Annotated in this window: 49 protein-coding genes, 2 tRNA genes, 1 other RNA gene and 1 riboswitch; of the genes, 33 read left to right on the top strand and 19 right to left on the bottom strand. The window is 69.3% G+C overall.

Going from position 1 to position 46,117, the window contains the following annotated elements:
• The first annotated feature begins 211 nt into the window (after positions 1–211).
• Complete coding sequence (gene recN / locus ASG29_RS07550; protein ID WP_055982527.1) at positions 212–1,864, top strand: DNA repair protein RecN; 1,653 nt, start codon at positions 212–214, stop codon at positions 1,862–1,864.
• 126 nt (positions 1,865–1,990) lie between these two features.
• Here recN and ASG29_RS07555 read toward each other — a convergent pair whose 3' ends face one another.
• The 3 genes from ASG29_RS07555 to ASG29_RS07565 all read right to left on the bottom strand — a co-directional run bounded on the left by ASG29_RS07555 (position 1,991) and on the right by ASG29_RS07565 (position 3,174).
• A complete protein-coding gene (locus tag ASG29_RS07555) occupies positions 1,991–2,932 on the bottom strand; it encodes a DUF4886 domain-containing protein (RefSeq protein ID WP_055982529.1) in 942 nt (313 codons plus the stop codon).
• A gap of 65 nt (positions 2,933–2,997) precedes the next feature.
• A tRNA-Gly gene (locus tag ASG29_RS07560) sits at positions 2,998–3,071 on the bottom strand.
• Positions 3,072–3,088: 17 nt separating this feature from the next.
• Positions 3,089–3,174: transfer RNA gene (locus ASG29_RS07565), tRNA-Tyr, on the bottom strand.
• 133 nt (positions 3,175–3,307) lie between these two features.
• Between ASG29_RS07565 and ASG29_RS07570 the strand changes: the two genes are divergently transcribed.
• Positions 3,308–4,066: a TrmH family RNA methyltransferase gene (locus ASG29_RS07570; RefSeq protein ID WP_055982531.1), complete on the top strand. Its 759-nt coding sequence runs from the start codon at positions 3,308–3,310 to the stop codon at positions 4,064–4,066.
• Between the two features lie 213 nt (positions 4,067–4,279).
• On the opposite strand, the gene ASG29_RS07575 is transcribed toward ASG29_RS07570, so the two are convergent.
• Positions 4,280–4,597: a 2Fe-2S iron-sulfur cluster-binding protein gene (locus tag ASG29_RS07575; protein ID WP_055982533.1), complete on the bottom strand. Its 318-nt coding sequence runs from the start codon at positions 4,595–4,597 to the stop codon at positions 4,280–4,282.
• Positions 4,598–4,651: 54 nt separating this feature from the next.
• Between ASG29_RS07575 and ASG29_RS07580 the strand changes: the two genes are divergently transcribed.
• Both ASG29_RS07580 and ASG29_RS07585 read left to right on the top strand, forming a co-directional pair.
• The gene (locus tag ASG29_RS07580) at positions 4,652–5,278 is read left to right on the top strand and encodes a DNA-3-methyladenine glycosylase family protein (protein ID WP_055982535.1); all 627 of its coding nucleotides are present in this window, start codon (positions 4,652–4,654) and stop codon (positions 5,276–5,278) included.
• 404 nt (positions 5,279–5,682) lie between these two features.
• Complete coding sequence (locus tag ASG29_RS07585) at positions 5,683–5,895, top strand: hypothetical protein (protein ID WP_055982537.1); 213 nt, start codon at positions 5,683–5,685, stop codon at positions 5,893–5,895.
• Positions 5,896–6,040: 145 nt separating this feature from the next.
• Here the strand turns inward: ASG29_RS07585 and ASG29_RS07590 are convergent, their stop codons facing one another.
• The 3 genes from ASG29_RS07590 to ASG29_RS07600 are packed head-to-tail and all read right to left on the bottom strand — an operon-like array spanning position 6,041 to position 7,345.
• Positions 6,041–6,535, bottom strand: coding sequence for a DUF427 domain-containing protein (locus tag ASG29_RS07590; RefSeq protein ID WP_055982539.1), 495 nt, complete (start codon positions 6,533–6,535; stop codon positions 6,041–6,043).
• Positions 6,532–6,894: a thiol-disulfide oxidoreductase DCC family protein gene (locus ASG29_RS07595; RefSeq protein ID WP_055982542.1), complete on the bottom strand. Its 363-nt coding sequence runs from the start codon at positions 6,892–6,894 to the stop codon at positions 6,532–6,534. The genes ASG29_RS07590 and ASG29_RS07595 overlap by 4 nt, the downstream gene beginning before the upstream one ends.
• A gap of 43 nt (positions 6,895–6,937) precedes the next feature.
• The gene (locus ASG29_RS07600) at positions 6,938–7,345 is read right to left on the bottom strand and encodes a DUF2147 domain-containing protein (RefSeq protein WP_055982545.1); all 408 of its coding nucleotides are present in this window, start codon (positions 7,343–7,345) and stop codon (positions 6,938–6,940) included.
• 94 nt (positions 7,346–7,439) lie between these two features.
• Here ASG29_RS07600 and ASG29_RS07605 point away from each other — a divergent pair, with 94 nt between their 5' ends.
• Positions 7,440–8,741: an Nramp family divalent metal transporter gene (locus ASG29_RS07605; RefSeq protein WP_055982547.1), complete on the top strand. Its 1,302-nt coding sequence runs from the start codon at positions 7,440–7,442 to the stop codon at positions 8,739–8,741.
• Positions 8,742–8,942: 201 nt separating this feature from the next.
• On the opposite strand, the gene ASG29_RS07610 is transcribed toward ASG29_RS07605, so the two are convergent.
• Both ASG29_RS07610 and ASG29_RS07615 read right to left on the bottom strand, forming a co-directional pair.
• Entirely contained in the window at positions 8,943–9,656 is a 714-nt protein-coding gene (locus tag ASG29_RS07610) for a hypothetical protein (RefSeq protein WP_055982549.1), read from the bottom strand.
• Positions 9,653–10,858, bottom strand: a complete 1,206-nt coding sequence (locus ASG29_RS07615; protein WP_055982551.1) for a toxic anion resistance protein — start codon at positions 10,856–10,858, stop codon at positions 9,653–9,655. Before ASG29_RS07615 ends, ASG29_RS07610 begins: the two co-directional genes overlap by 4 nt.
• A gap of 151 nt (positions 10,859–11,009) precedes the next feature.
• On the opposite strand from ASG29_RS07615, the gene ASG29_RS07620 reads away from it, so the two are divergent.
• From ASG29_RS07620 to ASG29_RS07655, 8 genes are all read left to right on the top strand, one after another.
• Positions 11,010–11,273, top strand: a complete 264-nt coding sequence (locus tag ASG29_RS07620) for a hypothetical protein (RefSeq protein WP_055982553.1) — start codon at positions 11,010–11,012, stop codon at positions 11,271–11,273.
• Positions 11,270–11,560 carry a type II toxin-antitoxin system RelE/ParE family toxin gene (locus tag ASG29_RS07625; RefSeq protein WP_055982555.1) on the top strand — a complete coding sequence of 97 codons (291 nt, stop codon included), beginning with the start codon at positions 11,270–11,272 and terminating at the stop codon, positions 11,558–11,560. The genes ASG29_RS07620 and ASG29_RS07625 overlap by 4 nt, the downstream gene beginning before the upstream one ends.
• 80 nt (positions 11,561–11,640) lie before the next feature.
• Positions 11,641–13,464, top strand: coding sequence for a translational GTPase TypA (gene typA / locus ASG29_RS07630; RefSeq protein WP_055982557.1), 1,824 nt, complete (start codon positions 11,641–11,643; stop codon positions 13,462–13,464).
• Positions 13,465–13,715: 251 nt separating this feature from the next.
• Positions 13,716–17,072, top strand: a complete 3,357-nt coding sequence (locus ASG29_RS07635; protein WP_055982559.1) for a TonB-dependent receptor — start codon at positions 13,716–13,718, stop codon at positions 17,070–17,072.
• 98 nt (positions 17,073–17,170) lie between these two features.
• A complete protein-coding gene (locus ASG29_RS07640; protein WP_055982561.1) occupies positions 17,171–18,331 on the top strand; it encodes a sensor histidine kinase in 1,161 nt (386 codons plus the stop codon).
• 38 nt (positions 18,332–18,369) lie between these two features.
• Complete coding sequence (locus ASG29_RS07645; RefSeq protein WP_055982563.1) at positions 18,370–19,182, top strand: LytR/AlgR family response regulator transcription factor; 813 nt, start codon at positions 18,370–18,372, stop codon at positions 19,180–19,182.
• A complete protein-coding gene (locus ASG29_RS07650) occupies positions 19,179–20,117 on the top strand; it encodes a rhodanese-related sulfurtransferase (RefSeq protein WP_055982564.1) in 939 nt (312 codons plus the stop codon). Before ASG29_RS07645 ends, ASG29_RS07650 begins: the two co-directional genes overlap by 4 nt.
• An 88-nt stretch (positions 20,118–20,205) precedes the next feature.
• On the top strand, positions 20,206–22,053 hold the full coding sequence (locus ASG29_RS07655; protein ID WP_055982566.1) for an ABC-F family ATP-binding cassette domain-containing protein: 1,848 nt from the start codon (positions 20,206–20,208) through the stop codon (positions 22,051–22,053).
• Positions 22,054–22,141: 88 nt separating this feature from the next.
• On the opposite strand, the gene ASG29_RS07660 is transcribed toward ASG29_RS07655, so the two are convergent.
• Both ASG29_RS07660 and ASG29_RS07665 read right to left on the bottom strand, forming a co-directional pair.
• Positions 22,142–22,408 (bottom strand): DUF3297 family protein, encoded by a 267-nt coding sequence (locus tag ASG29_RS07660; RefSeq protein ID WP_055985208.1) that lies wholly within the window; start codon positions 22,406–22,408, stop codon positions 22,142–22,144.
• Positions 22,409–22,508: 100 nt separating this feature from the next.
• The gene (locus ASG29_RS07665; RefSeq protein ID WP_235532824.1) at positions 22,509–22,865 is read right to left on the bottom strand and encodes a hypothetical protein; all 357 of its coding nucleotides are present in this window, start codon (positions 22,863–22,865) and stop codon (positions 22,509–22,511) included.
• 146 nt (positions 22,866–23,011) lie between these two features.
• Between ASG29_RS07665 and ASG29_RS07670 the strand changes: the two genes are divergently transcribed.
• On the top strand, positions 23,012–23,416 hold the full coding sequence (locus tag ASG29_RS07670) for an EVE domain-containing protein (RefSeq protein ID WP_200932397.1): 405 nt from the start codon (positions 23,012–23,014) through the stop codon (positions 23,414–23,416).
• Positions 23,417–23,419: 3 nt separating this feature from the next.
• Here the strand turns inward: ASG29_RS07670 and ASG29_RS07675 are convergent, their stop codons facing one another.
• The 3 genes from ASG29_RS07675 to ASG29_RS07685 form a co-directional block, all read right to left on the bottom strand.
• The gene (locus tag ASG29_RS07675; protein WP_055982573.1) at positions 23,420–24,106 is read right to left on the bottom strand and encodes an HAD family hydrolase; all 687 of its coding nucleotides are present in this window, start codon (positions 24,104–24,106) and stop codon (positions 23,420–23,422) included.
• Between the two features lie 161 nt (positions 24,107–24,267).
• Positions 24,268–26,403 (bottom strand): NAD-dependent DNA ligase LigA, encoded by a 2,136-nt coding sequence (gene ligA / locus ASG29_RS07680; protein WP_055982574.1) that lies wholly within the window; start codon positions 26,401–26,403, stop codon positions 24,268–24,270.
• Between the two features lie 125 nt (positions 26,404–26,528).
• Positions 26,529–26,960 (bottom strand): RrF2 family transcriptional regulator, encoded by a 432-nt coding sequence (locus ASG29_RS07685; RefSeq protein ID WP_055982576.1) that lies wholly within the window; start codon positions 26,958–26,960, stop codon positions 26,529–26,531.
• A 38-nt stretch (positions 26,961–26,998) separates the two neighbouring features.
• Between ASG29_RS07685 and ssrA the strand changes: the two genes are divergently transcribed.
• Together ssrA and ASG29_RS16690 are read left to right on the top strand one after the other, a co-directional pair.
• Positions 26,999–27,377: a transfer-messenger RNA gene (gene ssrA, locus ASG29_RS16390) on the top strand.
• Between the two features lie 262 nt (positions 27,378–27,639).
• The gene (locus tag ASG29_RS16690; RefSeq protein WP_156457945.1) at positions 27,640–27,972 is read left to right on the top strand and encodes a hypothetical protein; all 333 of its coding nucleotides are present in this window, start codon (positions 27,640–27,642) and stop codon (positions 27,970–27,972) included.
• 6 nt (positions 27,973–27,978) lie between these two features.
• Here ASG29_RS16690 and ASG29_RS07690 read toward each other — a convergent pair whose 3' ends face one another.
• Positions 27,979–28,767 carry an SDR family oxidoreductase gene (locus ASG29_RS07690; protein ID WP_055982578.1) on the bottom strand — a complete coding sequence of 263 codons (789 nt, stop codon included), beginning with the start codon at positions 28,765–28,767 and terminating at the stop codon, positions 27,979–27,981.
• A 102-nt stretch (positions 28,768–28,869) separates the two neighbouring features.
• Positions 28,870–30,015: an acyl-CoA dehydrogenase family protein gene (locus ASG29_RS07695; RefSeq protein WP_055985211.1), complete on the bottom strand. Its 1,146-nt coding sequence runs from the start codon at positions 30,013–30,015 to the stop codon at positions 28,870–28,872.
• 224 nt (positions 30,016–30,239) lie between these two features.
• Here ASG29_RS07695 and ASG29_RS07700 point away from each other — a divergent pair, with 224 nt between their 5' ends.
• From ASG29_RS07700 to ASG29_RS07710, 3 genes are all read left to right on the top strand, one after another.
• Complete coding sequence (locus ASG29_RS07700) at positions 30,240–31,058, top strand: SDR family NAD(P)-dependent oxidoreductase (RefSeq protein ID WP_055982580.1); 819 nt, start codon at positions 30,240–30,242, stop codon at positions 31,056–31,058.
• A 106-nt stretch (positions 31,059–31,164) separates the two neighbouring features.
• A complete protein-coding gene (locus ASG29_RS07705) occupies positions 31,165–32,637 on the top strand; it encodes an MFS transporter (protein ID WP_235532825.1) in 1,473 nt (490 codons plus the stop codon).
• Between the two features lie 168 nt (positions 32,638–32,805).
• Complete coding sequence (locus ASG29_RS07710; RefSeq protein ID WP_414884331.1) at positions 32,806–33,351, top strand: CHAP domain-containing protein; 546 nt, start codon at positions 32,806–32,808, stop codon at positions 33,349–33,351.
• Positions 33,352–33,366: 15 nt separating this feature from the next.
• Here ASG29_RS07710 and msrB read toward each other — a convergent pair whose 3' ends face one another.
• Positions 33,367–33,849, bottom strand: a complete 483-nt coding sequence (gene msrB / locus ASG29_RS07715) for a peptide-methionine (R)-S-oxide reductase MsrB (protein ID WP_055985221.1) — start codon at positions 33,847–33,849, stop codon at positions 33,367–33,369.
• Positions 33,850–33,929: 80 nt separating this feature from the next.
• On the opposite strand from msrB, the gene ASG29_RS07720 reads away from it, so the two are divergent.
• From ASG29_RS07720 to ASG29_RS07780, 13 genes are all read left to right on the top strand, one after another.
• A complete protein-coding gene (locus tag ASG29_RS07720; RefSeq protein ID WP_055982582.1) occupies positions 33,930–35,183 on the top strand; it encodes a glutamate-5-semialdehyde dehydrogenase in 1,254 nt (417 codons plus the stop codon).
• A gap of 31 nt (positions 35,184–35,214) precedes the next feature.
• Positions 35,215–35,469 carry a hypothetical protein gene (locus ASG29_RS07725; RefSeq protein ID WP_055982584.1) on the top strand — a complete coding sequence of 85 codons (255 nt, stop codon included), beginning with the start codon at positions 35,215–35,217 and terminating at the stop codon, positions 35,467–35,469.
• Entirely contained in the window at positions 35,466–35,750 is a 285-nt protein-coding gene (locus ASG29_RS07730; protein ID WP_055982586.1) for a type II toxin-antitoxin system RelE/ParE family toxin, read from the top strand. Before ASG29_RS07725 ends, ASG29_RS07730 begins: the two co-directional genes overlap by 4 nt.
• Positions 35,750–36,364 carry a nicotinate-nucleotide adenylyltransferase gene (locus tag ASG29_RS07735; protein WP_055985224.1) on the top strand — a complete coding sequence of 205 codons (615 nt, stop codon included), beginning with the start codon at positions 35,750–35,752 and terminating at the stop codon, positions 36,362–36,364. The genes ASG29_RS07730 and ASG29_RS07735 overlap by 1 nt, the downstream gene beginning before the upstream one ends.
• A 9-nt stretch (positions 36,365–36,373) precedes the next feature.
• Positions 36,374–36,781, top strand: coding sequence for a ribosome silencing factor (rsfS, locus tag ASG29_RS07740; protein ID WP_055982588.1), 408 nt, complete (start codon positions 36,374–36,376; stop codon positions 36,779–36,781).
• A gap of 21 nt (positions 36,782–36,802) precedes the next feature.
• Positions 36,803–37,225: a 23S rRNA (pseudouridine(1915)-N(3))-methyltransferase RlmH gene (locus tag ASG29_RS07745; RefSeq protein ID WP_055982589.1), complete on the top strand. Its 423-nt coding sequence runs from the start codon at positions 36,803–36,805 to the stop codon at positions 37,223–37,225.
• A gap of 60 nt (positions 37,226–37,285) precedes the next feature.
• Positions 37,286–38,380, top strand: a complete 1,095-nt coding sequence (locus tag ASG29_RS07750) for a murein hydrolase activator EnvC family protein (RefSeq protein ID WP_055982591.1) — start codon at positions 37,286–37,288, stop codon at positions 38,378–38,380.
• A 94-nt stretch (positions 38,381–38,474) separates the two neighbouring features.
• On the top strand, positions 38,475–39,824 hold the full coding sequence (locus ASG29_RS07755) for a S41 family peptidase (protein ID WP_055982593.1): 1,350 nt from the start codon (positions 38,475–38,477) through the stop codon (positions 39,822–39,824).
• 124 nt (positions 39,825–39,948) lie between these two features.
• Positions 39,949–40,431 carry a disulfide bond formation protein B gene (locus tag ASG29_RS07760; protein WP_055982595.1) on the top strand — a complete coding sequence of 161 codons (483 nt, stop codon included), beginning with the start codon at positions 39,949–39,951 and terminating at the stop codon, positions 40,429–40,431.
• Positions 40,428–40,961, top strand: coding sequence for a demethoxyubiquinone hydroxylase family protein (locus ASG29_RS07765; protein ID WP_055982597.1), 534 nt, complete (start codon positions 40,428–40,430; stop codon positions 40,959–40,961). Before ASG29_RS07760 ends, ASG29_RS07765 begins: the two co-directional genes overlap by 4 nt.
• A 3-nt stretch (positions 40,962–40,964) precedes the next feature.
• Positions 40,965–41,411: a hypothetical protein gene (locus ASG29_RS07770; protein ID WP_055982599.1), complete on the top strand. Its 447-nt coding sequence runs from the start codon at positions 40,965–40,967 to the stop codon at positions 41,409–41,411.
• Positions 41,412–41,497: 86 nt separating this feature from the next.
• Positions 41,498–42,019 carry a DUF2306 domain-containing protein gene (locus ASG29_RS07775; protein WP_055982600.1) on the top strand — a complete coding sequence of 174 codons (522 nt, stop codon included), beginning with the start codon at positions 41,498–41,500 and terminating at the stop codon, positions 42,017–42,019.
• Between the two features lie 8 nt (positions 42,020–42,027).
• Positions 42,028–42,108: riboswitch (ZMP/ZTP riboswitch) on the top strand.
• 19 nt (positions 42,109–42,127) lie between these two features.
• Positions 42,128–42,817: a DJ-1/PfpI family protein gene (locus ASG29_RS07780; protein WP_055982603.1), complete on the top strand. Its 690-nt coding sequence runs from the start codon at positions 42,128–42,130 to the stop codon at positions 42,815–42,817.
• Positions 42,818–42,904: 87 nt separating this feature from the next.
• On the opposite strand, the gene ASG29_RS07785 is transcribed toward ASG29_RS07780, so the two are convergent.
• The gene (locus ASG29_RS07785; RefSeq protein WP_055982605.1) at positions 42,905–43,537 is read right to left on the bottom strand and encodes a DedA family protein; all 633 of its coding nucleotides are present in this window, start codon (positions 43,535–43,537) and stop codon (positions 42,905–42,907) included.
• A gap of 80 nt (positions 43,538–43,617) precedes the next feature.
• Here ASG29_RS07785 and ASG29_RS07790 point away from each other — a divergent pair, with 80 nt between their 5' ends.
• Positions 43,618–44,412 (top strand): aldo/keto reductase, encoded by a 795-nt coding sequence (locus ASG29_RS07790; RefSeq protein WP_055982607.1) that lies wholly within the window; start codon positions 43,618–43,620, stop codon positions 44,410–44,412.
• Between the two features lie 101 nt (positions 44,413–44,513).
• Here ASG29_RS07790 and ASG29_RS07795 read toward each other — a convergent pair whose 3' ends face one another.
• Positions 44,514–45,905, bottom strand: a complete 1,392-nt coding sequence (locus ASG29_RS07795; RefSeq protein WP_055982609.1) for a UdgX family uracil-DNA binding protein — start codon at positions 45,903–45,905, stop codon at positions 44,514–44,516.
• Between the last annotated feature and the right edge of the window lie 212 nt (positions 45,906–46,117).

Here is a 46,117-nt window from a genome sequence, read left to right on the forward strand (position 1 = left end):
AGCAACGGCTTCCGCTCTCGCGGCACCATGGATGCCGGGACAGGCCCGGCATGACGGGGCTGCCCCTCGACGGCGATCCGGCGGACGCCGCCGCCCATCGCCGCAACGCCGGTCCCCCGACCCTCGAACCCCCGCGAAAGATGGAGCGCCCCCGAACGCCCGGAACAAAAAGGGTAACCCCGCGCGCCTTTTGCGCTAAGGACGGCCGCGCATGCTGACTGCGCTTTCCATCCGCGACGTGGTGCTGATCGAGGCTCTGGACCTCGATTTCGGCCCCGGGCTGGGCGTCCTGACCGGGGAGACGGGGGCGGGGAAGTCGATCCTGCTCGACGCGCTCGGCCTCGCGCTCGGGCGGCGCGGCGACGTGTCGCTGGTGCGCGGCGGCGCGGCGCAGGCGGTCGTGACCGCGACCTTCGACGCCCCCGCCGCGGTCGTCGCGCTGCTGGAGGACAACGGGCTGGAGGTGGAGCCGGGCGAACCGCTGATCGTCCGCCGCATCGTGAAGGCCGACGGCGGCAGCCGCGCGTTCGTCGCGGACCAGCCCGCCTCCGCCGCGCTGCTGCGCGAGATCGGCGCGCGGCTGGTGGAGATTCACGGCCAGCACGACGATCGGGGGCTGCTCGCCCCCGCGGGCCATCGCGCGCTGCTGGATACGTTCGCGCAGACCGATGCCGCCGCGGTCGCCGCCGCGCATGGCGCGTGGCGCGGGGCGGAGGGTGAGCTGGCCGCCGCGCGCGTCGCGATCGACGCGGCGCAGCGCGATCGCGACTGGCTGGAACATGCGGTCGGCGAACTCGATACGCTGGCGCCCGAGCCGGGCGAGGAGGAGACGCTGGCCGACCGTCGCCGCCTGATGCAGCGCGCGGAAAAGGTCGCGGACGACCTGACCGCGATCGAGGCGCATCTGGAGGGCGCGGACGGCGCGATGTCGCATCTGCGGCAGGCGGCGCGCGTGCTTGAGCGGGTGAGCGAGGATCATCCCGCGCTGGCCGACGCGCTGGCCGCGGTCGATCGCGCGGTGATCGAGGGGGCGGTGGCGGAGGAACGGTTGCGCGACGCCGCGTCCGCGCTGATGCACGATCCGCGCGCGCTGGAGGATGACGAGGCGCGGCTGTTCGAGCTGCGCGCGATGGCGCGCAAGCATCGCGTCCAGCCCGACGACCTGGCGGAACTGGCGGACCGGCTGCGCGGCGATCTGGCGCGACTCAACGCGGGCGAGGAGGGGCTGGCCGCGCTGGAGGATCGCGTCGCGGCGACCCGCGCCGCCTATATGGCCGCCGCGGAGGCGTTGTCGGCGCAGCGCGTCGCGGCGGCGGCGCGGCTGGATGCGGCGGTGGCGGGGGAGCTGGCGCCGCTGAAGCTGGACGCGGCGCGCTTCCGCACCGTGGTGGCGACGCTGGCGGAGGGGGACTGGTCCGCCGCCGGGCGCGACCGCGTGGAATTCGAGATCGCGACCAATCCCGGCGCCCCCTTCGGCCCGCTGGCGAAGATCGCGTCGGGCGGCGAATTGTCGCGCTTCATCCTGGCGCTGAAGGTCGCGCTGGCGGAGGAGGGCGGCGCGGCGACGATGATCTTCGACGAGATCGACCGCGGCGTCGGCGGCGCGGTGGCCTCCGCGATCGGCGACCGGCTGGCGCGGCTGGCGGGCAGGGCGCAATTGCTGGTGGTGACGCACAGCCCGCAGGTCGCGGCGCGCGGCGCGGCGCACCTGCTGATCGCCAAGTCGTCGGACGGCGTGGTCACGCGCACCGGCGTCCGCCCGCTGGGCGATGCGGACCGGCGCGAGGAGATCGCGCGGATGCTGTCGGGCGCGACCGTGACCGACGAGGCGCGGGCGCAGGCGGCGCGGCTGCTGGAAAGCTGATCGCGGCGGCGGCGATGTCCTACACGGGGGCGGTCGTGATAGGCCGACGGTACGATGACGCCCCGTCCGCCCGCCTTCCGAAAAATGTCGTATCGACTCAACATTCGCAACATTCGCGGGTGCGGGTCAGCGCGCATTGCCCTCGCGACGCAGCGTTTCGCGGGCGATCCCCTGCAACGCCGCGATATCTTCCGGCGGCAGGCCGAGGTCGCGGCCCGCGCGCTCCTGGCGGCCGAGCGATCGGGGATCGCGGCCGGTGATCTTGCCGAAGATCGTCAGCGCCGACAGGTAATAGCCTGCGACGCTGGCGTGATACCGGTCGTGTGCCCACAGGTCGATGCGCGCGGTGACGATGCCGTCGTACGGGTCGGGGTCGGCCAGCCCGGTGTCGAACGCGCGGTTCCAGGCGAGCCCGACCGGCACCACGCCGTCGATCGCGCGCGACCCGCGCCGTGCCTTCAGCGTCCCGCGTTGCAGGTCCTGCGCCATGCGGTCGATCGGCTTGCCGTACCAATGGCCTTCCGGCAGCCACACCTGGTCCGCGCGCGCCCAGGTGGCGACCAGTTCGACGCGGACCTTCGGATTCGCGCGTTCCATCATGTCGGCCAGCAGGGCTGCGTGGCGCGCATTGTTGTCGCCGTCGCCGGGCCGGTCGCGATCGAGCGTGCTGTAGCCTTGCAGGACGACGACGTCCCATGCGCGGTCCAGCAGGCTGCGCTTCTCGGCCCAGTGCAGGTCGAGGCCGGCGCCGCCGACCGTCTCCAGGCTGACGCGGTAATCCAGCCCGGCGGCGACGGTGAACGCCTTGAACAGCGCGGGCACGCCGCCGACGCCGGTGCCGTTCAGGTCGATGACGGTGTCGGGCCGGAAGCGCTCGACCGGGGTCAGCGCGCCGTAGGTGAAGCTGTTGCCGACGAACAGGATCGTGCGCGGCGCGGTGACGGTGCGCGCCACCGGCGGGGGCATGGCGGGGGGCGTGACCGCCGGCACAGGCGCGGGCGCCCCCTGCGCCGCGGCGAGGGCGGGCAGCACGAGGGCGAGGAGGGGAAGGGCGAACCGGGCGATCATCGCGCGGCATCCTACGCCGGGCGGCGGCGGGCGAGTCAACCGGGTGCGGCGTGCGGTGGCGGCGGTGGAGCGGGTAGCGGGAATCGAACCCGCGTATTCAGCTTGGAAGGCTGCTGCACTACCATTGTGCTATACCCGCCCGGCGCCGTGAAGAAATGGTGGAAGGGACTGGATTCGAACCAGTGTACACTTGCGTGGGCAGATTTACAGTCTGCTGCCTTTAACCACTCGGCCACCCTTCCACGGGTGTCGCTCGCGAAAGCGAGGGCGCCCAATGCCGCCTTGCCGCGCATGTGTCAACGCGCCCGTTCCATCGCTGTTGCCGCTGCGCGCGTCACGCCGTAACGCGCGGGGCATGACACAGGACATGAACTGATGGCGCGGCGCGGACACCGACCCAGCCAGGCGACGGGGCAGCGGCCCCGTCTGTGGGGGCGCCACGCCGTGCTGGCGGCACTGGCGAATCCGGAGCGCAATGTGCGCAAATTGTGGGGCACGCGCGAGGCGCTGGCCCCGCTGGACCTGCCCCCGGTGCTGCCGATCGTCTTCGCCGAGGCGCCGGACCTGGGGCGGCTGGTGCCGTCCGACGCGCCGCACCAGGGACTGGTGGCGGAGGTCGATCCGCTGGAGGACGTGTGGCTGGGCGACCTGCTGGATCAGGGCGCGGCGGAAGGGGACGGGCGGCGGCGGCCGCTGATCCTGCTCGACCAGGTGACCGACCCGCACAACGTCGGCGCGGTGCTACGCTCCGCCGCGGCGTTCGACGCGCTGGGCATCGTGACGCAGGACCGGCACGCGCCGCCCGAATCGGGCGCGCTGGCCCGCGCCGCCTCGGGCGCGCTGGAGGTGGTGCCGTGGGTCAGGGTCGTGAACCTCGCGCGCGCGCTGGACGAGATCGGCGAGGCTGGCTTCTGGCGCATCGGCCTGACCGGCCACGCGCCGGTGACGCTGGACGCCGCACTGGGGCCGGACGCGGTCGCGATCGTGCTGGGCGCGGAGGGCGAGGGGATGCGACAGAATACGGAGGCGCATTGCGATGCGCTGGCGAAGCTGCCGATCTCGGGCAAGGTGGAGAGCCTGAACGTCTCCAACGCCGCGGCGATCGCGCTGTATGCGGTGACCAGCCGGGGGTGAGATGAACGCGGCCTTCCGTTCGTGCCGAGCTTAGTCGAAGCACCGGCGCCTGGCCGTCGATCCTGCTCGGACCGAACGGGGCGTACGCTCAGGCGGCCCATATGCCGATGAGCGGCGGGGTGGCGCGACGGCAAAGCCGCCGCGTCGAACGGGTCCGGCCGGCGCCGGCCCGCCGGCCGAGCCGGGCGCTGCCCGGCCGGGCACCGGCGCCCGTCAGTCCTCCTCGGCCACCGTCACGCGCAGACCGTCGAGCGCGTCGGTGAAGGGCACCTGGCACGACAGGCGCGAATTCGCGTCGCGCGTGGCGCTGGAATCGAGCAGGTCGTTCTCGTCCTCGCTCATCGCGGGCAGGCGGTCGACGAAGGCGGGGTCGACATGGACGTGGCAGGTCGCGCAGGAGCAGCAGCCGCCGCACAGCGCCAGCAATTCGTCGATGCCGGCATCGCGGATGACTTCCATCACCGACAGGCCGGATTCGCCGTCGATGTCGCGTTCTTCCCCATCGCGCGTGACGACGATAAGCTTGGGCATGCTATTCTCCCCTGAGATCCGCCCACCCCATGCCGTCGTCGGCGGTCGCCCGCAATGGGGTTGAACGCCGCGGACCTGCGGGCGGGCATCGACGCGCTGGCGACGATCGAGCCCGCCTTCGCCGCCGCGATCGCGCGCGTCGGCTATCCCGAACCGCGCATCCCCGAGCGCGGCTACGCCACGCTGCTGCGCACGATCCTGGGCCAGCAGGTCAGCGTCAAGGCGGCCGATTCGGTATGGCGCAAGCTGGGCGAGCAGGTCGGCGATCCCGCCGATCCCGCGACCGTGGCGGGGGCGAGCGACGAGGGCCTGCGCGCCTGCGGCTTCTCGCGCCAGAAGGCAGGCTATGCGCGCAGCCTGGCGGACGAGGTGACGAGCGGACGACTGGACCTCGGCGATCTTCCCGCGGACGACGAGGCGGCGATCGCGCAACTGGTGCGGATCAAGGGCATCGGGCGCTGGTCGGCGGAGATATACCTGTTGTTCGCCGAAGGGCGTGCGGACATCTGGCCCGCGGGCGACCTGGCCGTGCAGATCGAGGTCGGCCGCATCCTGGGCCATGACGCGCGCCCGAGCGAGGCGCTGACCCGCGAACTGGCAGAAGCGTGGCGACCGCATCGCGGCGCGGCGGCGATCTTCGCCTGGCACCATTACGGCGCATCGGGAGACGCCCCGCTTTGATTGGAACGTCCGCACCTGGCGGACAGCTGACGACAGTTTGCCAGTCGTGCAACAATGCTGCCGATACTGAAGAATGTGGCCACGGCATCGATCAACACCGCGGAGCCGCAAATCGTTGTTTTGACCGTGTTCGGGATCCAGCGGTGCCGCGGAAGCCGCCCTTTTACGTCGGCATTCGTGGCGCCAGTCGACACGACTGTGTATTTCAAAGGCCCAGCTAGCTCGGGGAGCGCAAGGCAACCGAGAGACAGGAAGCATCTTAAATGCGCCTTCACGATCTACTGCTCCTCGCAATAAGCGCGGCCGGTAGCGCCCAAACCTCGCCCATCACACCGCCGCCCCCGCTGCCCCCTTATGGTCCAGATCATTTTCCTCCGCCTGTTCCAATCGGTGCGGAACCGCTGATGGGTTTGACCCACGCTCAGATTATCGCGCGGCTTGGTGAGCCGACGAGCGGAGCGACCGATCACTCGGGCGGCACGATCTATTTCGAGACGCCAATCTGCTCGCTGATGATCGTAGAGAGGGCCGGCGTCGTAATTCAGGTTCTGGGGATTTCGCCCGACTCGCTCGGCATTGTGGAAGTCCCGGTTTGCTTGGCTGCTCTGGGGAAGTGACGCAGCCGGCTCATCGAAGCGGGATTGTAAGCTCCATTGGGTAGCCGGAGCGACACCCGACTTTGGCTGGCGTAGGGTTCGTGTCGCGCAACGTATTTGGCCTGGCACCATTACGGCGCGGGAGCGGACGCGGCGCCGGTGTAGCCTACCAGAATCGGCTGCCGGGGATGCCCTTGAACGGTCCCACGACGCGCGACGTGATCCAGCCGCCGTAGAATTCGCCCGGTTGCGGCACGACCGTCTCGCCGTCGACGGTGCAGCGATCGAACGGCGCGGGGTAGAAGGCGACGTGATCGCGCAGCGCCGCGAAACCCGGCGTGGGGCTGGCGTAGCTCCAGCCGACGCGAGGCAGGACGACGTCGCCGACGACCACGTCCCAATAGGCCGCCGCGCCCTTCCATTCGCAATACGAACCGCCCTCGGCGCGCCGCAGCATGCCGGGGGCGATATCGGCGCGGGGGATGTAGTAACTTGGCGGGTGGCTGGTCTCCAGCGTGCGGATCGCGGCACGCGTGTCGGCGACGATCAGGCCGCGATGCTCGATCCGGATGCGCGCGTCGGTCGGCTCGGCGATCGCGGGGCGGGGGTAGGACCAGACGCTCTCCTGCCCGGGGCCCGCGGGATCGGGGCGCGGCCTCACGAGGGTGCCACCCGGCGTGCCATGCGCTGCAAGGCGGGACGGATGCGCAGGAAGCCGGTGTAGGCGCGCTCCAGGATCCGCAGCACGATCGGCGCGCGCGCGAGCAGGCCGACCGGGCGGAGCAGCGGGATCGCGCGCCACATCGCGGCGAACGCGGCGGCGCCCGACAGCAATTGCCCATCCTCGCGCGCATGGAAGCGGGCGAGAAGCGCGCGGCGATCGAGCGGGCAGGCATCGCCCCCAGCGGACGTCGCATCGACGAAGCGGATCGCGCCGCGCCGGTCCAGCCGCCGCATCAGCGCGATCTCCGCGCGGCAGAGCGGACAGTCGCCATCGTGCCAGACAGTCAGGTCGGTCATGCGACGCATATGGGGAGCCCGTGGCCCCGATGCATCGCGGGAATCATCGCGCCGGCGTCCACCGCTGCGTCTGGCAGAAGAAGGCGATGCAGCCCTTGACCGCCAGCGACCCGTCGGGGCTGCGCGCGACGATCGACTTGTAGCTCTTCCCGTTGCGCGGATCGTAGATCGTGCCGCGCCAGTCCTTCCCCTTGTCCGCGAAGCCCGACAGGATCGCGATCCCCTGGATCGGGCGCGAGCGCAGCGCGGGGTTGGAATTGGCGACGTCGGTCTTCGGCGCGTTGGGTTGCGATTTCAGGATCTGCGTCAGGCGGCCGCACGTCGTCGCGCCGCACGGGCCGATCGTCACGACGCCGCTGCCGTCCTCGGTCAGCCAGCGGCCGGATATCGGCGTGGCGGCCTGCGCGGCAGCGGGGAACAGCAGGGCGGCGGCGAGCAGGAGCGGTTTCATCGCGCCTGACTAGCCAGATCGGCGATGAACGCGCAATGACGACGGCGTCATGCGCGGTTGAAACCGTCACGCGCCTCCCGCATGACGCCGGGGCATGACCGATTCCGCCCGCTCCCTGTCCGACAGTTTCGCCAGCGTGCCGGTACCCAAGGACGCGGGCTTCTGGCGCACGATGTTCGCGTTCGTCGGGCCGGGGTGGCTGGTCGCGGTCGGATATATGGACCCGGGCAACTGGGCGACCGACATCGCGGGCGGTTCGGCGTTCGGCTACACCCTGCTCAGCGTCGTGCTGTGTTCGAACCTGATGGCGATCGTGCTGCAATCGCTTGCCGCGCGGCTGGGGATCGGGGCGGGGCTGGACCTGGCGCAGGCGTGCCGGGCGAATACGTCGCGGCCCGTCAACTGGGCCTTGTGGGCGCTGGCGGAGGTGGCGATCATCGCGTGCGACCTGGCGGAGGTGCTGGGGACCGCGATCGCGCTGAAACTGCTGTTCGGGCTGCCCTTGCTGTACGGCGTCGTCCTGACCGTGCTGGACGTGTTCCTGATCCTGGCCCTGCAACGCTACGGCTTCCGCAAGCTGGAGGCGTTCATCGGCGCGTTGCTGATCGTCATCGCGATCTGCTTCGGCTTCGAGCTGGTCTGGGCCAATCCGGACTGGGCGGCGGCGGCGGGCGGGTTGATCCCGCGGCCGGAGATCGTGACCGATCCCGCCAAGCTGTACATCGCGATCGGCATCCTGGGCGCGACCGTGATGCCGCACAACCTGTACCTGCATTCCAGCATCGTGCAGACCCGCGCGTACGAGGCCGGGGAGCGCGAGCGGCGCCGCGCCCTGACGCTGGCGACGATCGATTCGACCGTCGCGCTGGGCCTCGCCTTCTTCATCAACGCCGCGATCCTGATCCTGGCGGCGGCGGCGTTCCACGTCGCGGGGCGGACCGACGTGGCGGATATCGAGCAGGCGCACGAACTGCTGGCCCCGATGCTGGGCGTCGGCGCGGCGGGCGTCGTCTTCGCGATCGCCCTGCTGGCCAGCGGGCAGAATTCCACCGTCACGGGCACGCTGGCGGGGCAGATCGTGATGGAGGGGTTCCTGAACATCCGCCTTCCCGTGTGGCTGCGGCGGCTGGTGACCCGTGCCATCGCGATCGTGCCCGCGGTGGTGGTCGTGGGCATGAGCGGGGAGGGCGGGGCGACGAACCTCCTGGTGTTGAGCCAGGTGGTGTTGAGCCTGCAACTGCCCTTCGCGGTGATCCCGCTGGTCCTGCTGACGGGCAACCGGCGCGTGATGGGCGCGTTCGTCGCGCCGCGCTGGTTGATCGCGCTGGCGTGGGCAATCGCGGCGGTGATCGTGGCGCTGAACGGCTATCTGCTGTGGGGAACCGTGGCGGGCTGAGCGGGCCGGAAGTTCACAAAGTTTACGCCACGTGAGGGTGCGGGGCGCGGGGTGTGGCGGGGCTTTCACGGGGCGACGACGGCATGCGCGAAGCGTGGGAACGGCCATGACGCACGTGTAACCCGGGAGGGGGGATGTAGGACAGCGGTAGCGTGGAAACGGGGACCCGTATGGAGCGCGGACCCCATGTTCGCCGTCGCGCTACGTCGACGCCCCCTCGTCCCCGGCGTACCGGATCTCGAGATACCGCTGTCGTGTCGCCAGCGTGTCGAGGTCGCCCTGCGCCAGCTGCTCGCTCATGTCGCCGATCTCGCGCTCGATCGTGGATAGGCCCTCGGCCAGCTGCTGGTCGGGGGTCTTGCCGTTGCGCGGGGTGGCGCGCATCGCGGGCGGCACGCGCTGATAGTCGCGGACGAAGGCGGGGAGCTGTTCGCCCACGAGGCGACGGATCTCGAACGCGGCGGGGGCGTCGTCGTCGAGCCCCGACAGCTGTACGCCCAACGTGTCGAGCCGCTGCTCGATGCGGTTCAGGATGGGGACCGCCGGCGCGGGAAGGGCGGGGCGTTGCGCGTCGAGCCAGCGCGCGGTCTGCATCGGCAACGCCTTCAGTTCCGCCTTCGCGATCCGTTCGGGCGTGGGCACCGGGGTCGCGGGGGCGAAGAGGATCAGGACGGTCGCCGCCAGCATCGCCAGCATCACCGCCAGGGTGCCGAACATGCCCAGCGGCATGACGATGCCGCCGAACAGCGCGGCGACGATCAGGATCGCGGCATTGACGGCAGCGATCGTCACCACGCGCGTCTTCAGACCGCCGCGCCCGCGCCGCGAGCGGCGCTGGAGCGGGATCACCTCGCCACCCTGTCGCCGCAGCTGCGCGGCGCGGGCGTCGCCGACCGCCTCGTCGACTTCCGTCACAGCGACTCCAGCCGGTACTGGTCGGCCGGGCCCGAAACGCGGTTCTGCGTCGCGCCCTCCGCCCGCGCGATGTAGCCGCGCGATTTCTCCACTTCGGTGCCCAGCGCGGTGACGGTCACCTTCATGCTGTCGAGCGCCTTCAGCTTGAACGTGTCGATCGCGTCCATCGTGTCGTAGATGTTCTGGAACGCGCGTTGCAGCGTTTCGAGCGGGATCGCGGACGCGGCGGCCTGCTCGTGGATCTGCGCGGTGTTCTGGCGCAGGAGCTTGCCGGTCGAATCAATGATGCCCGCGGTGGTGGCGTTCAGTTGCGTCACCTGTTCCAGCACCAGTTTCTGGTTCGTCAGCGCCTGCGCCACGGTCACCGCGGTGCGCAAGGCGGCGACGGTGGTGGTCGATGCGCGGTCGACGCCCTTCACCAGCTCGACGTTGTTCTTCTTCACGAGGTCCAGCGCGAGATAGCCCTGCACCGTCACCGCCATCTGCGTCAGCAGGTCCTGCGTCCGCTGCCGCGCGTAGAACAAGGCGGTCTCGCGGATCGCCTTCGCCTTCGCCGGATCGGTGGCGTCAAGGTCGTTGGCGATCTCCTCCAGCTTCGCGTCCATCGTCTGCGACAGGTGGATCATCTGTTCCAGCCGCCCCATCGCGGTCCACAGGTTCGCGCGCTCGGTGTCGATGGCGGCATTGTCCATCAGCAGTTCGTCCTTGCCGGATGCGAGGCTCTTCAGGATCGAGCTGATATGCGTCTGCGACGATTTGTAGCCGTCGAAGTAATTGCGCATCTTGCTGCCGAACGGGATGATGCCGAACAGCTTCTGCGGCGCGGTCAGGTTGCCCTTCTTGCCCGGGTCGAGATCCTCCACCACGCGGCGCAGCTCGGCCAGGTCCTTGCCGACACCGGTTTCCTGATCCATCGCGCGGACCGGGCGGTCGAGGAAGCGGTTGGACTGTCCCGCCGCCTCGCGGATCTCCTTCGCGCCCATGCTGGTGATCGCGTCGACGCGCTTGCCGAATTCGGGCGAGTTGGCGTCGGCGGCGACGAGGTCGGCGACGAACGTGTCGACGCGCTTCTCCAGCTCCGATTTCGTCCCCGTGTCGACCGGCACCAGCCCCGCCGCCTTCTCAGCGCGCACCGTGGGCACGGGATCGGGCGGGGTGAGGGTGATGGTCGGCTCGGTCGTCGTATCGGGCGTCGTCGCCATGGTCGTCCTTTCCAAAGCCCGCATCCATCGTGACGCGGCCCGGCTGATATTCAAGTGTCATATATAGCTATGGCACCGCTGCGCCAACCTTCTTGCGCACGATGACAGCGCCGGGCGCGGCTGCTATCGTCGGGCGCGAGGAAGGTGCGCGATGAACGACATGGCGAAGATCGTCCGCAACGGCACGCGGCAGAGCGTCGAACTGCCCGAGGGTTTCGGTTTCGACGGCGACGAGGTGCACGTCCGCCGCGACGGCGCGCGGATCGTGCTGGAATCCGCGGGCGAGATCGACGCGGACACGGGGCTGCCGATGGAGACGCTGCGCGCGCTGATCCAGGAGGGGCTGGACAGCGGGCCGAGCGAGGTGTGGGATACCGAGGCGTTGAAACGTGAAATGCGTGCGCGCCTGAAGTGACGATCGTCCGTTCGCCGCGCGCGGTCGATGACCTGTTTGCGATCTGGTCCTACATCTACGATCACGACGAGGCCGCCGCGGATCGGTTGATCGAGCGGATCGAAGCGAAGCTGTCGCGCCTCGAATCGTTCCCCGGTCTCGGGGCAAGACGGTCGGCTGGCGACACCGACATGCGCAGCGTCGCGATCGGCCGTTATATCCTGTGGTATCGCGCGTTGCCGGACGGTGTCGAACTTGTCCGCGTCCTCCACGCGTCGCGCGACGCGTCCCGCCTGACATTCGACTGACCCTTCCCGCAACGCAGCATCTGCGCTATGGGCGCCCGCGAAACCCGCTGCACGTTCGCGCGGGATACCCAGGAATCCGCATGAACCTGCGCAACATCGCCATCATCGCGCACGTCGATCATGGCAAGACCACTCTCGTCGACCAGCTCTTCCGCCAGTCGGGCACCTTCCGCGACAACCAGCGCGTCGAGGAGCGCGCGATGGATTCGAACGATCTGGAGAAGGAGCGCGGGATCACGATCCTGGCCAAGCCCACCTCGATCGAGTGGGAAGGCGTGCGCATCAACATCGTCGACACGCCCGGCCACGCCGATTTCGGCGGCGAGGTGGAGCGCATCCTCAGCATGGTCGACGGCGTCATCCTGCTGGTCGACGCGGCCGAGGGCGCGATGCCGCAGACCAAGTTCGTGACCGGCAAGGCGCTGGCGCTGGGCCTGCGCCCGATCGTGGTCGTCAACAAGGTCGACCGCGCCGACGCGCGCATCCAGGAAGTGCTGGACGAGGTATTCGACCTGTTCGTCGCGCTGGAGGCCAGCGACGAGCAGCTCGACTTCCCCGTCCTCTACGCCTCGGGCCGCAACGGCTATGCCTCCACCGACATGGACCGGCGCGAGGGCACGCTGACCCCGATGTTCGAGACGATCGTCAGCCACGTCCCGCCCCCCAGCCTGGACGAGGACGCGCCGTTCAGCTTCCTCGTGACGCTGCTGGACCGCGACAATTTCCTCGGCCGCATCCTGACCGGGCGCGTCCAGTCGGGCGTGGTGAAGGTGAACCAGCCGATCCACGCGCTGGACGACGACAGCAACGTGATCGAGACCGGCCGCGCGTCGAAGCTGATGAGCTTCCGCGGGCTGGAGCGCGTGCCCGTCGAGGAGGCGCGCGCGGGCGACATCATCAGCCTCGCCGGCCTGACCGTCGCCACGGTGGCGCACACGATCTGCGACCCGTCCGTGACGCAGGCGATCCACGCGCAGCCGATCGATCCCCCGACGCTGTCGATGCGCTTCGCGGTGAACGATTCGCCGATGGCGGGGCGTGAGGGCAGCAAGGTCACCAGCCGGATGATCCGCGACCGCCTGATGCGCGAGGCGGAGACGAACGTCGCGATCAAGGTCACCGAGGCGGCCGACCGCGACAGTTTCGAAGTGGCGGGCCGCGGCGAATTGCAGCTGGGCGTGCTGATCGAGACGATGCGGCGCGAGGGCTTCGAACTGGGCATCAGCCGCCCGCGCGTGCTGTTCGGCGAGGATGAGGACGGGAAGAAGACCGAGCCGTACGAAACCGTCATCATCGACGTCGACGAGGAGCATTCGGGCACGGTCGTCGAGAAGATGAACGTCCGCAAGGCGGAGATGACCGACATGCGGCCGTCCACCGGCGGCAAGACGCGCATCACCTTCAGCGCGCCGTCGCGCGGCATGATCGGCTATCATGGCGAGTTCCTGTCGGACACGCGCGGTACCGGGATCATGAACCGCCTGTTCGAGCGATACGGTCCCCACAAGGGCCAGATCGAGGGGCGCAAGAACGGCGTCCTCATCTCCAACGGCGCGGGCGAGGCCAACAGCTACGCGCTCGGCCCGCTGGAAGGGCGCGGCATCCTGTTCGTCGGCCATGGCGAGGCGCTGTACGAGGGCATGGTGATCGGCGAGAACGCCAAGACGGAGGACCTTGAGGTCAATCCGATGAAGGCGAAGCAGCTGACCAACTTCCGCGCATCGGGCGGCAAGGACGACGCCATCCGGCTGACCCCGCCGAAGAAGATGACGCTGGAACAGGCGATCGCCTATATCGACGACGACGAGATGGTGGAGGTGACGCCCAAGTCGATCCGCCTGCGCAAGCGTCACCTGGACCCCAACGAGCGCAAGCGCGCGAGCCGGTCCAAGCAGGCGGCGTAACCCGACCGACATCGACGGACGGCCGACGGCCGGGGGCGGGTACGCCTCCGGCCGTCGTTGCGCAGGGCCCCCGCGGGCCGTTGCCGCTGTTACCTTTTTGCAACGCACAACGAACGACTTACGCGAAGGCGGGAATCGACTCGTGCGTGTAATCGAACCGACATATTGCAGCGGCAGGGCGCGCATCGGACGGCGGAGAATCGCCGCGGATGCGTTTCACGGGCCAGGGCCCAAAACGGGGTTACAACATCATGCGAAACAGCCTGTTCCTGGGCGCCGCGGCGATCGCCATGATCGCCCCGGCCGCCGCGATGGCGCAAGAGACGACGTCGACGATCCGGGGCAACGTCACGTCGGGCGACGCGCCCGCGGCCGGTGCGCGCGTGGTGGCGACGCACGTCCCGTCGGGCACGGTGACGGAGACGACGGCCGATGCGAACGGCGTCTACACGCTGAACGGTCTTCGCGCCGGCGGTCCTTTCACGGTCGAGGTGACCGCCGCAGAGGGCAACACGCAGGTAACCGACATCTTCACCGTCGTGGGTCAGCCGTACACGCTGCCGATCGACCTCGCCACGGCATCGGGCGGCAGCGACATCGTCGTCACCGCGGGGTCGATCCAGGGCGCGGGCGTCACGTCGGACGGACCGCAGACGGTGCTGACCGCGCGCGACATCGCGAAGGTGGCGTCCGTCAATCGCGACGTCCGCGATCTGGCGCGCCGTGATCCGTTCGCCAATCTCGACGCGTCGAACAGCCGGGCGGTCAGCTTCGCGGGCACCAACCCGCGTTTCAACCGCTTCACGATCAACGGCGTGCAGGTCGGCGACAATTTCGGCCTGAATTCCGATTCCAACCCCACCGGCCGCGGCCCCATTCCGTTCGACGCGATCGAGCAGTTCTCGGTCTCGATCGCCCCGTTCGACATCCGCCAGGGCAATTTCCAGGGCGGCGCGATCAACACCACGATGAAATCGGGCACCAACAACTTCCAGGGCACCGGCTTCTATTCGACCAGCACCGACGAGATGCAGGGCAAGCGTCTCCGCTCGCTCGACATTTCCAGCTCGCTGCCCAGCTATAATTCCGAAACCTATGGCGCCACGCTGTCGGGACCGATCGTCGCCGACAAGCTGTTCTTCATGGTTTCGGCCGAGCGCAACACCGATCCGCGGCCCTTCACGCCAAGCGGCATCGCGCAGGTTCCTGGCCTGACGCAGGGCACGCTGGATACGATCACGGGCATCGCGCAGTCGCGGTACGGTTATGACGCAGGTACGATCCTGCCGCTGAACAACCAGGTGGACGAGAAGATCGTCGGCAAGATCGACTGGAACATCACGACGGGCCAGCGCCTGTCGCTGTCCTACATCAACGCCTACGAATCTGCCGATGTGCTTCAGAATACTGCGGTCAACAACGCCGCTACGCCGCAGATCGGCCTGTCGTCGAACGCATACAGCCGCAGCGTATTGCTGCGCGCGGGCATCGTGCAGCTGAATTCGGACTGGACCGACCGCCTGTCGACCGAAGTGCGCGGCCTCTACAAGTGGAACCGCGTCGGTCAGGACGCGCTGGGCAACCGCAATTTCGCGCAGTTCCGCGTGTGCGCCGCGCCGACCAGCATCATCGCCGCCAGCGGCAGCGACACGGCGACGGGTTGCGGCACGGGCGTTCCGGTCGTGTCGTTCGGGCCGGACATCAGCCGTCAGGCGAACCAGCTGTTCTTCGACACCTGGGGTGGGTCGGCGCTGGCGAAATATTCGGCCGAGGGGCATGACATCCGCGCGCTGGTCGAGGTGAATCAGAACCGCACGTTCAACCTGTTCCAGCAGAACGTGACGGGCAATTATTACTTCGACTCGATCGCGGACTTCCGGGCGGGCAACGCCAGCGGGGCGAACATCGCAATCCCGCTGACGGGCGACATCAACACCGTCGCCGCCGATTTCCGCTACACCCAGTTCACCTTCGGGCTGGAGGATGCGTGGCAGGTGACCGATACGCTGCGCGTGACGTCGGGCGTGCGCTACGACCTGTATTCGATGGGCGACACGATCCCGTTCAACCCGTTCTTCCAGGCGCGTACCGGTTTCCGTAACACCAAGACGTTCAAGGGGTTGGATAATTTCCAACCGCGCATCAGCTTCGAATGGACACCCGACAATGCCCTGCGCGTGCGCGGCGGCGTCGGGATCTTCGGCGGCGGATCGCCGGACGTGTATCTGTCGAACAGCTTCTCGACCACGGGCGTCCTGGCCAACGCCTTTGCCAGCGGCGGGACGCTGGGCGTGACGCGCGCCACTGCTGCGGGAACAGCGACCGCGACCTGCGCGGGGTCGTCGTTCAACGCTAACGGCGTGTGCACCGGATTCCTGAACAACGTGACGGGCACTTCGGTGCCGGCGGTGGTGACCAACTATCTGGCCAACAATACCGGATCGCTGGCGACCGCGGGAACCGCCGCGCTCGATCCGGACCTGCGTCTGCCGTCGAACATGAAGGCGACGATCTCCGCCGACTACAAGCTGTTCGGCCTGAACATCGGCGGCGACTTCCTGTATACGAAGACGCTGAACGCGCCTAGCTTCACCGATGCGCGCTCGATCGTCATCGGCACGCTGCCCGACGGTCGTCCGCGCTACAACGCCTCGACCTTGTATAACGGGCAGGTCACGACCTCGGCAGGCGTGCCGATCGTCAACGGTGTCGGGTCGGACGGCAACAGCGACATCATCTTCTTCAACGAGCGCCGCGGTCGCAGCTTCGTCGCGGTCGCGCGCGCGTCGAAGGACTTCGACTTCGGTCTCGACCTGGGTGCCAGCTTCACCTGGCAGGACGTGAAGGATGTCAGCCCGGCGACGTCGTCGACCGCGGGATCGCTGTACGGCAATGCCGCAATGTCGAACCCGAACCTGCCCGCCTACGGCATCTCCGCGGACCAGATCCGCTGGATGGTGAAGTACAATGTCGGTTTCGATCGCGCGTTCTTCGGCGACTACCGCACCGTAATGCAATTGTTCGGCGAGACGCGCGCGGGACGGCCATACAGCTACACGATGCGCAACAACGTTCAGGGCCGGTCGCCCGTGTTCGGGACGATCAGCAACAACGACCGCTATCTGTTGTATGTGCCGACCAGCACGACCGATCCGCTCGTGACCTACGACACGACGGCGACGCGCGACTCGCTCGAATCGTTCATCAACGGCAGCGAGCTGAGCAAGTATCGCGGGAAGATCGCGCCGAAGAACATCGGTCGCAATCCGGTTTATACGAAGATCGATCTTCACCTGGAGCAGGAAATCCCGACCTTCGTCGGCGGATCGCGTCTCGCGTTGTTCGCGGATATCGAGAACCTGCCGAACCTGCTGAACAAGAATTGGGGTGGCCTGCGCCAGTTCGGTTTCCCGCAGACCGGTCGGGTCGTGGACGTCACCTGCCTCACCACCGCGGGCAATGCGATCGGTGCGGGCACCGCGGCGAACGCACCGACGCAGCCGTGCGCGCAGTACCGCTACTCGGTCTACAACGAACCGAACGAGCGCGCGGTCGTGAACAACGGGTCGTTCTACTTCATCCGCGTCGGCGCCCGGTTCAGCTTCTGATCCGCGCCGTCGCCTGAACCATGGGCCGTCGTCCTTTCGCAGGACGGCGGCCCTTCTTTTTTGCGTCGCGGGCGCGCGCTTGATACAAGCGGCGTCGCATGGCGACCCTTCCGGCACCCGGTACCCCCATTATCGCCACCGTCGGCGGCCCGCTTTCGTCGAAGGGCGGGCGCCCGGTGTTCGTGCGCCCGTTCTTCGAGGACAAGGCGGCGGCGTTCTGGAAATTGCAGGCGGTGGGGTGGACCGGCTACCTCGTCCTGCGGTCGGTATCGTCGCTGTCGACCAGCGTATCGTTGCAGACGATCGTGCCGGTCATCATCGAATCGATCCTGGGCTATTGCATCACGCTGCTGCTGAGCGTGCTCTACGCCTCCTATCGCGGGATGCCGCGCGTCATGGGCGTGTTGCTGACCGTCGCGACACTGGTCGGCGCCAGCCTGTTCTACGCCTTCCTCGACGCCTTCTCCTTCTCCTTCATGCGCGCGGTGCCGGGGGTCGATCTCGCCGCGTTCCTTGTCTGCTTCTACGTCTGCACGACCGTCCTGACCGGGTGGTCGGCGCTGTATTTCGGGATCAACTTCTACCTGATCGTCGAGGAGCAGATCGACCAGATGCAGGTGCTGGAGACGCAGGCGTCGTCGGCGCAGCTGGCGATGCTGCGGTATCAGCTGAACCCGCATTTCCTGTTCAACACGCTCAATTCCATCTCCACCCTGGTGCTGCTGAAACAGACCGACCGCGCGAACGCGATGCTGTCGCGCCTGGCGTCGTTCCTGCGCTACACGCTGGCGAACGAGCCGACGGCGCACGTGACCGTCGCGCAGGAGGTGGAGACGCTGAAACTGTATCTCGACATCGAGAAGATGCGGTTCGAGGACCGGCTGCGCGCCAAATTCGACGTGGACGAGAATGCGCAGGCCGCGCGGCTGCCGTCGCTGCTGCTCCAGCCGCTGGTCGAGAATGCGATCAAATATGCGGTGACGCCGCAGGAGCACGGCGCCGAAATCTGCGTCACCGTGCGGCTCGTCGGGGAACGCGTTCTGCTGGGCGTATCCGACACCGGTCCGGGATTGATGCCGACGAAAAGCCGTCCAAGCCTTTCAACCGGCGTGGGCATCGCCAATATCAGGGAGCGGCTGGTGCAGGCATACGGGCCTGACCATCGGTTCGATGTGCGTGCCATGCCGACCGGCGGGTTCGGGGTCGAGATCGAGATCCCGTACCAGCGCGAGATACCGGGCGAGCAGGCGGCGGCGTAAAAGCGCTCCTGCCGCCGGCAGTGGAGACCGTACAAGACATGACCATCCGTACCATCCTCGTCGACGACGAGCCGCTCGCGATCCAGGGGCTCGAACTGCGGTTGCAGGCGCACGACGACGTGGAGATCATCGCCAAGTGCCAGAACGGGCGCGAGGCGATCAGCGCGATCAAGACGCACAAGCCCGATCTGGCCTTCCTCGACATCCAGATGCCGGGGTTCGACGGTTTTTCCGTCGTCCAGGGCCTGATGGACGTGGAGCCGCCGCTGTTCGTGTTCGTCACCGCCTATTCCGACCACGCGCTGCGCGCGTTCGAGGCGCAGGCGGTGGATTACCTGATGAAGCCGGTGGAGGACGCGCGCCTGGCGGAGACGCTGGACCGCGTGCGCCAGCGATTGTCGGAGCGGTCGAGCGTCGGCGAGGCGGCGAAGCTGAAGGAGGCGCTGGAGGAACATGCGCCCGAGGCGGCGGCGGAGATGGCCGAACTGGGCGACGGCGGCGGCGACCCGCTGGCGGCGAACCGGTTCGAGAAGATGATAAACATCAAGGATCGCGGCCAGATTTTCCGCGTCGACGTCGACACGATCGAGCGCATCGACGCCGCGGGCGACTATATGTGCATCTACACCGGCGACAACACGCTGATCCTGCGCGAGACGATGAAGGACCTGGAGAAGCGGCTGGATCCGCGGCGGTTCCAGCGCATCCACCGCTCGACGATCGTCAATCTGGACCTGGTCAAGCAGGTGAAACCGCACACGAACGGGGAGTGCTTCCTGGTGCTGGATTCGGGGGCGAGCGTGAAGGTGTCGCGGTCGTATCGCGACGTGGTGGCGCGCTTCGTCCATTGAGCGATGCGGTCAGGGTCGCGGCATTCTATCGCTTCGCGCGGCTGGCCGATCCCGCGGCGCTGCGCGGGCCGTTGCTGGCACTGGCGCGCGAGCGCGGCGTGCGGGGGACCATCCTGCTCGCGACGGAAGGAGTGAACGGCACGATCGCGGGCACCGCGGAAGCGGTGGACGCGGTGGTGGCGCATGTGCGCGGCTGGCCCGGCTGCGCCGACCTCGCTCCGAAGTACGGCGATGCCGCGGCGATGCCGTTCCACCGGCTGAAGGCGAAGGTGAAGCGCGAGATCGTGACGATGGGCGTCGCGGTCGATCCCCTGCGCGATGCGGGCGCCTATGTCGCGCCGGCGGACTGGAACGCATTGATCGCGGACCCCGAAACGGTGGTGATCGACACGCGCAATGCCTACGAGGTCGCGGTCGGCACCTTTCCGGGCGCGGTCGACCCGGGGACGGCGGGGTTCGCGGACTTCCCCGCGTGGTTCCGCGCCAATCGCGACGCATTGCTGGCGGGCAAGCGCCGCGTGGCGATGTTCTGCACCGGGGGAATCCGGTGCGAGAAGTCCACCGCCTTCCTGAAGGGGGAGGGGGTGGAGGACGTGCACCACCTGGACGGCGGGATCCTGCGCTACCTGGAGGAGGTGCCCGCGGCGGACAGCGTATGGGCGGGCGAATGCTTCGTCTTCGACCAGCGCGTGGCGGTGGGGCAGGGACTGGCGCCGGGCACGCACGTCCTGTGCTTCGCGTGCCGGATGCCGGTGAGCCCCGCGGACCGGGTATCGCCGTTGTTTGCGGAAGGGGTGAGCTGCCCTTCGTGCCACGACACGCGGACCGCGGACGAGCGCGCGGGCTATGCCGAGCGGCACCGCCAGCAGCGACTGGCGGAGGCACGGGGGCACGCGCACGTGGGCTGGCGGGAGGAGGACGAGGCCGCGCGATAAGCGATGACGGCGGGGCGCCGGCGTCCCATGTCCCGCGCCATCACGCCCACGCTTCCACCCTTGCCCGCGATCCGCTACAGGGCCGCGCATGCTCAACCTCAACGGCATCACCGTGCGCCTCGGCGGGCGCACGATCCTGAACGGCGCGACCGCGGCGTTGCCGCCGGGGAGCCGCGTCGGCCTGATCGGGCGGAACGGCGCGGGGAAGTCGACGATGGTGCGCGTCATCGCGGGCCTGCTGGAGCCCGACGACGGCAGCGCGGACATGCCGCGCGGCGCGCGCATCGGCTATATCGCGCAGGAAGCGCCGCACGGGACCGCGACGCCGTTCGACACCGTGCTAGCCGCGGACCTGGAACGCGCGGAGTTGATGCACGCCAGCGAGACCGAGCAGGACGCCCACAAGCTGGGCGATATCTACGAACGGTTGATCGCGATCGACGCCTACACCGCGCCCGCGCGCGCGGCGCAGATCCTGATCGGGCTGGGCTTCGACGAGGAGATGCAGGCGCAGCCGCTCGACAGCTTCTCGGGCGGGTGGAAGATGCGCGTGGCGCTGGCGGCACTGTTGTTCTCGCAGCCGGACCTGCTGCTGCTGGACGAACCGTCGAACCACCTCGACCTCGAAGCCGTCATGTGGCTGGAGGATTTCCTGAAGGGATATCAGGCGACGATCGTCGTCGTCAGCCACGAGCGCGATTTCCTGAACAACGTGGTCGACCATATCCTGCATTTGCAAGACGGGAAGATCACGCTGTATCCCGGCGGCTACGACGCGTTCGAGCGCCAGCGCGCGGAGCGGATGGCGCAGCTGGCGGCGGCGAAGGCGAGCCAGGATGCGCAGCGCGCCAAGTTGCAGGAATATGTCGCGAAGAATTCCGCGCGCGCCTCGACCGCGAAACAGGCGCAGAGCCGGCAGAAGATGCTGGCGAAGATGCAGCCGATCGCGGAGATGGCGAACGATCCGACCTTGTCGTTCGGCTTCCCCGATCCGACCGAATTGCGCCCGCCGCTCATCACGCTGGACATGGCGTCGGTGGGATACAGCGAGGTGCCGATCCTGAAGCGGCTGAACCTCCGGCTCGACCCCGACGACCGTATCGCGCTGCTGGGGCGCAACGGCAACGGCAAGACGACGCTGGCGCGGCTGCTGGCGGCGCAACTGACGCCGATGGACGGCGGGATGAGCGCGACCAGCAAGATGAAGGTCGGCTATTTCACCCAGTATCAGGTCGAGGAGCTGGATACCGAGGACACGCCGCTGGAGCATATGACGCGCACGATGAAGGGCGCGAGCCCGGCGGCGGTGCGCGGGCAATTGGGGCGGTTCGGCTTTTCGGGCGACAAGGCGACGACGCGCGTCGGGAAACTGTCGGGCGGGGAGCGCGCCCGTCTGGCGCTGGCGCTCATCACGCGCGATGCGCCGCACCTGCTGATCCTGGACGAGCCGACGAACCATCTGGACGTCGATGCGCGCGAGGCGCTGGTGCAGGCGCTGAACGATTATTCGGGCGCGGTGGTGCTGGTCAGCCACGATCGCCACATGCTGGAACTGACGGCGGACCGGCTGGTGCTGGTCGACGGCGGGACCGCGCGGGAATTCGACGGCAGCATCGACGATTACATCGCCTTCGTCCTGAAGGGCGACGCGAAGCCCGCCGCGAAGGCGAAGAAGGACAAGAAGGCGGAAGCCGCGGCGCGCGAGCGCGAGGCGGCGCTACGCAAGACGGTACGCGAGCTGGAGGAGCAAACCGCCCGGCTGACGCGCGAGCGTAACGCGCTGGACCGCGCGATGTTCGATCCGGCCAGCGCAGAGCCGCGGTTCGCCAAGCTGTCGATGGGCGAGTTGAGCCGCCAGCGCGCTGATATGCAGGCGAAGGTTGAAGCGTCCGAGGCGAAGTGGCTTGAGGCGAGCGAGGCGCTGGAAGTGGCGTAAGCCCAGCGTCATGCCGGGTTTCCTTGTGTCCCCGCGAAGGCGGGGACCCAGTCTGTGTTCCCGCCCTCGCGGGAGCACAATCTAGCGGCTATTCCTCGCCCGCGTCCTTTTCCTCGCCACCGCGCTCGAACCACGATTCGACCTCGCCCTGAAGCTTGATCGTCAGCGGGCGGCCGTGGCGGTCGACCTTCTTGCCCAGCGCGACGCGGATCCAGCCCTCGGAAATGCTGTATTCCTCCACATCGCGCCGCTCGACACCCTTGAAGCGGATGCCGACGCCGCGTTCCAGCGCGGCCTGGTCGAAATGCGGGCTGCGCGGGTCGATCGACAGATGGTCGGGGGGCGTATCGGTCATGGCGCGCGGCATTGCCGCAATCGCGCACGCCTGACCACAAAAAAGCGCGGGGGAAGCGAACCTCCCCCGCGCTGCCCGCGTGACCGGACCTGCGTTATCCCTACCAGCCGTAATAGCCGCGATAGGGCTGATCGTAATATCCGTTGCCGTAGCCGCGATCGTACCCGCGACCGCGCCAGTAGCCGCGCGGGGGCGGGGGCGCGTAATATCGGTCGCGATAGATGCGGCGCGGCGGGGCGTAATAGCGGTCGTCGTAATAGCCGCGGTCGTAATAGCGGTCGCGGTTGCTCGACGCGATCGCCGCGCCGAGGCCGAGGCCGATGACCCCGCCGATGATCGCGCCGGCCGCCGCATCGCCGCCACGGCCGCGATCGCGCCAGTAACGCTGCGCATCCGCCGGTGCGGCCGCGGTCAGGGTGGTCGTCGCCAACACGGTGGCGAGACCGGCTTTCGTCATATATCCACTCATAACGAACCTCCTCGGGCAGGTACGCGCCCGTGCTGCTCAAACGCGCAAGGATGCGGGCCTGTTGCATCAGGGATAGGCGAGTCGGGCTGAACGCATGCGGAATGGTGCGTTCATTCGGAATGCAGGAGGCGCGCGTGGCGTACTGGTTGCTGAAGACGGAGCCCGACAGCTATTCGTGGACGGATCTTGTCCGCGACGGCGCGGCGGAGTGGGACGGGGTGCGGAACCATGCCGCGGCGGCGCATCTTCGCGCGATGCGGCCGGGGGATCGCGCGCTGATCTATCACAGCGGCGCGGAAAAGGCGGCGGTCGGCGTGGCGGAGGTGACGCGCGCGGCGCGGAAGGACGGCGCGGACGGCAATTGGGTGTCGGTCGCGATCCGGCCGGTCGGGCCGCTGCCCGTGCCGGTCACCCTGACGACGATGCGGGCGGACGCGGCGCTGGCGACGATGGCGATGCTGCGCCAGCCGCGGCTGTCGGTCAGTCCGGTGTCGGACGCGGAATGGGCGGCGATCGCGGGCGACGGGGCGGCGGGCTGAGCACTACCCGATCGTCGCGATCCAGTCGGGCAGGTCGCCCAGCCGCGCCAGTTTGCGGAAGCGCGGATGCCGGGTCGGCGCCGCCGCGGCCTCGTGCGCCCAGACGATGTCGGTCGGCACGAACGCCGCCCATGCCCCCGCGGCCAGCGCGGGCAGGATGTCGGACCGCATCGAATCGCCCGCCATCACCGCGCGTTCGGGCGCGACGGCGTAGCGGGAGAAGATGCGGGTGAAGGTTTCCGGCCTCTTGTCGCTGACGATCTCGACGCCCGAAAACAGGCTGCCGAGGCCCGAGGCGGCGAGCTTCACTTCCTGGTGGAGCAGGTCGCCCTTCGTCACCAGCACCAGCCGCGCGGTCGCCGCGAGCCGCTCCAGCGTGTCGCCGATGCCGTCGAGCAGCTCGACCGGATGCGCCAGCAGGTCGCGCCCGACGTCGAGCAGCCGCGCGACCGCGGTCACGTCCGCCCCCAGTTCCACCGCGGTCTCGATCATCGACAGCGTGAAACTCTTCGCGCCATAGCCGTAATGCGCGAGGTTGCGGATCTCCACCGCCGCGATCCGTTCGCGCGCGATGCCCGCGTCGGCGAAGGGCGCGAGGACATCGGCGAAGGCGCGCTCCGCGGCGTCGAAATAGCGCATGTTGTGCCAGAGCGTGTCGTCGGCATCGAGGCAGATGAGGTCGATGGGCATGGGTCTCTACGTCCTTCCGGCCGCTGCTGTCGGACATCGTTCACGGAACGGGAAGGAGGACCGGCCGAAGGCTGGTGAAGGGTTTTGGCAGCGCTTCGCAAGCCCCTCCACCACGGCGCTGCGCGCCGCGGTCCCCCTCCCCGAGCAAGCTCGGGGAGGATCTAGTCGGCTGACGCCACGATCGCCTGCCACCCGGCCTCGTCCACCACTTTCACGCCCAGCGCGGCGGCCTTCGTCGCCTTCGATCCCGCGCCGGCGCCCGCGACCAGCAGGTCGGTCTTCGCCGACACCGATCCCGCGACACGCGCGCCGAGCGCCTCCGCCTGGGCCTTCGCCTCGTCGCGGCTCAGCGTGTCGAGGGTGCCGGTGAAGACGACGGTCTTGCCCGACACTTCGGACGCGCGGCGTTCGACGACGAAGTCGGGCGGGGAAACCTCGGCCAGCAGATCGTCCCATAGCGCGCGATTGTGCGGTTCGTGGAAGAAGTCGGCCAGCGCGTGGCCGACCGCGGCGCCGACATTCTCGACCGCGATCCGCTCCGCGATCGCCTTGTCCAGCCGGGTGCGGTGGCGGGCCTCGGTTTCGCCGATCGCGGCGGGCGTGGCGTCGCGCAGCGCGATGATGTCGTCCGCCAGCGCGGCGATGGCGGGCAGGGTGACGTAGTGCTTCAGCAGGTCGCGCGCGGTGACGATGCCGGTATGGCGGATGCCGAGGCCGAAGAGCAGCCGGGCCGCATCGGGCCGGCGCCGCGCCTCGATCGCGGCAAGCAGCGCGTCGACCGATTTCTCCTGCCAGCCCTCGCGCGTCAGCAACGCGTCGCGATGCGCGGCGAGGCGGAAGATGTCGGCGGGCTCCTCCAGCCAGCCGAGGTCGATGAATTCGGTCAGCGTCTTCTCGCCCAGGCCGTCTATGTCGAGCGCGCCGCGCGCGACGAAATGCTTCAGCCGTTCCAGCCGCTGTGCCGGGCACACCAGGCCACCGGTGCAGCGCACGTCGACTTCCCCGTCCGCCGCCACCGCCTCGCTGCCGCAGATCGGGCAATGGTCGGGGAAGGCGAAGGCGGGGCGGTCCGCGGTGCGCGGCAGGACCTCGACGATCTGCGGGATGACGTCGCCCGCGCGTTGCAGGATCACGCGGTCGCCCTCGCGCGCATCCAGCCGCGCGATCTCGTCGCGGTTGTGCAGCGTGGCGTTGGTGACGACGACGCCGCCGACGGTGACGGGGGTCAGGCGGGCGACGGGGGTCAGCTTGCCGGTGCGGCCGACCTGGATGTCGATCCGCTCCAGCGTGGTTTCCGCGCGCTCGGCGGGGAATTTGTGCGCAATCGCCCAGCGCGGGCTGCGCGCCACCTGTCCCAGTCGCGCCTGCCAGTCGAGCCGGTCGACCTTGTAGACGACGCCGTCGATGTCGAACGGCAGGTCGGCGCGCTGCGCCTCGATCGCGCGATAGGCGGCGAGCGCGGCGTCGACGGTGTCGACGGCCACGAAGCCGGGCGCGATCGGAAAGTCCCAGCGGGCGAGGGCGGCGATCACGTCGCCCTGCGTGGCGGCGGGGACCGCACTCGCCTCGCCCCAACCATGGGCGAAGAAACGCAAGGGTCGGCTGCGGGTGACGGCGGCGTCCTTCTGCCGCAGCGAACCGGCGGCGGCGTTGCGCGGGTTGGCGAAGCGGCGTGCCTCCTTGCCCGTCGTCGCCGCCTCCGCCGCGAGGCGGGCGTTGAGCGCGGCGAAGTCGGCCTTCGCCATGTACACCTCGCCCCGCACCTCGAACACGTCGGGGGCGTCGGCGGGCAGCGATTGCGGGACGTCCGCGATCGTCCGGACGTTCGCGGTGACGTCCTCCCCCGTGGTGCCGTCGCCGCGGGTCAGCGCCTGGACCAGGCGGCGATCCTCGTAGCGCAACGAGCAGGACAGGCCGTCGATCTTCGGTTCCGCGGTCAGCAGGACCGGTTCGTCCTCCGCCAGCTTCAGGAAGCGGCGGACGCGGCGGACGAACTCGGCGACTTCCGCGTCGGAAAAGGCGTTGTCGAGGCTCATCATCGCGCGCGCATGCGCCACCTTGGCGAGATGCGCGGCGGGGGCGGCGCCGACCAGCACGCCGGGCGAATCGGCGCGGATCAGGTGCGGGAACGCCGCCTCGATCGCGGTGTTGCGGCGGACGAGCGCGTCATAGGTCGCGTCGTCCACCTCGGGCGCGTCGTCGGTGTGATAGAGGCGATTGTGGCGCGCGATGTCGGCGGCGAGGGTTTCCAGCTCGGCGGCGGCCTGTTCGTCGGTGGCGGGGAGCGGCGCGGTCATGGGGGTGCGAAGTAGGATGGTGGTGAGCGCCGGTCTACTGGCGCATCGCCTGATTCCTGTGTCCCCGCGAAGGCGGGGACCCAGACTGGGCTCCCGCCTTCGCGGGAGCGCAACGGCCGGAGGATTTAGGCTGCGACCAGATCCTCCACGGTCGCGTCCGCCAGGCTGGTGCCGTCCAGGATCCGGGCGGTTTCGTCGCGGACGCGCATCATCGCGTGGCGGATCGCGCAATCCGCCTCGCTCCGGCAGTCGGAACAGGCGCGATACGCGGTGCGGCTGACGCAGGGGACCAGGGCCAGCGGCCCTTCGATGATGCGGATGATCTCCCCCAGCGAGATCAGATGGCTGGGGCGCGACAGGCGATAGCCGCCCATCTTGCCGCGATGGCTGTGCAGCAGTCCGGCTTCCCGCAGGTCGGCGAGGATCAGTTCGAGGAACTTGCGCGGCACGTTCGCCTCCGCCGCGATGCGGGTCATCGGGGTCGGCGGGGCACCGGGGGCGGCGCGGGCGAGGAAGAGCATGGAACGCAACGCGTAACGGGACCGCTGGGTCAACATGGGCCATCCTATCGCCGGACATTATGGCGTGCAAATGGCGGGTTTGAAAATGCGCCCGCGGGGCCTATATCGGCATCGTCGGGTTCTACCCGGCTATGGCGATAAACTGCGGCGTAGACTAGGCGCAGCGGACCCGGGGGCAGTACCCGGCGGCTCCACCAAAACCGGCGCACGCGCCGGTTTCGACGGGGCCGAACCAGGATCGACGTGTGTTGAAAGGCGCTGTTTTCGCTCGGAATGGGACCACCGTAACGGCCCATTACACAAGTGCCAACGATAACGAAGCACTCGCGATTGCGGCGTAACTGAGGGCCTCACGGCCTAAGGTTACTCCAAGATAGCGCGGTCGGACCGAACCGGGCAACAGAATCGGAATCCAGCGGTACGGGGGGCACCGGGCAACAGAAGCCCCCCACTTCATTTCCGGTTCGACCCGTTGGTCGTCATTGCGAGCGCAGCGAAGCGATCCAGTGTTTCGCGCGTGGCACTGGATTGCTTCGCTGCGCTCGCAATGACGGATTGCCGTCGTGCCGGGCTTGTCCCGGCATCCACCGTGCCGCGTGGCCGCCCGCTTGAGGATCGCGGCGCGGTGGATCCCGGAACACGTCCGCGGTGACGGCGAGTAAGGCCGACGGATCGCGTCATGCCGCGGCCGCGATGGCGCGGCATGTAGCCGGCCATGATCCTGGGGTGGCTCGCGGCGCAGGCTGCAGATTTCGATCTTGGCAGGCTGTCCGTGACGCGATCGTGCGCCACATCCGGCGGTGACGTGATCGTCTGCGGCACGCGTCCTAATCGCCATCGTCTGCCGTTGCCGGTCGAACGGGACGCACCCGCCTCGGCAGAAGCCAGCGGCATGTCCGCGCTCACCCCGGCACGCCGCTGCGGCATCTTCGCGGGCGAGCGGCGGTGTTCGAAACGGGAGGCGCGGGCCTATGGCTATGGCGGCGGGCGCGATCCGGTCAGAGTCGTGGCGAGGGCGGTCAGGGCCATCGTCGACCCCGACCGCTGACGCCGGTTACGCGTCGATACTGCCGCCCAGCGACGCGTTGACCACGCCGCCGTCGACCGCGATCGTGTCGCCGATCACGTAATCGCCCGCGCGGCTGGCGAGGTAGATGGCGGTACCGGCCATGTCCTCGTCCACGCCGATGCGGCGCGCGGGGATGCGGCTGGCCACCGCGTCGCCGTGGTCGCGTGCGGCGCGGTTCATCTCGCTCGCGAAGGCGCCGGGCGCGATCGAGGTGACGTTGATCGAATCCTGGACCAGCCGCGCCGCCATCCGCTTCGTCAGGTAGATCAGCGCGGATTTGGACGCGTGGTAGCTGTACGTGTCCCACGGATTGAGGCGCAGGCCGTCGATGGAGGTGATGTTGATGACCTTCGCCGGGCGATCGGCGCGCGCCGCGGCCTTCAGCAGCGGGTGGAGCGCCTGCGTCAGGAAGAAGGGCGACTTCACGTTCAGGTCCATGACCTTGTCCCAGCCGCTTTCCGGAAACTCCTCGAACGGCGCCCCCCAGGCGGCGCCCGCATTGTTGACGAGGATGTCGAGCTTCTGTTCCTTTTCCGCCAGCTTCGCGGCGAGCGCCTTGATGCCGTCGACGGTCGACACGTCGGCGGGGAGGCTGATGCATTTGTCACCCAGTTCGGCGGCGGTCTCGTCGCAGGCGGGGGCCTTGCGGCTGGAGACGTAGACGGTCGCGCCCTGAGCGATGAAGCCCGCCGCGATCATCTTCCCAATGCCGCGGCTACCCCCGGTGACGAGCGCGACGCGACCGTCGAGGCGGAACAGGTTCGTGGTGTCCATGATGATATCCTCCGTTCGGGCTGAGCGACGTCGAAGCCCTTGATTGCGCGTGCCCTTCGACTTCGCTCAGGGCGAACGGAGGACGGTTCTGACGGCTGTTGACTACCCCCCGCGCCGGATCGTCTCGCGCGCGATGATGATCTGCTGGATCTGGCTCGTGCCTTCGTAGATGCGGAACAGGCGGACGTCGCGGTACAGGCGTTCGATGCCGTAATCCGCGATATAGCCCGCGCCGCCGAAGATCTGCACCGCCTTATCCGCGGCGCGGCCGACCATCTCGCTCGCGAAATACTTCGCGGCGGCGCTTTCCATGACGACGTCTTTGCGGGCATCTTTCGCAGCCGCGGTTTCGAGGACGAGCGCGCGGGCGGCGAGCGCCTCGGTCTTCATGTCCGCGATCATGCCCTGGATCAGCTGGTGGTCCGCGATCGCCTTCCCGAACTGCTTGCGCTCGGTGGCGTAGGCGACGCAGTCCGCGATCAGCCGCTCCGCGACGCCGACGCACACCGCGCTGATGTGCAGCCGCCCGCGGTCGAGCACGCGCATCGCGATCTTGAACCCCTCGCCCTCCGCGCCCAGCCGGTTGGCGGCGGGGACGGGGACGTCGTCGAAATTGACGTCGGCGACCTTCGCGCCCTTCTGCCCCATCTTCTTCTCGGGCTCCCCGATCGACACGCCGGGCAGGTCGCGGGGGACGAGGAAGGCGGAGACGCCGCGCGCGCCGGGATCGTCGCCGGTGCGCGCCATGACGGTGAACAGGTCCGCCTTGTCCGCATTGGTGATGTACCGCTTCGTGCCCGACAGGCGGTAGGTGTCGCCGTCCTTCACCGCACGCGTCTTCACCGCGCCCGAATCGCTGCCGACGTCGGGCTCGGTCAGCGCGAAGCTGGTGACGATCTCTCCCGATGCGATGCGGGGAAGCCAGTGCGCCTTCTGTTCGTCGCTGCCCGCCATGACGAGGCCCTGCGACCCGATGCCGACGTTGGTGCCGAAGGCGGAGCGGAACGCGGGGGTGGTGCGCCCCATCTCGATCGCGACCTTCGCCTCCTCAAGCATCGTCAGGCCCAGCCCGCCATATTCCTCCGCGATCGACAGGCCGAACAAACCCATCTCGCGCATCTCCGCCAGCACCGCGTCGGGGACGGCGTCGTTCGCCTCCACCTCGCCCTCCAGCGGGCGGAGGCGTTCGGCGACGAAGCGGCGGACGGTGTCGATGAGGGCGTCGAAGGTTTCGGGGTCGAGGGCCATGATCGTCCTTCTTCCGCCGTTCGCCTGGGCGTCGTCGATGGGCATGCGCCGGCACGCGCGCTTCGACGTCGCTCAGCACGAACGGAGGGCGTCGTGTGGGTCCGCAATGCTTACGGCGACCACATCCCCCTCGCAACCCCGCCAAACCCGATTTTCTAAGGACCTTTGATTGACGGGACCAAAGGCCATACTATGCTGCCGAAAACAGGGCATGGGAGTGGGATATGCGGCTGGACGGCAAGCACGCGGTCGTGACCGGCGGCGCCTCGGGCATCGGGCGCGCGACCGCGCTCCGGCTGGTGGCGGAGGGGGCCGAAGTGTGGGTCGGCGACCTCGACCGCGCGGGCGGGGAGGCGCTGGCGCAGGAGTCGGGCGGGCGGATCCACTTCCTCGTCACCGACGTGACCGACGAGGCGCAGATCGCGGCGCTGATGAATGCGCCCGACGGCCTGGACATCGCGTTCAACAACGCGGGCGCGGGCGGTGCGCGCGACCGGATCGACGAGATTTCCGCGGACGATTGGGACCGGACGCAGAATCTGCTGCTGCGCTCGGTCGCGCTGGGCATCCGCCATGCCGCGCCGCTGATGGCGAAGCGCGGGGGCGGGTCGATCGTGAACACGTCCAGCGTATCGGCGCTCGGCACCGGCTACGCCCCGATCGCTTATTCCACCGCGAAGGCGGGGGTGTTGCACCTGACGAAGCTGGCCGCGGCGGAACTGGCGCGCGACCGGATCCGCGTGAACGCGGTCGTGCCGGGTTTCATCACCACCAACATCTTCACGCGTCACCTGGAGGTCGGGGAAGACAAGCGCGCCGCCGCGAACCAGGCGATCGCGGGCATCGCGGCGCAGGCGCAGCCGGTGGCGCGCGCCGGGCGGCCGGAGGACATCGCCGCGGCGGTCGCCTTCCTCGCCAGCGACGACGCGGCGTTCGTGAACGGCACGCATATCCTGGTCGACGGCGGCATGACGATCGGCACGCGCGCGAGCTGGGACCCGCAATCGCCGTCGCTGTTCACCGCGCTGGAGGCGTTCCAGTGAGCGGGGGTTGGCGCGCATCGATGTGCTCCCGCGAAGGCGGGAGCCCAGACTGGGTCCCCGCCTTCGCGGGGACACAAGCAGCGGCGCGCGTGACGGCGTCCATCCGATGACCGCCATCCCCGCGGGCAACGCCCCCGCCGCGCGGCGTTTGTCGCCCGCGGTCATGGGCAGCTACGGCGTCGGTGCCGCGGCCTATGGCGTGAAGGATTCGGGCTTCGGCACGTTCCTGCTGCTGTATTACAACCAGGTCGTCGGCGTGCCCGCGGCGACGGTCGGCTTCGTCGTGATGTGCGCGCTGGTCATCGACGCGTTCATCGATCCGACGATCGGGACCCTGTCGGACCGGACGCGCAGCCGCTGGGGGCGGCGGCATCCGTGGATGTACGGTGCGGCGTTCCCGATCATGATCGGCTGGGTCCTGCTGTGGAATCCGCCGACGTCCTCGACGCAGGCGGCGCTGGGCTGGCTGTTCGCGGTCGCGGTGCTCGTGCGCAGCGCGGTCAGCGCCTATGAGGTGCCGAGCCAGGCGCTCGCCGCCGAATTGTCGGGCGATTACGACGAACGCACGCGGATCATGGCGTATCGCTACCTGTTCGGCTGGGCCGGCGGGCTGCTGATGCTGATCTCCGCCTATATCTATTTCCTCGCGCCGGCGCCGGGTTACCCCAACGGGTTGCTCAATCCGGACGGGTACAAGGGGTTCGCGATCGCGGGTGCGGCGTTCATGGGCGTGACGATCCTCGTGTCCGCGCTCGGCACGCACAAGCAGATCCCGTTCCTGCCCAAGCAGGAGGCGCGCAAGCTGACGCTGCGCGAGACGTTCGCGGAGCTGCGCGAGACGGTGCGCAACCGGGCCTTCGTCATCCTGATGCTGGCGGGGATGGCGGCCTATACGGGGCAGGGCGTCACCTATGCCATGTCCAATTATCTCTACAGCTTCGTCTGGCGCTTCACGGGCATGACGTTCGTGTATTTCAGCCTGTCGCTGTTCGCGGGCGTCGGCATCGCCTTCGTCGCGGCGCCCCGGCTGGGCGCGTGGATGAGCAAGCCGAAGGCGGCGTGCATCGCCGCGATCTGCGGCGCGCTGATCGGGACGACGCCGTACTGGTTGCGGCTGGCGGGGGTTTTCCCCGGCCTGGACAATCCCGCGATGCTGCCGACGCTGTTCGCGTTCGCGGCGCTGTCCACCGCGTGCGGGGTCACCGCCTATATCCTGGGCGCGTCGATGCTGGCGGACGTGGTGGAGGATTCGGAGGTGCGCACGGGGCGGCGGTCGGAGGGCGTGTTCTTCGCCGGCGGCTTCTTCATCCAGAAATGCACCAGCGGGATTGGCATCTTCGTCTGCGGCCTGATCCTGGCCGCGGCGGGATTCCCGGCGAAGGCGGTGCCGGGGCAGGTGCCGGTGGCGACGCTGGACCGGCTGACGCTGATCTACGCCGCGGCGGTCGTGATCTGCTCCACGCTGGCGGCGCTGTGCTACGTCCGCTTCCCGTTCGGGCGGCGCGAACACGAACTGCGGATGGCGCGGTTGGCGGGGGCGCCGGAAATCGATTCGGCGCCGCGCAACCCCGCCGCGTAAACGGTCCGGTAACACTCCACGTCAGTGTCGCTGACCTGATTCCGGGTGCCGCGGGCGGTTCGCCGCCGCGGTTACTCCGTTCGTCCGAAAAGGTTCCCGCGGTGGTTGGACGGGAGGATTTTGCGCCCTAGCGCATCATCTCCAGATCGAGAGACCGGGGGGTCACCCTTGAACATCCAGTCCCTGACGGCGCGATTCGCGCTGGTGTTGTCGTGCGTCCTGATGACCACGGGTGTGGCGCAGGCCCGCCTGCTCCAGTGCGCGCCCTTCGCGCGCGAGGTTTCGGGGATCGAGATCCGCGGCAACGCCAACACGTGGTGGGGTCAGGCGGAAGGCCGGTACGAGCGTGGGCAGGCCCCCATGGTCGGCGCGGTGATGGCGTTCAAGGCGATCCGGAAGATGCCCGTCGGCCATGTCGCGATGGTGAGCCGAATCGTGAACGAGCGCGAAGTCCTGCTGACCCACGCCAACTGGTCGCGCCCCGGCGGGATCGAGCGCGACGTGCGGGCGGTGGACGTGTCGCCCGCGGGCGACTGGAGCGAGGTGCGCGTATGGTATGCGGGCAACGGCGACCTGGGCACGACGGTCTATCCGCTGGCAGGCTTCATCTATTCGGGCAAGGCGCCGGCGGCGGCACCCGCGGACCTGCCGGTGCAGGTGATCGCGACCGCGGCGGCGGTGTCGGTCCACGGGACGACGCCCGTCGCGGATTGAGTTTCCCGCCGTGTGTCAGGCGGGCCTGAACGTCATCGCCACGCCGTTCATGCAATAGCGCAGCCCCGTCGGCTTCGGCCCGTCGTCGAATACATGGCCCAGATGCCCGCCGCAGCGGCGGCAATGCACCTCGGTCCGCGTCATCCCCAAAGCCGTGTCGCGCCGCGTCGCCACCGCATTGGCGAGCGGGGCGTAGAAGCTGGGCCAGCCGGTCCCGCTCTCGAACTTCGTCTTCGACGAGAACAGCGGCTGCGCGCACCCCTTGCACGCGAAAATGCCCGCGCGATGCTCGTCGTTGAGGGGGCTGGAATAGGGGCGCTCGGTATCCTCCTCGCGCAGGACCGCATAGGCCGCCGGGCCCAGCTGGCGACGCCAGTCGGCGGGAGTCTTCGTCACGGGAAAGCGTTCCGCCGCCTGCGCGTCGCGCGAGCCGCAGGCGGCGAGGAGCGGCGCCGCGGCGGCGACGGACAGCAGGTGGCGGCGGGTGAAAGCGGTCATGGCCATGATATAGGTACGCTTGCCGGGCGCGAAAGGAAGCGCGCTGGCGATCGGAGGTCGCGCTTGATAGGCGGACGGGCATGGAATCGCCCGCCGCTCTGATCGCCGACATGGCCGCGCGCGCGCGGGTCGCTGCCGGTGTGCTGGCGCGCGCGTCGTCGTCGGACAAGGAGCGCACGCTGCGCGCCGCCGCCGCCGCGCTGCGCGACGATGCGCCCGCGATCCTCGCCGCGAATGCGGGCGATGTCGCGCGTGCGGAAGCGGGCGGGCTGTCGAGCGCGATGGTCGACCGGCTGCGGCTGGACGATGGTCGCATCGCCGCGATGGCGGACGGCGTCGCGACGGTGGCGTCGCTGGCCGATCCGGTGGGGCAGGTGATCGACGCCAGCGTGCGTCCCAACGGCCTGTCGCTCAGCCGCGTGCGCGTGCCGATCGGGGTGATCGGCATCGTGTACGAAAGCCGCCCCAACGTCACCGCGGACGCCGCCGCGCTGTGCGTGCGATCGGGCAATGCGGTGATCCTGCGCGGCGGATCGGAGGCGGTGGACAGCAATCGCGCGATCCACACCGCGATGGCGCGCGGGATCGCGGACGCGGGGCTGCCGGCCGATGCGGTTCAGCTGGTCGCGACGACGGATCGCGCCGCAGTCGGCGCGATGCTGGCGGCGGAGGGGGCGATCGACCTGATCGTGCCGCGCGGGGGCAAGAGCCTGGTCGCACGTGTGCAGGCGGAGGCGCGGGTGCCGGTGCTGGCGCATCTGGACGGGATCAATCACGTATACGTCCACGCCGACGCCGATCCCGGCATGGCGCGGCGCTTGGTGGTGGATGCCAAATTGCGCCGCACGGGAGTGTGCGGGGCGATGGAGACGTTGGTGATCGATCGCGGATTCGCGGATGCCGCGACGCTGGTCGCCGCGTTGCGGGACGCTGGATGCGAGGTGCGGGGGGATGCCGACGTGGTGCGGCTGCTGCCCGGGATCGCGCCGGCGGCGGACGCGGACTGGGACACCGAATATCTCGACGCGATCGCATCGGTGGCGCTGGTCGATGGCCTCGACGCCGCGATCGCGCATATCGCGCGCCACGGATCGCACCACACCGATGCGATCGTCGCCACCGATGCCGGCGTGGCGGAGCGGTTCCTGGCCGAGGTCGATTCGGCGATCGTGCTGTGGAACGCCTCGACCCAGTTCGCGGACGGCGGCGAATTCGGGCTGGGCGCGGAGATCGGTATCGCCACCGGCCGCCTGCACGCGCGCGGCCCGGTCGCGCTGGAAGGGCTGACGACGTACAAGTGGATCGGCCGCGGCACGGGGCAGGTGCGGGGTTGAGGCGATGCGCGGGGGGGCGTAGCATCGCGGGATGAACGCGCCCGTGTCCATCCTCGCCCCGCTCGACCGGGCCACGCTGGCGAAGGTGACGCTGCTCGCACGGGCGCGCGGGATCAGCGAGGCGGAATTCGCGGCGGAGGCGATCCGCGCGGCCGCGACCCAGCAGACCGATTTCGATGCCTTCATCCAGGTGGGGATCGACTCCGCGGAGCGGGGCGAGGTCCATACGCAGGAAGAGGTGGAAGCCTGGTTCGAGGAGCGTATCGCGGCCCGCCGTCGCGGATGACGCGGGCGATCTGGCTTGGCAGCGCGCTGGCCGACCTTGCGGGTATCGACGATCTCTACGCTGCGATCAGTCCCGACCATGCGGAGCGGGTCGGTCGCGCGGCGGTACGTGCCGCCAGGTTTCTTGCGGAGCATCCCCGCGCGGGACCGGTCGTGAAGGGCCCATTTCGCAAATGGCGCATGCCCGGCACCGATTATGTGCTGGTGTATCGCCTGCACGCGGAGGGCGTGGAGATCTTGCGCGTGCATCACGGGCACGAAAACTGGCGTCCTGCCCCATGATCCGCCGCATCGGCCTCCTCGGCGGATCGTTCAATCCCGCGCATCGCGGGCATCGCCACGTCACGCTCGCCGCGATCCGCGCGCTGGGGCTGGACGAGGCGTGGTGGCTCGTTTCGCCGGGAAATCCGCTGAAGCCTGCGGCGGGTATGGCGCCGTTCGCCGCGCGTCTCGCCTCGGCGCGGAAGATGGCGCGGCGCGCGCCGATCCGTGCGAGCGATATCGAGGCGCGGGCGGGGACGCGCTATACCGTCGATACGCTGCGGATGCTGGTGCGGCGCCATCCCAAGGCGCGGTTCGTGTGGATCATGGGGGCGGACAATCTGGCGCAGTTCGACCGCTGGCGCGACTGGCGCGGGATCGCGCGCACGATGCCGATTGCGGTGGTGGCGCGGCCGGGGTATGAGGGGCGTGCCCTCGCGGCGCCCGCGATGGGATGGTTGCGGCGCTTCCGGCGGCCCGCACGCCAGGCGAAACACTGGGCCGAGTGGAGTGTGCCGGCCCTCGTGCTGCTGCGGTTCCGACCCGATCCGACCTCCGCCACGGCGATCCGCGCCGCCGATCCCGACTGGCATGCGCCCGTCGCCACGTCCATATCCGCCCCATCAACAGACTGAGGACCGTTCTTGCCCGCCACCCACTCCGCCGCCCCGCCGACCGACGCCCAGGCAGACGCCAGCATCGACGCGCTGCACCGCCTGGTGTTGCAGATCCTGGAGGACGACCAGGCGGTCGACACCGTCTCGATCCCGCTGGCGGGCAAGTCGAGCATCGCGGACCATATGGTGATCGCCAGCGGCCGGTCGACGCGGCAGGTGGCGTCGATGGCGTCGAAGCTGGCGGAGAAGATCAAGGGCGAGACGGGGCGTCCCGCGCGGATCGAGGGGCTGACCAATGCCGACTGGGTCCTGATCGATGCGGGCGACGTGATCGTCCACCTGTTCCGGCCCGAGGTGCGGTCCTTCTACAACCTGGAGCGGATGTGGTCGTTCGGCGACGCCCCCGCCGCGCCGGCGCCGCCGGCCATCGCCTGATCCGCGCCGCGTGATCGCGGCATGTTGCTGCACATCGTCGCGCGCGGGCGGATCGGTCGGTCGCCCGAGGCGGAACTGGTCGACCGTTACCTGAAACGGATCGTCTGGCCGACGCGCGTCACCGAACTGCCCGACACCGGGGGGCGCGAGCCCGATCGGGTCGGGCAGTCGCGCCGCATCCTGCTGGACGAGAAGGGCGAGGTGATGCCGTCGATGGACATCGCGCAGCGGTTGGGACGCTGGCGCGACGACGGGGTGCGGGAGGCGCGGTTCCTGATCGGTGCCGCGGACGGTTTCGACGATGCCGCGCGGGGGGAGGCGGACCTGCTGCTGTCGTTCGGGCGCGCGACCTGGCCGCACCTGCTGACCCGTGCGATGCTGGCGGAGCAATTGTTCCGCGCGACCAGCATCCTGGCGGGGCATCCCTATCATCGCGAGGGGTGAGCCGAGGGAGCGAAAGCGGCGCTTGATCCGCGCGAGCCCTCGCCGCAAGACCGCGCACAGATGACGCCGCGTCTCCGCCCCCTGCTCGCCGCCGTGGCCGCCGTCGCGGTCGCGGGCGCGGCGTGGGCCGCCGCGACGCCCGGCGACCTGCGCGCCGCCAATGCCGCCGCCGCCGGCGCGGCGCGCGAAGCGGCGCGGCTGGATGCGAGGGCGGGCGCCAGCGACGATCCGGCGGCGCGTGCGCGGCTGGAACGCGCGGCGGTGGCGGCACGGGTGCGCGGCGCGGAGGCGGAGATCGCGGCGGCGCGGGTCCGCGCGGCCCTGGTCGAGGCGCGGCTGGTATCGCAACGCGCCGGTCTCGCGGCGGAACAGGGGCCGGTGGCGCGGCTGCTGGCCGCGTTGACCGGGCTGGCGCGGCGTCCCGCGATCGCGGCGGTCGCGCAACCGGGCAGCATCGCCGACCTGGTCCATGTGCAGGCGGTGCTGTCCACCACCATGCCCGCGGTCGCGGCGCGGACGGCGGCGATCCGCGACGACCTGGCACGGGCGCGGGCGTTGCAGGCGAATGCGACGGTCGCGGCACGCAGCCTTCAGGCCGGGCACGCGCGGCTGGTCGATGCGCGCGAGCGGCTGGCGGCGCTGTCGGGGGATGACGAACAGGCGCTGGCGCTGGGCGAGCGCACTCGCGACATCGTCGACCGGCTGCGTACGATCGGGGGCGCGCAGGCGACGCTGGCCGATCTCGCCGCGCTGCCCGGCCCGCCGGTCGCGTCCACGGCCCCGGTCGGGGCGGCGGCGTATCGCCTGCCGGTGTCGGGGCGGCTGACGACCGGACTGGGCGAGGTGTCGGACAACGGCGTGCGGGCGCGGGGGCTGACGTTCGACGTCGCGGCCGGCGTGCCGGTGGCGGTCCCCGCGGCCGGGCGGGTGGTGTTCGCCGGACCGTTCCGCAGCTTCGGCGGCACCGTCATCATCGATCACGGCGCGGGGTGGACGACGGCGGTGACGGGCCTCGGCCCCGTCGAGGTCGCGCGCGGGGCGCGGGTCGTGCCGGGGATGCGGATCGGGCGCGCGCCGCAGGGGGAGGCGCCGCGCGTGACGGTGGAATTGCGCCGCAACGGCCGCCCGGTCGACATCACGGCGATGATCGGGTGATGCTCATCGTCCGTTCAGCCGGCACGCGCTTTGATCGGCCCGCGGGTTTGGGCTACACCCCGGGTCCCGCCCGTTCGAAGGATCGCCGCACCCCATGAAGACCCGTCTGTTGCAGGCCGCCGCGCTGGTCACGACCATGGCGATGGTCCCGGTCGCCACGGGGGCGATGGCGGCGGTCGATACCGCCACGTATCGCGCGATGGACCAGTTCCTGGACGTGTATAACCGCGTGAAGGCGGATTATGTCGACAAGGTCACCGACGAACAGCTCATCAAGGGCGCGATCGACGGCATGCTGTCCAGCCTGGACCCCCATAGCAGCTACGTCGACGCATCCGATTTCGACAACATGCGGATCGCGACCGAGGGGAATTACGGCGGCCTCGGCCTGACCGTGTCGATGGAGGACGGCGCGGTGAAGGTCATCGCGCCGCAGGAGGATACCCCCGCGGGCCGCGCGGGCATCAAGTCGGGCGACTATATCACGCATATCGACGGCAAGCTGATCTACGGCGGCAAGCTGGACGAGGCGACGGCGCAGATGCGGGGCAAGCCCGGTACGAAGGTGATGCTGACCCTGGTCCGCCCCGGCCGCGACAAGCCGATCGACGTGACGCTGGTGCGCGAGGTGATCGTGCAGCGCCCGGTGAAATGGGAAGTGAAGGGCGACGTCGGCTACATCAACATCAACACCTTCTCCGAACAGACCGGCGCCGACACGCGCGCCGCGATCGTGGCGATCGACAAGGCGCTGGGGAAGAAGCCGCTGGGCTATGTCGTCGACCTGCGCGAGAACGGCGGCGGCCTGCTGACCCAGGCGATCGCGGTCAGCGACGCGTTCCTGGACCATGGCGAGATCGTCAGCCAGCGCGGGCGCGAGAAGGGTGACATCGAACGCTATTTCGCGAAGCCCGGCGACGACGCGAAAGGCCTGCCGATCGTGGTCCTGACCGATTCGGGCACCGCATCGGCGAGCGAGATCGTCGCGGGGGCGTTGCAGGACCATCATCGCGGGCTGGTGATGGGGGAGCGCACGTTCGGCAAGGGATCGGTGCAGACCTTGTTGCAGGTCGGCCCGCGCACCGCGTTGCGGCTGACCACCGCGCGCTACTTCACGCCCTCGGGCAAGAGCGTGCAGGAAGGCGGGATCGAGCCAGATATCCGCGTGCCGCAATTGTCCGACCCGGATTACAAGACGCGCCCCGTGTTCCGCGAGGCGGACCTGCGCCGGCACCTCATCAACGAGATCAAGTCGCCCGACAACAAAGTGCTGGAGGAGGACGTCAAGGACGATCCCCGCTTCACCGCGACGCCCGAGACGCTGAAGAAGCAGGGAATCGAGGATTTCCAATTGTGGTACGCGCTGAAGACCGTCGCGCGGCTGGGCGGCCCGAGCCAGGTGGCGGCGGTGACGCAGTCGATGGCGGCGAAGAAGAAGCCGTGAGCGTGACCAACCGCCGTCATGCCGGACGTGATCCGGCATCCATGGTGCCGCGAGAACGGCCCGCGTTGTCCTCGTGGCACGATGGACCCCGGCTCGGGGCCGGGGTGACGGAGGTCGTATTAGCATGACCCCCTCCCTCCACCGTGCACGCCTGCTGGCGTTCCTGATCCCCGCCGCGCTGCTTGCCGGGGCGTGGGCGTTCCAGCTGATCGGCGGGCTTTACCCGTGCGAGATGTGCCATTGGCAGCGCTGGCCGCATTATGCCGCGCTGTTCTTCGCCGCGCTGGCGTTCGCGATCCGCGATGTGCGGACCGTCCGCACGTTGGTGGTCGGGGCCGCGGTGCTGGTCGCGCTATCGGGCCTGATCGGCGTCTTCCACGCCGGGGTCGAATATCACTGGTGGCAGGGGGTCACCGCCTGCACGCAGACGGTCAGCACCGCGGGCCTGTCGACGCAGGCGTCGCTGGACGCGATCCTGTCGGCGCCGATCGTGCGGTGCGATGCGGCGCAATGGACGTTCGCGGGCGTGTCGCTCGCGGGGTGGAATGCGATCGTCTCGCTCGTCGGCGCGGCGGCAATCGTCTATCTGTCGAGGAAGCGCGCATGACGTGGAAACCCGGCGACCGCCCGGTCGCGAGCGAGGCGATGATCCGCGTCGATCAGGCGGGGGAATATGGCGCGACGCGCATCTATGCCGGGCAGCTGGCGGTGATGGGGCATCGCTCCACCATCGCGCGCGAGATCGCGGGGATGGCGTTGCAGGAGGAGCGGCACCGCGCGTTCTTCGACCGCATGATCGCGGAGCGCGGCGTGCGCCCGACCGTGCTCCAGCCGTTCTGGGACGTCGCCGGGTTCGCGCTGGGCGCGGTCACCGCCGCGATGGGGCCGAAGGCGGCGATGGCGTGCACCGCCGCGGTCGAAACCGAGATCGACAAGCATTACGCCGACCAGCTGGTCGAGCTGGGAGACGGCGACCCCGAACTGTCGACCGCGATCGCGGATTTCCAGGCCGAGGAGCTGGAGCATCGCGCCACCGCGCTGGCGCACGGGGCGGAGGAAGCGCCCGCCTATCCGTTGATGTCCGCGATCATCCGGCTGGGTTGCCGCGTCGCGATCGCCACCGCCAAGAGGATCTGACCGATGTCGCCGCGTTACGCCGCTTTGGCCCTGCTGTTCTTTCCCGCGATCGCCGCCGCGCAGGCGGGTCCCACCCTGGCCCCGCGCGTCGCCAAGACGACCGCGGCGGAGGGCGTGTCGCGCAACGCGCCGGTCAACGGCGTGCTGGTCCTGTACGGCAACGAACGCTGCCCGACGAACGCCAACGGCGAGGAGATCGTGGTCTGTTCGCGCCGGTCGGCCGAGGAGCAGTTCCGCATCCCCAAGGAATTGCGCAATTTCGAGATCACGCCCGAGAACGAGAATTGGGCGGTGAGGGAGGCGGGTAATCGCGACGTCGGCAGCGTCGGCATCGGCAGCTGCTCCACCGTCGGCGCGGGCGGGCAGGTCGGCTGCAACGGCAGGTTCGTCCGCCGCAACAAGGCGGAGGCGAAGGCCGAGGAGAAGGCCGCCGCGCCGATCCTGAAATAGGCGTCCGCCCGGCGGGGCGTGGACCCCTTGCTTCTCCCCCGCGCGCGTGCATCATCGCGCGACCGCAACATCCGGGGGGATGATCGATGGCGACGACGGCCTATTACGCGCTCCGGTCCCGGGGCCGCGCGGCGCGCGACCTTCGGGCGCCGGGTCGGCTGGACCAGGTCCTGTCGCTCGGGGCGGTCGTCCTGCTGGCCTTCGCCCTCGCGGCGATCGGTCGCGGCGCGGCGCAGTGGGCGACGGTGCCCGCGGTCATCTGGCTGCATCTCCTGACCATCCTGACCGCGACCGCGCTGACCCCGGTCATGTTGCTGCGCCGGCGCGGGGACCGGCCGCATCGGATGGTGGGAGCCGCGTGGCTGCTCGCCATGTTCGCGACCGCCCTCGCCACGATGTTCATCCGCACCTCGGGCGGATTCAGCGTCATCCACATCCTGTCGGTATGGACCATGGCGCAGGTGCCGCTGATCTGGTGGACCGCGCGCACCCACAGGATCGCGCGCCATCGTCGCGCGGTCCACGGCCTGGTCATCGGCGCGTTGTTGATCGCGGGATTCTTCACCTTTCCGTTCCAGCGCCTGCTGGGCAGCTGGCTGTTCGCCTGATACATCCGCGGCGGTCGCGTGACTGGCGCATTCGCGGAGCACCGCGGGGGAGCGCGACCCGCATATCGCCGCGCGCCTGGGCAATCCTCCTGCCGAAAGGATGCCGTCATGACCGATCCGATCCGTATCGCCTTCCTGCTGTTCCCGCAGGTGACGCAGCTCGACCTGACCGGGCCGGCGCAGGTATTGTCGCGGCTGGGAGATGCGCGGCTGGACCTGGTCGCGGCGACGCTGGAGCCCGTGCCGACCGACGCGGGCTTCTCGATCCTTCCCACCGCCACGTTCGCCGACGTGCCGGCGGCGGATGTGCTGTGCGTTCCCGGCGGGTTCGGGACCAACGACGTCATCGCCGACGATGCGACGATGGCCTGGGTGGCTCAGGTGGGGGCGGAGGCGCGCTGGGTGACCAGCGTGTGCACGGGATCGCTGGTCCTCGGCGCGGCGGGGCTGCTGCGCGGATATCGCGCCGGGTGCCATTGGGGGCAGCGGCACATGCTGCCCGTGTTCGGGGCGGAGCCGGTGGCGCAGCGGGTCGTGGTCGATCGCAACCGCGTGACCGGGGGCGGGGTCACCGCGGGGATCGACTTCGCGCTGACGCTGATGGCGCTGATCCGCGGGCAGGCGCACGCGGAACTGGTGCAGCTGAGCCTGGAATACGACCCCGCGCCGCCGTTCGACGCCGGCTCGCCGGAGCGCGCGGGCGTGGCGGTGATGGCGGCGTACGAGCGGCGTGTGGCCGCACTGGTGCCCGATCGCGACGACCGGCTGCGCGCGCTGGCGAAGCGGCGGGGGTTCTGATCCCTTTCGTCATTGCGCGCGAGGCGCGGCAATCCGGTGTATCGCGCGCCGCACTGGATTGCTTCGCTACGCTCGCGATGACGGGTGCTATTTCACGCGGCGGATGTCCTTCAGCCGGTGCCACAGGAAGAACGCGCCCGCCGCGACGATCGCGACCGCGATGAAGATCTCGAACTGGTGGTAGATCGCCTTCACCCGCGGATCCGAATTCCACTTGTCGCCCAGCCACATGCCCAGCCACGCCAGCAGGAAGCACCACGGCCACGAACCGACGAAGGTGTAGACGTGGAAGGGGATCAGCTTCATCCGCGCCACGCCCGCGGGAAAGGCGATGAAGGTGCGGATGATCGGCAGCATCCGCCCGACGAGGATGGCCGCCGAGCCCCAGCGGTTGAAGAACCGGTCCGCCGCGTCCAGCTCGCCGGGGCCGATCAGCAGATACTTGCCCCATTTCTCCGCCATCGGGCGCCCGCCGCGGCGGCCGACCTCGTACGCCACGATCGACCCCAGGTTGCAGCCGATCGCCCCCGCGGTGGCGGCGAGGTACAGGTCCATCTTCCCCAGCGACACGAGATAGCCCGCGAAGGGCATGATGATCTCGCTCGGCAACGGGACGCACGCGCTCTCGATCGCCATCAGCAGTGCGATGCCCCAATAGCCGCCCGCCTCGATCACCGCGGTCGTGAACCGCGCGAGGGCTTCCAGTATCTGTCCGATCATGCCGCACGCGCTACCGCGAAGCCGGCACCGGCGAAAGCCGCAATCGGGAACCGGCGCGGCGCCGCGGGGGTTCGGGGCGAATGCAGGACACCATCACGCTCAACGACGGTCGCGCGATGCCGCGGCTCGGCCTCGGCACGTACCAGATCCCCGACGCGCATGTCGCGCAGGTGGTCCGCAGCGGCCTCGACATCGGTTACCGGCTGGTCGACACCGCCGCGCTGTACCACAACGAGCGCGGGGTCGGGCACGGGCTGGACGAGGACACGTGGGTCACCACCAAGCTGTGGCACGACCACCATGGCGATGCGGAGGCCGCGCTGGACGCCAGCCTGGCACTGCTGGGGCGCGACGCGGTCGACCTGTACCTGATCCACTGGCCGCATCCGGCGGGGGAGAAGTACGTCACGGCGTGGGAGACGCTGGTGCGGTTGCGCGAGGCGGGGAAGGCACGGTCGATCGGGGTGTCGAACTTCCTGCCCGAGCATGTCGACGCGATCGTCGCGGCGACGGGCGTGACGCCCGCGGTGAACCAGATCGAACTGCACCCGACGTTCCAGCAGCGCGACGTGCAGGCGTATAATGTGGACCACGGGATCGTGACGCAGAGCTGGAGCCCGCTGGGGCAGGGCGCGACGTTGACGGACGACCGCATCGTGGAGATCGCGGAAAAGCTGGGGGTTTCGGCGGCGCAGGTCGTCATCGCCTGGCATCTGGCGAAGGGGTTGGCGGTCATTCCGAAGGCGGGGGACCTGGATCATCTGGCGGATAATTTCGGGGCCTTGGGGGTGGAAGTGTCGGCGGAGGATGTCGCCGCGATCGATGCGATGGATGATGAAGCAGGGCGCATCGGGCCGGATCCGCGGGAGTTGTGATGTTACTACTGTCGTCATTGCGAGCGTAGCGAAGCAATCCAGAGCGTCATGCGCGCCGCCCTGGATTGCCCCGTCGCTTCGCTCCTCGCAATGACGGGCAGTCAACCTGCCGCCGCCTTCGCCGCCTTCAGGTCGTCGACGAACTTGGCATATTCTGCTTCCCGCGCGGCCTCGTCGGGGAGGCGCAGCAGGTAGCTGGGGTGGACCGTGATCCACGCCTCCCCGCCCTCCGGCAATACCAGCGCCCGCCCGCGCTCGCGGCCGATCGTCATCGCCTTTCCGAACAGGCTGCGCGCCGCGGTCGCGCCGAGCGCCACCGTGACCTTCGGGCGCAGCAGCATCCGTTCCTGTTCGATCCACCAGCGGCATGCCTCGATCTCGCCCGCGTCGGGCTTGGCGTGGATGCGGCGCTTGCCGCGGGCCTCGAACTTGAAATGCTTGACCGCGTTGGTGACGTAGGTGGTCGCGCGGTCGATCCCCGCCGCCGCCAGCGCGCGGTCGAAGACTTGTCCCGCAGGGCCGACGAAGGGGTGGCCGGCGAGGTCCTCCTGATCGCCGGGCTGCTCGCCGACGAACATCAGCGCGGCGTCGACCGGGCCTTCGCCGAACACGGTCTGCGTCGCGTGGCGATGGAGGTGGCAGCGGGTGCAGCCCGTCGCCTCCTCGCGCAGCGCTCCCCACGCGCCCGCCAAATTGCCGCCGATGTCGGTGCGCGCCTTCTCGATCATCCCGCTTTCCCGCGCCTGCGCCTTCGCCAGCAGTTCGGGGACGAGCGCGGTTTCGGGCATGTTCTTCCAGTATTTGCGCGGCATCTCCTTCAGCATCGCGCCCACTTTCACGCGCGCGGGGTTGAAGATGCTGGCGTAATAGGTCTTCCACACCTCCTCCGTCGGGTCGCCGTCGGGGGCGTCGGCCTTCGTCGCGCCGGGACCCTCGGCAAGCGCCGTGCCGTCCCAGTGCAGCGACACCTCCGGCGTCAGGATCGACCAGCGCATGCTGGCGAAGCGGTTGACGAAGAAGGCGGCGTTGGCGCGGACGATGTGGTGGTCGGGCTCCCACCAGGCGACGAAGCGCGGGCCGCCGTCGTCGTCCACTTCGCGGAAGCGCAGGAAGGCGCGCATCTTGTGGATGTCGCGGCGCACGTTCTTCGCCAGCCCCTCGATCCGGCGGACGAGCGGGTCGGCGTGATCCTCCGCCAGTTTCGGTTCGCGGCGCAGGCGATGGAGCATCGCGTACAGCAGCGCGAACCGTTCCGGGTCGGACGACAGCGCGGCGTTGCGCATCAGGTCGAGGAAGGCGCGCGGGACCTTCAGCGCCGGGCCGACGGGATCGGGCAGCGGTTGCGGCGTCGCGGCGGTGGCGAACAGGTCGCCCGCGGTATCGCCGACCTGCCACACGATGTCGTCGGGCGGCACGTCCGCGGCGGCGAGCGCGCGGGCGGCGTCGCGCCACGCATCGACGTCGTCGGGGGCGGGGAGGGTTACGATCCGCATCGCGAATGTTGCGAATGTTGAATCGATATGGGGGTAGTGCAGGAGGGCATCGGGGAGGTGTGACAGGTCGGGGGGATGTAGGACAGACAGTGCGGTCGCGTCTGTCCTGAGGAGGCGGGGATCAAATCTATCCTCCCCGGCACGGGGAGGGGGACCGTTCGCGAAGCGAATGGTGGAGGGGGGGCTCCACAAACGCTACGCCCGCGGCACGC

The organism is Sphingomonas sp. Leaf412 (assembly GCF_001425405.1).
In the GTDB taxonomy this organism is placed as follows: Bacteria; Pseudomonadota; Alphaproteobacteria; order Sphingomonadales; family Sphingomonadaceae; genus Sphingomonas.

What these genes read in the sequence shown, in the direction of transcription:
- ASG29_RS07790 (WP_055982607.1), top strand. Translation starts at nt 43,618, where the DNA reads ATGCAGGACACCATCACGCTCAACGACGGTCGCGCGATGCCGCGGCTC.
- ASG29_RS07585 (WP_055982537.1), top strand. Translation starts at nt 5,683, where the DNA reads ATGGGTTTGACCCACGCTCAGATTATCGCGCGGCTTGGTGAGCCGACG.
- ASG29_RS07770 (WP_055982599.1), top strand. Translation starts at nt 40,965, where the DNA reads ATGTCGCCGCGTTACGCCGCTTTGGCCCTGCTGTTCTTTCCCGCGATC.
- ASG29_RS07775 (WP_055982600.1), top strand. Translation starts at nt 41,498, where the DNA reads ATGGCGACGACGGCCTATTACGCGCTCCGGTCCCGGGGCCGCGCGGCG.
- ASG29_RS07765 (WP_055982597.1), top strand. Translation starts at nt 40,428, where the DNA reads ATGACGTGGAAACCCGGCGACCGCCCGGTCGCGAGCGAGGCGATGATC.
- ASG29_RS07750 (WP_055982591.1), top strand. Translation starts at nt 37,286, where the DNA reads ATGACGCCGCGTCTCCGCCCCCTGCTCGCCGCCGTGGCCGCCGTCGCG.
- ASG29_RS07795 (WP_055982609.1), bottom strand. Translation starts at nt 45,905, where the DNA reads ATGCGGATCGTAACCCTCCCCGCCCCCGACGACGTCGATGCGTGGCGC.
- ASG29_RS07640 (WP_055982561.1), top strand. Translation starts at nt 17,171, where the DNA reads ATGGCGACCCTTCCGGCACCCGGTACCCCCATTATCGCCACCGTCGGC.
- ASG29_RS07645 (WP_055982563.1), top strand. Translation starts at nt 18,370, where the DNA reads ATGACCATCCGTACCATCCTCGTCGACGACGAGCCGCTCGCGATCCAG.
- ASG29_RS07695 (WP_055985211.1), bottom strand. Translation starts at nt 30,015, where the DNA reads ATGGCCCTCGACCCCGAAACCTTCGACGCCCTCATCGACACCGTCCGC.
- ASG29_RS16690 (WP_156457945.1), top strand. Translation starts at nt 27,640, where the DNA reads ATGATCCTGGGGTGGCTCGCGGCGCAGGCTGCAGATTTCGATCTTGGC.
- ASG29_RS07635 (WP_055982559.1), top strand. Translation starts at nt 13,716, where the DNA reads ATGCGAAACAGCCTGTTCCTGGGCGCCGCGGCGATCGCCATGATCGCC.
- ASG29_RS07675 (WP_055982573.1), bottom strand. Translation starts at nt 24,106, where the DNA reads ATGCCCATCGACCTCATCTGCCTCGATGCCGACGACACGCTCTGGCAC.
- ASG29_RS07700 (WP_055982580.1), top strand. Translation starts at nt 30,240, where the DNA reads ATGCGGCTGGACGGCAAGCACGCGGTCGTGACCGGCGGCGCCTCGGGC.
- ASG29_RS07745 (WP_055982589.1), top strand. Translation starts at nt 36,803, where the DNA reads ATGTTGCTGCACATCGTCGCGCGCGGGCGGATCGGTCGGTCGCCCGAG.
- ASG29_RS07685 (WP_055982576.1), bottom strand. Translation starts at nt 26,960, where the DNA reads ATGTTGACCCAGCGGTCCCGTTACGCGTTGCGTTCCATGCTCTTCCTC.
- ASG29_RS07555 (WP_055982529.1), bottom strand. Translation starts at nt 2,932, where the DNA reads ATGATCGCCCGGTTCGCCCTTCCCCTCCTCGCCCTCGTGCTGCCCGCC.
- ASG29_RS07615 (WP_055982551.1), bottom strand. Translation starts at nt 10,858, where the DNA reads ATGGCGACGACGCCCGATACGACGACCGAGCCGACCATCACCCTCACC.
- ASG29_RS07660 (WP_055985208.1), bottom strand. Translation starts at nt 22,408, where the DNA reads ATGACCGATACGCCCCCCGACCATCTGTCGATCGACCCGCGCAGCCCG.
- ASG29_RS07580 (WP_055982535.1), top strand. Translation starts at nt 4,652, where the DNA reads ATGGGGTTGAACGCCGCGGACCTGCGGGCGGGCATCGACGCGCTGGCG.
- ASG29_RS07730 (WP_055982586.1), top strand. Translation starts at nt 35,466, where the DNA reads ATGACGCGGGCGATCTGGCTTGGCAGCGCGCTGGCCGACCTTGCGGGT.
- typA (WP_055982557.1), top strand. Translation starts at nt 11,641, where the DNA reads ATGAACCTGCGCAACATCGCCATCATCGCGCACGTCGATCATGGCAAG.
- ASG29_RS07785 (WP_055982605.1), bottom strand. Translation starts at nt 43,537, where the DNA reads ATGATCGGACAGATACTGGAAGCCCTCGCGCGGTTCACGACCGCGGTG.
- ASG29_RS07720 (WP_055982582.1), top strand. Translation starts at nt 33,930, where the DNA reads ATGGAATCGCCCGCCGCTCTGATCGCCGACATGGCCGCGCGCGCGCGG.
- ASG29_RS07595 (WP_055982542.1), bottom strand. Translation starts at nt 6,894, where the DNA reads ATGACCGACCTGACTGTCTGGCACGATGGCGACTGTCCGCTCTGCCGC.
- ASG29_RS07570 (WP_055982531.1), top strand. Translation starts at nt 3,308, where the DNA reads ATGGCGCGGCGCGGACACCGACCCAGCCAGGCGACGGGGCAGCGGCCC.
- ASG29_RS07665 (WP_235532824.1), bottom strand. Translation starts at nt 22,865, where the DNA reads ATGACGAAAGCCGGTCTCGCCACCGTGTTGGCGACGACCACCCTGACC.
- ASG29_RS07620 (WP_055982553.1), top strand. Translation starts at nt 11,010, where the DNA reads ATGAACGACATGGCGAAGATCGTCCGCAACGGCACGCGGCAGAGCGTC.
- ASG29_RS07600 (WP_055982545.1), bottom strand. Translation starts at nt 7,345, where the DNA reads ATGAAACCGCTCCTGCTCGCCGCCGCCCTGCTGTTCCCCGCTGCCGCG.
- msrB (WP_055985221.1), bottom strand. Translation starts at nt 33,849, where the DNA reads ATGACCGCTTTCACCCGCCGCCACCTGCTGTCCGTCGCCGCCGCGGCG.
- ASG29_RS07780 (WP_055982603.1), top strand. Translation starts at nt 42,128, where the DNA reads ATGACCGATCCGATCCGTATCGCCTTCCTGCTGTTCCCGCAGGTGACG.
- ASG29_RS07725 (WP_055982584.1), top strand. Translation starts at nt 35,215, where the DNA reads ATGAACGCGCCCGTGTCCATCCTCGCCCCGCTCGACCGGGCCACGCTG.
- ASG29_RS07760 (WP_055982595.1), top strand. Translation starts at nt 39,949, where the DNA reads ATGACCCCCTCCCTCCACCGTGCACGCCTGCTGGCGTTCCTGATCCCC.
- ASG29_RS07655 (WP_055982566.1), top strand. Translation starts at nt 20,206, where the DNA reads ATGCTCAACCTCAACGGCATCACCGTGCGCCTCGGCGGGCGCACGATC.
- ASG29_RS07605 (WP_055982547.1), top strand. Translation starts at nt 7,440, where the DNA reads ATGACCGATTCCGCCCGCTCCCTGTCCGACAGTTTCGCCAGCGTGCCG.
- ligA (WP_055982574.1), bottom strand. Translation starts at nt 26,403, where the DNA reads ATGACCGCGCCGCTCCCCGCCACCGACGAACAGGCCGCCGCCGAGCTG.
- ASG29_RS07690 (WP_055982578.1), bottom strand. Translation starts at nt 28,767, where the DNA reads ATGGACACCACGAACCTGTTCCGCCTCGACGGTCGCGTCGCGCTCGTC.
- ASG29_RS07575 (WP_055982533.1), bottom strand. Translation starts at nt 4,597, where the DNA reads ATGCCCAAGCTTATCGTCGTCACGCGCGATGGGGAAGAACGCGACATC.
- ASG29_RS07755 (WP_055982593.1), top strand. Translation starts at nt 38,475, where the DNA reads ATGAAGACCCGTCTGTTGCAGGCCGCCGCGCTGGTCACGACCATGGCG.
- recN (WP_055982527.1), top strand. Translation starts at nt 212, where the DNA reads ATGCTGACTGCGCTTTCCATCCGCGACGTGGTGCTGATCGAGGCTCTG.
- ASG29_RS07705 (WP_235532825.1), top strand. Translation starts at nt 31,165, where the DNA reads ATGACCGCCATCCCCGCGGGCAACGCCCCCGCCGCGCGGCGTTTGTCG.